The organism is Flavobacterium chungbukense (assembly GCF_020805785.1).
In the GTDB taxonomy this organism is placed as follows: Bacteria; Bacteroidota; Bacteroidia; order Flavobacteriales; family Flavobacteriaceae; genus Flavobacterium; species Flavobacterium chungbukense.
In genome coordinates, this window is sequence record NZ_JAJGZV010000013.1 from 1 (window position 1) to 57671 (window position 57671).

The window sequence follows — 57671 nt, forward strand, 5'->3', positions numbered from 1 at the left end:
GGTGACAATTCCAGAAAAGCCAAGCGCAGAATTATATATCGGACAGTTTACAGGTTTGAAAAGAGCCGATGCCGATTATATTCCGTTCTACATTGGAAATTACACTCTAGGCGCTGGATTTGCAGGTCGTCTGATGCAGACAGTTCGCGATAATGACGGACTTACGTATAACATTTCATCTGGTTTGGGAGGCAATATCGAAACTGGAGGCTACTGGTTTGTAAATGCTTCTTTTAATCCAAATTTATTTCAGAAAGGTCTTGACGCAACTATGGTTCAAGTTGATAAATGGGTAAAAGAAGGAATTACCGCTACAGAATTAGAAAATAAGAAAACCAATCTGATCGGAAGTTTTAAAGTCGGAATGTCAACAACAAACGGAATGGCAAGAACGATTCTGAATTTCATTGAAAGAGGATTGGAACCAAATTATATCGAACAATATCCTAATGATATCCAAAAAGCAACTTTACAGCAGGTAAATGATGCTATTAAAAAATACATTCAGTTGGATAAAATGATTATCATCAAATCGGGTTCTTTAGATAAAGACGGAAATCCTTTGAAATAATTTGCTTACTGCATAGTATCAAGTAAAGAAAACAACCTTCGGGTTGTTTTTTTATATATCTTAAATTGAAAAAACAACTTTGTTGGTGAGATGAAAAACATCATAAAAAGAAGTTAAATATGAAATCTACAGAAACAAGAAGTCCAAAAATTATCTTTAAATGTATTAACTTTAATATCAACTAAAATAAAAAAAAAATTAAAGCAGTCTTTTTAATTTGATTGAAACATTCTTAAAATCTGTTCTTTAAATTGTAATTTTTTATGATTAGCAGCTGGTAGAATCAATTTTATCTATCAGTAAAGAATTATTAATGATATTAACGAGTAACATCCTCTTTATATACTTTGTAAATTAGTAAAAAAACTTTTGAACTATGGAGAACCAATCAAACGACATCAGCAAATGCCCTTTTCATAATGGTGGCATTGATAATCAAGCGGCATCAGGTACTAAAAATAACGACTGGTGGCCGAAACAGCTAAAAGTGAATATCTTGAGACAAAATTCACCATTATCTAATCCTTTGAACAAAGATTTTGATTATGCAGAAGCTTTTAAAAGCCTTGATCTTGAGGCTGTAAAAAAAGATCTTCATGAACTTATGACTGATTCACAAGACTGGTGGCCAGCCGATTTTGGTCACTATGGAGGTTTATTTATTAGAATGGCATGGCACAGTGCTGGTACTTATCGTGTACATGATGGCCGTGGTGGAGCGGGAGCAGGACAGCAAAGATTTGCACCTTTAAACAGCTGGCCCGATAATGTTAGTCTTGATAAAGCCAGAAGACTTCTCTGGCCCATAAAACAAAAATATGGACAAAAAATTTCGTGGGCAGACTTAATGATTCTAACCGGAAATATTGCGCTAGAATCTATGGGATTTAAAACATTTGGATTTGCAGGAGGGAGAGCTGATGTCTGGGAACCTGATGAATCAGTTTATTGGGGATCTGAAACGACATGGTTAGGTGGAGATGAACGCTATAATAATGGTTCTGATGGTGTTCCAAAAGATCATGGAGTTGTTTCGTCTGATGATGATCCCGATGGAAAAGTACATAGTAGAAATCTTGAAAAACCACTCGCGGCAGTTCAAATGGGATTAATTTATGTAAATCCTGAAGGTCCTGACGGAAATCCTGATCCTATTCTAGCAGCAAAAGATATTAGAGATACATTTGGCCGTATGGCAATGAATGATGAAGAAACTGTAGCATTAATTGCAGGAGGACATACTTTTGGTAAAACTCACGGTGCAGCTTCTTCAGATCATGTTGATAAAGAACCCGAAGCAGCTGATTTAGAATTACAGGGATTTGGATGGAAAAATAGTTTCGGTTCAGGAAAAGGAGCCGATGCTATAACTAGTGGACTTGAGGTTACTTGGACTAAAACGCCAACTCAGTGGAGTAATAATTTCTTTGAAAACTTATTTGAATTTGAATGGGAACTTTCTAAAAGTCCTGCAGGTGCGCATCAGTGGGTTGCAAAGAATGCAGATGCCATTATTCCAGATGCTTTTGACAGTTCAAAAAAACATCTGCCAACTATGCTTACTACAGATTTATCTTTGAGATTAGATCCTGAGTATGAAAAAATATCACGTCGTTTTTTAGAAAATCCAGACCAGTTTGCCGATGCTTTTGCCCGTGCATGGTTTAAGTTAACACATCGTGACATGGGACCACGTGCACGCTATCTTGGACCAGATGTGCCTCAAGAAGTATTGTTATGGCAAGATCCTATTCCGGCAGTAAACCACAAATTGATAGAGGAGAATGATATAATTTTATTGAAAGAAAAAATATTAAATAGCGGACTAAGCATATCTGAGCTTGTTTCGGTTGCTTGGGCTTCGGCCTCTACTTTTAGAGGATCGGATAAGCGCGGTGGAGCAAATGGTGGGCGTATAAGACTGGCACCTCAAAAAGACTGGGAGGTAAATAATCCTTCAAATCTGACTAAAATTTTAGGTCAATTAGAAAGTATTCAGAGAGATTTTAATGCTGCACAAAGCGATGGAAATAAGGTTTCATTGGCAGATTTAATTGTTCTTGGAGGCTGTGCAGGAGTAGAAAAAGCAGCCAATACTACGGTTCCTTTTACTCCAGGTCGTATGGATGCGTCTGCTGAAGATACAGATGTGGAATCATTTGGATACTTAGAGCCTAAAGCAGATGGTTTTAGAAATTATAGAAAAACAAAATCGGCTATTTCGACAGAAGAACTTCTTATCGACAAAGCTAATTTATTGACACTTACAGCTCCTGAAATGACTGTGCTTTTAGGTGGTCTTCGAGTTTTGGATATTAATGCGGATGGTTCAAAAAATGGCGTTTTTACAGAGCGTCCTGGACAATTGACCAACGACTTTTTTATAAACTTGTTGGACATGAATACACAATGGAAAGCTGTTTCAAGCGATAAAGAGTTATATTCTGGAAACAATAGAAGTACTGGACAGCTTAAATGGATTGCAACTCGTGCAGATCTTGTTTTTGGATCTAATTCAGAATTAAGAGCTGTCGCAGAAGTATACGCAAGTACTGATGCAAATGAAAAATTTGTAAATGATTTTATTAAGGTATGGAATAAAGTTATGAATCTAGATAGATTTGATTTAGCTTAATCTCAGTTTAAAATTATAATTTATTAAGACGTCTTTTAAAGGCGTCTTTTTTATTATAGTTTGGATTAATCAGCACTATTTAAGCATCAAATTGATAGTGCAATTATCATTTTGATAGGTTTATAAAGTTTTACTTTTTGTTAAGTTGTTTAAAAGTAGTTAGTTATCAGTTTTGGTCTTTAAGTTGTGTATTTGTAATTATAATATAGACTTCACAAAATTGATAACAGATTTATGGCTAATATGACAACTCAACAAAAAAATATAAAACACGGAACAAACGTATTGTTTAATGATATAGAAGAAGATTTTTATATCGAAATAACAAACAGCAGTCATATTTCTTGGATTAGAGAAATAGCTGAAGTAACACATTCATCTGCATTAGCAAGAGGTACTGGAATTTCTGGGCGGTCTGCTGAAATATTGGAGAAAAAAATGCAGTGCGGAGAAGCAGTTATCGCTTTTGCATTGGACGGCAGATGGGCAGGTTTTGCTTTTATTTCTTCTTGGAATAACGATCTTTTTGTTTCGAATTCGGGATTAATTGTCGCGCCAGAATTTAGGCATACTGGTTTAGCAAAAAGAATTAAAAGAAAAATTTTCGATTTGAGCCGTCAAAAATATCCTGAAGCAAGTATATTTAGCCTTACTACTGGTTTGGCTGTGATGAAAATGAATCATGAACTCGGATTTGAACCTGTTACTTATTCAGAACTTCCAAATGATGATGCTTTTTGGGAAGGTTGTAAAACTTGCATTAATTGTCCTATTTTGGTGAGTAAAGAACGAAAAAACTGTTTATGTACCGCAATGCTATTCAATCCAAAAAACAAAAAAAGTTCTATTTGATAAGTGTCATTAATCTTATTGCGGATTTTTTCTTCTTATTAAAAAAAGAGCTTCAAAATATTGAAGCTCTTTAATCATTAATTTTAAAAAGATTACTTTTCAAGTGATACAGTCTTACCAGTAAAGTTTATTCTTCCCGTTTTGATATCGCTTGAACCGTCAGGCTGTTTTCCTCCAACGGAAATAGTAAACCATCCTGGTTCTATTACACGCTGTTTTTTCTTGTTGATAAGCGACAATTGCCTTGGTGTGATGTTAAAAGTAACCGTTTTCGTTTCTCCTTTTTTAAGATAAATTCGTTCAAAACCTTCTAATTGCCAAATCGGACGGGGAGTTGAGGCTTTTTCGTCTTTCAAATATAATTCAGCAACCTCATCTCCGTCATGTTCTCCTGTGTTGGTTACATCAACAGAAACTTTAAAATCTGTTTCGGTAGTTAAATTGGTTGGAAGCTGTAAATTAGAATATTGAAATTGGGTGTAACTTAACCCAAATCCGAATGGATATAAAGGGGTTTTATGGAAATATCGGTAAGTTCTGCCTTCCATATCGTAATTTTCAAACTTAGGAAGCTGATCTACCGATTTATAATACGTAACAGGAAGTCTTCCCGCTGGATTATAATCGCCAAAAAGTACATCGGCAATGGCATTACCGCCTTGCTGTCCTGGATATCCTGCCGTTAAAATTGCTGGCAAGTTATCATTTGCCCAATTTATTGAAAGCGCGCTACCGTTAATTAAAACCAATATAACTGGTTTTCCAGTTGCTTTAACCGCTTTCATAAGTTCTTCCTGATTGGATGGAAGATCAAGACTTGTGCGATCACCGCCATTAAAACCATCTGCCTCAACTTTCATTTCTTCGCCTTCTAAGCGCTCATTTAAGCCTAAAACAAGAATTACGGCATCTGCTTGATTTGCAGTGTTAACAGCTTCAGTAATTAGATTTTCTTCTGGTTCTGCCCATAATAATTGAGCAATGGCATCTCCGTAGAAATTCTGATATTTTACTTCGATTTTGTATTTTTTTCCTGCTTCTAAATCTATTTTTTGAGGACGGAAACGCGGATGATGATTATTTTTTCCACCAGTACTTTTTCCGCCTTCAATCTCAACAGTCATAAAGGGTTTTGACCATTCTGAGATGTTGTAAGTTCCTGTTTTCGGAACACTAAGATAGCCAGTCCATTTCACGCTGTATTTTCCCATTTTCAAACGAGGATCAGGAGTGTCAATGTCCCAATGAAAATCTATTTTATCATCTGTTCTGGTAAATAAAGGCGATCCGCTCCAATCTGAATTATTGTAATATTCGCCAATTAAACCTTGTGTCCCATTTTCATTTTGAAAATAAATAGACGGAATAATTTTCATCGCAGGAACCCCTTTTGCTAAATCTGTTCCTTTGGCATATAAAACTTTTGCGTTGGGTTCTAATTTGTTTTGAATTCCTTTAAGAACTGTCACAGGATTGCTCGGAACACCACTATAATTGCCCCATAAAGACTGAATATCATTTGCATTTGGCCCAATTACCGCAACAGTTTTAATATCTTTAGAAAGAGGAAGCGTATGATTTTGATTTTTTAAAAGAACAATACTCTTTTGAGAAGCCACTCTGGCAAGATAGTCATGTGCCGCATTATTATTGTCACAATACGGAATTTGAGCGTAAGGAACAATTTCATCTGGATCAAACATTCCTAGCTTAAATCTTGCTGTAAATAAGCGTTTCACGGCAATATCAATGTCTGATTCATTAATCAATTTGCGATCAACTGCTTCTTTTAGAGATTTAAAACTGCTTCCGCATTCTAAATCTAAACCATCTTTTACCGCTAAAGCTGAAGCACTTGCAGCGTCATTGGTAATTTTATGATATTTCCAAATATCCGTCACGGCACCACAGTCAGAAACAATGTAACCATTAAATCCCCAAACATTTCTAAGTATATTAAAAAGAAACGGACTAGCACTGCAAGATTCTCCTCTAAAACGATTGTAAGCTCCCATTACAGAATAAACATGTCCTTCTTTTACCAAAGTTCGAAAGGCTGGAAGATAAGTTTCATAAAGATCTATATCGCTTGTATTGGCATCAAAAAAATGGCGAGATGGTTCTGGTCCGGAATGTACTGCGTAATGTTTGGCTGTAGCGACTACTTTCAAATATTTTTCATTATTTCCTTGGAGCCCATTCACATAATTCAAACCTAATTGACTGGTAAGGAAAGGATCTTCTCCATAAGTTTCGTGGCCGCGTCCCCAGCGAGGATCACGGAAAATATTGACATTGGGCGACCAAAATGTTAATCCCTGATACATGCCGTGCTGTCCTCTTCTTAAATATTCGTGATGTTTCGCACGAGCTTCATCAGAAATGGCGGTGGCAACGTCCAATACCAATTGACGATCCCAAGAAGAGGCAATTGAAATAGATTGCGGAAAAACTGTTGCAAACCCTGCTCGTGCAACGCCATGAAGCGATTCGTTCCACCAATTGTATTCAGGTACACCCAAACGATCAATAGCTGGAGAAGAGTCCATCAATTGATTGATTTTTTCGTCTAGAGTCATTTTAGAAACCAAGTCATTAACACGCTGTTCTGTTGGTAGATTGGGATTTTTATAAAGATAATTTTCTTGCGCAAAAGTGGTTAAAGCAAAAAAATGCAACGCAATAATTATGGAGGATTTTTTTTTCATAGGTTTTTTGGTATTGCTAAATTTAATAATTTTTGATGCATTGTCATGAAAAAACAACAATACAAATTGGTTTTAATTTTTCAGAAGAGAATTGTGAGATAGTTCTAGATGGTTGATGATGATAAAAATAAGCTTCAGCTAATCCTTTTCGTTTTTCGTCTCTTTCCTAATTCACAAAACTAAATTCTTTCTAATTTTCAAGTTGGTATAAATTGCTATTTGAAGTATGTTATAAAGCTTTGGCCCGCAGTTAGTATTTGTATTCAATTCGTTTAAGGGAGACAAATCGCTATTTTTGAGGTGGTATTTTGCTCAAAAAGAAGGTAGTTTTAGGTTGGCATTGGAATTTTGATATTTTTGTAATCTGCTTAATTTTATAAAGTCTTACATGAAGAGAAATCTACTTATCATTTTTTTTTACTGCTTCAGCAGTTTGTGTGTTTCTCAATCTTCAGGAACTCTTACTCATTTTGCAAATGATTTAAAGTTGAGACAGTCACGTATTCTCGACATTCAGCAAGACCAAAAAGGATTTATCTGGCTTTCAACTTTCAATGGTCTGATTCGATATGATGGAAGTACTTTTCAAAAATTTAGAGTAAAACAAAATAGCGCATTAAATCTTATTTCGAATCGCGTTTTTAAATTTAAGTTTGATAAAAGCGGAAGAATTTGGATTCAGTCTGAAAAGAATGATATTTATTACTTCGATACGCGTCAGCTTAGTTTTCATTATCCTATTGAAAACGGAGCCTTAAAATCATCCAATATTGCATTTGTCGATTTCAAAGTAATGCCTTCAGGAAGAGTATGGCTCTTTCCAGAAGATAAAAACTATTTAATTGCTTTTGAAGCCAATAAAAAAGTTAGAAAAATAGCATTTGATCCGACAAAAAAATGCGGAAAAATTCATAATGTTTTTGAAGATGCATTGGGAACAACTTGGTTTTTTACAGATGGAGGAATTTGCAGATTAAATAAAGGAAGTTCAGAACCTCAACATTTCTTTTTTAATGGAAAATCTTATTTGTTTGAATCTTATATGGAAACAAAAGAAGATTTATGGTTTGGAGGAAATGAAGGGAAATTTACACGTTACAATAAAAAATCAAGTACTTTCTTTGATTTTGAACTTGGAATAAAAGAAAATATCATTCAGACAGAACTTGTTGGACACAATAAAGTGCTGATCATCACCAGCGGACAAAATTTCTATTTTTATGATATAAAAACAGGCAAACTTACGGTTTATAATAGCGGAAATTTGGCTGGTTTTCCCAACAAAAAATTCAATTATTTAGGCTCTACGCGTGCTCGACAGTTTTGGTTTGAGATTTTAGGATCAGGAGTATATCAGTTTGATCTTTTTACAGGAAAAATAAAATTGATGAAGATTGATTACAGTGATTCTGCAACTGGCGGAGGAGAAAGAAAAAGTTTCTTGCTCACTTCTCCAAATGGAACAGTTTGGATTCAATCTAATAATGCGCCATTTTCTTATTGGGATGAGAAGCAGGATAAATTATGTTCTATAATTCGCTGTATAAACGAATCTAAAGAATCGGTTTCAGATTTGATGCACACTGCTATGTTTGACAGATTAGGAAATCTTTGGTTTTGTTCTTTCAAGCAAGGTTTAGATTTAGTCAATTTTAGTAATAGTAACTTTTCGGCCTTAAATCTAGATTCTTCAGGCGATCATCATAAACACAATGTAAGAAGTCTGATGAAGGACAACAAAGGTAATCTTTGGGTAGGCAGTCGTAAAGAAAAAATCGCTTTGTTTGATTCTCAAAAAAGAAAAATCGGCTTTTTAGGTGCTGATGGTACATTGTCTCAAACAGGTCCAGCCTGGGGAGCAGATATCTACAGTATGCTCCAAGATACCAAAGGCAGAGTATGGATTGGCACAAGAGGAAATGGATTGTTTTGTCTTTTGCCAACCGATCAGCCGTTTCGATATAAGGTCACGAACTATAAATATGATGAAAAGGATAATTACAGTTTAAATTCTAATGATATTTTTAAAATTTTTCAAGCTTCAAATGGGCAAATTTACATTGCAACATGGGGCGGCGGAGTCAATATTATTCGTGAGTCTCATAACGGACTTCGTTTTATTAATTTCAAAAATGAATTAAAAAACTATCCTATAAAAACAGCAGATAAAGTCCGTTCGATAGTTGAAAATAAAGACCACAAAATATTTTTTATTTCCTCTTATAAATTATTCTCCTTTGCGGAAGGAAATAAGACTACAAGTAAAATAAAGTTTAATGAATATTCTCAGGTTTCGGGTAATGATATTTTAGATATCCTGATTACACATGATAATCAAATGGCGTTGGCAACCAATGGAATGGGCTTAATATTGGCAGATTTAGATCAAAAAGGAAAGCTGAATGTGAAGTCCATTTGGAATGAAATGGTTTCTTTCCCAGTTGAAGGAGTGGTGGCGATACAGGAAGATAAAAAAGGAAAAATCTGGTTGATGAGCGATAATCAGATGGTACGTTTTGATCCTAAAAATAATAGCGCAGAAACTTTTCCAGAACTAAAATCAATTATTGGAACCGAAATATTTTCGGAAGCAACCAAATGCGAACTTGCCAATGGAGAAATTGCTGTAGGATATTCAAACGGAGTTATTTGTTTTAAACCAGAAGCAATAAAGCCATTTAATTTTAAACCTTATTTGGCGATTTCTGGGTTTTTAGTAAATAATAAAGAACTGCATGAACTAAACCCCGAAACTCCAAAAAATCCTGATCTGTTGGAAGAAGTTACATTAGAACACCATCAGAATTTTTTCAGGGTTCAAATTTCAGCGTTAGATTATCTTAAAAGTGAAAATATTGTATATCGCTACAAACTGGAAGGAATTGATAAACAATGGAATTTTATAAAAGGAGGACAATCAATTAATTATACCAATTTAGGAAGAGGAAATTACACACTTTTGGCGTCTTCTACGAATGGTCATAATTTATGGATGGATAATGAAAGGCAGATTAAAATTACGATTCGCCCTTCTGTGTGGGGAACTAATTTAGCCTATTTCTGCTATCTTTTACTAGCAGCTGGTTTGTTTTTACTAATTAAAAGAGCCATTATTACTATTGTAAAACTGCGAAATGATGTTCGATTAGAGAAACAAATGGGAGAATTAAAATTGAAATTTTTCACAGACATTTCACATGAGATTCGAACCCCGCTTACTATGATTGCGGCTCCTTTAGAAGTAATGCTTTCAGATGATGAAATAAAAGATTCGGTAAAAAGCCAGCTTCGTGTTATTGAAAAAAGCAGTAATAAATTACTGAATTTAGTTAATCAGATTTTAGATCTGAGAAGAATTCAAGATAAGAAACTCGCTGTTCGTGAAATAAATTTGAGTGATTTTACGACGAAGATTTGCCAGGATTTTCAGGAGATGAGCATACAAAATCACATTAAACTCAAAGTAAATACCAGTTCTCCAAACCTAAATATTTGGGCAGATCCCGATAGTTTGGATAAAATTTTAATTAATCTTCTTTCAAATGCTTTCAAATATTGCCATAAAGGCGATGTAATTGAAGTTTCTGTTGAAGAATCAGAAAAACACGTATTATTGAAAGTAAGTGATAATGGACCAGGAATTAGCCCAGCTATTCAAAAACGCTTATTTGTTCGTTTTTCAAATTACAATGAAAATCCATCCAATCCAAGTACAGGTTTAGGCCTTTCTATTGTAAAAGATCTGGCGGAGAAACTTGGTGCAGAAGTTTTGGTTGACAGTACAGATGGAAAAGGAAGTAGTTTTCAAGTTGCGTTTCTAAAAGGATATCAGCATTTTAAAGGTGATGTGGATGTTTTATTGGAAGAAAATGAAGCACATTTTTTTGATGAAATTACGGTAGAAAACGAAGAAGAAATTCTACCACATGAAGAAGCCAAAAGAGAAAATCTTGTTGGATTAATTGTAGAAGACGACCCAGAATTACAGCGTTTTATTGTTTCCATTTTAGAAAATGATTATACGATTTATACCGCTGAAAACGGTGATGAAGGTTATTCTAAAGCAGAAGAATTATTGCCAGATTTCATTATCAGCGATATTATGATGCCAGAAAAAGACGGAATCGAAATGCTAAAACTAATTAGAGATAATTTTTCTACCAGTCATATTCCAGTTATACTCTTAAGCGCAAAATCTTCCATTGAAAGTAAATTGGAAGGTTTAGAATATGGTGCCGATGATTATATGACAAAACCTTTTAATGTGAGTTTATTAAAAGCAAAGGTCAAAAATGTTTTAGAACAGCGTATTCGTCTTCAACAGTTGTTTTCAAGTGGAAATACGATTGATATTTCTAAAGAAGAACCGCTTAAGATTTCAAACAAAGACCAGAAATTCATGTTTCAGGTTATTGAATTTGTAAAAGAAAATATGTCCAATTCTGATTTTTCTGTTGATGAATTAGGGAAATTAATGTGCATGTCACGCGCTAGTTTTTTTAATAAACTTAAAAGCATTACGGGTGTTTCTCCTGTAGTTTTCATTCGTGATTTGCGTTTAAGCGAAGCTGCAGAACTTTTAAAAAATGATGATTTGTTAATTAAAGAAATTGGCTTTGAAGTTGGCTTTAATGACCTCAAATATTTTGGAAAGTGTTTTAGGGCAAAATACAATTATACACCAGCAGAATACCGAAGACAATTTCGTTAAAATATCTCTTTATTATTTTTCAAAAGCCTCATCAACACAATGAGGCTTTTTTCTTGAATTAATATTATAGTTGATATTGTAATTGATATTGAAATTGCTATTGAAATTGCAAAAAGCCTTGGTTGTATATTTTATTTTTATTTATGATATTTTTTTTGCATTTAATAAAAAAAGTAGGAAAAAGTTATGATATAGTTGATTTGACTACCTGAAATAGCGATTTACCCCTTTTTGAAAAGCAATATTTACCCCTTTTTAGAATACACTATATCTAGATTTGCTTCATAATCTTAATTGATTTTACTAACTAACTTAAAAACCAAAATTATGAACCAAACCAAATTTTTTACTCAATTCTCAAAATCAAAATCTACAGTATGTAGCTGTAGAAAGTTTCAAAAGCAAAATAATTTTCATTCTTAAATTTAGCTGTTATGAAAATCATTAAACACCTAATATTTGGAGCAGGCTTATTGCTTTCTATATTAAGTTCCTGCTCAAGTGACGATTCTAAATACGAAAGCTCTACAGTAAAATTGCTAGATTTTCAATTAAATGATGTGCCGTGGAACTTGAATGTAGGTATTTCTACCAGACCACTATTCGTCTACAAAGAAAATGGAGAATATTTTGCCAACTACAGTTCGCTTTATCCTTTTTCTTTAGATAATGGGAAATACAAATTTGTAGCCTCAGATTATCCAGAGCAGATGATTCCTTCTCCAACAAATCTGAATGATCTTATTGTTCCTCAGCCGGCATTGGCCAACCAGCATGTAAATCTTTCAGACGCCGTGCCGTATGCTTCGCCTTTTGACCAGCCACTTACTTTGAACATTCTGACTAGAACGGGAATACTTCGTTTGAAATCTTTAGATGTAAATGCTGATAGAAGTTACACTACAATTAAAACTACCATTTCTGTAAAAAGAAGTGGCTATAAAGTTGTGGATGGGACATTTATAAAAGAAGACATGTTTGTAACAAGAAGTAAAGCAACAACTAGCGGCGGAATTAATTATGCTGAAGATTTTATTTTATTTCAAACTGGTGATGTCGCTAACAATGTCCGCATTAAAATCGAATGTTTAGATCAAAACATGCAGGTTGTCAAGACGAAAGAAGTGGAAGGAACTTTTGCAATTGAAGCCAACAAAGTAACCAACGCCGATTTTTATTTGAATGCCCTTTAATAATGCTGCTGTTTAAAATACAACAGACACTTATCAACTACAATTAGCAGCCTGGACTGAATTTACAAAGGCGGGAACAAAAAAATATGATGAAATAAGATCATAATAGCTCTTGTTCCTTGGAGAAAACCTATGTCCTGGTTTTTAAAATAATTAAAGAAATATTCTAGTTATGAAAATAAAAAAATATATCTGGAGCATTCTAGCTGTCTTATTTTTGACAGTTGGCACTTATGCTCAGAAGCGTGTTACTGTAAGCGGTACAGTAAGGGATAATCTTGGAGGTATCCCGGGCGCAACAATTTTAGTAAAAAATGAAAATACCAATACAGTAACCGATTTTGACGGTAAATTCAGTATTGCTGTAGCTGATCCTGAAACGGCAGTTTTAATTGTCAAATTTATTGGTTTGAATGATGAGACTATAGCCGTAAAAGGTCGCACATCTGGAATTACAGTTCAGATGAAAGAATCTAATAGCGAATTGAATGAAGTGGTAGTTATTGGTTACGGTACTCAAAAACGTAAAAACTTAACGGGAGCTATTGCCAGTATTAAAGGAACGGAATTGGCAAAAGTACCAACGGCTAACGTTGCTGAAGCTTTGACAGGAAGGCTTCCTGGAGTTCAAGTTACAACTGTAGATGGTTCGCCAGGAGCAGATGTAAAAATTAGAATTCGTGGAGGAGGATCTATTACAGAAGATAATTCGCCATTAATCTTGGTGGATGGTTTTGAGGTAGCCAATCTAAATGATATTCCGCCAACAGATATTGAGTCTGTAGAAGTTTTGAAAGACGCAGCATCAACGGCTGTCTATGGTGCGCGAGGTGCAAACGGAGTAATTATAGTAACTACAAAGGTTCCAAAGGCTGGAAAAGTTTCGGTAAATATTCACAATTATACTCAAATTAAAACGCTTGCCAATCATTTGGATGTAATGGATCCGTATGAGTTTGTGATGTTGCAATACGAAAATGCACGTAAGGGAAGTTCTAATCCAACAGCATTTTATAATATGTATGGAAAAGCTAGCGAATTATACATTTATAAAGGAAACAAAGGAATCGATTGGCAGGATGAAATTTTTGGAAGCAATCCAATTGCGAGATATACAGACATCAATGTAAATGGAGGAAGCGAGAAAACGAAATTCAAATTCACTTTTGTAAATCAAGATCAGCCTGGAGCTTTGGTAGGAACAGGAATGCGTCAGAATTACATTTATTTGATTATGAATTCAAAGTTAACAGATAATCTAACGTTTGAATACCAAACCCGTTTGACGAATCAGACCATTGATGGATCAGGAACAGATGGTGTGAGTTTACTTAGAGCTTTACGTGAAGCACCAACGGGAGGTTTAGAAGATTATATGACTTTACCAGATGATAATACGTATTTCGACCCTGAAGATTATCAAATAAAACCTCGTTTTAATCCGCTAGAAGAAGCAGAAAAAAATTACCGCAAGCGTACTACAAGAATTTTTAATACCACCGGAGCATTGACATGGACAATCAAAAAAGGATTAACATTGCGTTCTTCATTTGGTTACGAATATAAATATCAGGAAGATGGACGCTTCTATGGAACAGATACTCGTACAGCTACTGATAATAACAACTTGCCTGTAGTATATTGGTCAATGACACAGTCACCTCGTTGGCAGTTGAATAACGTATTAAATTACGGGTTCAAATTAAATGAACGTCACGATTTTCAGTTAATGGCCGGACAGGAGATAAAAGATCAAGAATCTACAGCTAAATTTTACCGTTCTCGTTATTTCCCTGATGATATATCAGGAGCAAAAGCTCTTGATAATCTAGCTTTAGGAACTCCTTTTGATAATGGTTCATTAGCTGAATCTCCAAATAGAATTTCTTCATTCTTTGGAAGAGCTAATTATGGTTATGATGATCGTTACCTGTTCACGTTTACTGTTCGTACCGACGGTTCTACAAAATTTGGTCCAGACAACAGATGGGGTGTTTTCCCTGCGGGAGCTTTTGCTTGGAGAATTTCAAACGAAAGTTTCCTAAAAGAAAGCGAAACAGTTTCAAACCTTAAACTTCGTTTGAGTTATGGAGCTTCTGGAAATGATAGAATAAAAGCCGATTTATACGCGAAATATTATGGTGTTTCCAGAGATCGTTCTGTTGGTTGGGGCGAAGAAAATCAATATTACTATAATTTTTATAACAGCCAGTATTTGAACAATCCTAACGTAAAATGGGAAACAACTTATACAGCAAACGTTGGTCTTGATTTTGGTTTTTTCAAAGAAAGATTAACAGGAACGCTTGATTTCTATTACAACAAAGTAAAAGATTTACTAGTGCCGTCTGATATTGCATCGGTTTCTGGATTTACCAAAATGATGACCAACGTTGGACAGACTTCTAATAAAGGTGTCGAATTTGCCCTTAACGGAAGTGTGATTAAGAAAAAAGATTTCCAACTTGATTTGACTTTTAACATTGGTTACAACAAAAATAAAATTGACAAACTGTCGAGCGGAGAACAAGAATGGATTTTAAGTTCTGGCTGGGCGGGAACACAGTTATTGAATGATGATGACTATCGTGCTTATGTAGGAGGAACAAAAGGTTTAATCTACGGTTTTGTAAACGACGGTTTTTATACGATGGATGATTTCGAATCTTTTGATGCTGTAACTCGAACTTGGAAATTAAAAGACGGAATTGCCAATTCTAAAAACCTTTCTGGAGAACCAGTTCCAGGAAATGCGAAGTTTAAAAAGTTGACTCCTGTTGATCCTTCAGATCCAAATAGTTATGTAATTGGTGATAAAGACAGAAAAGTGATCGGAGATACAAATCCTGATTTCTCAGGTGGTTTTGGTGTAAATGCCGTTTGGAAAAACTTTGATTTAACAGCATTTTTCAATTTCATGTATGGTTTTGATGTATATAATGCTAACAAAATTATGATGACTTCTTTTTACCAAAACAATCAAAACAATTTTGGGATGGAAGTAGGATTGGATAAGCGTTGGAGAAATTATGATGATATGGGAAATGACCTTCGTTATTCTCCTGAATTGCTGGCAAAACAAAACGAAAATGCCACCATGTGGAATCCAGTAAGTATTGGTCGTCCTATTGCGATGTCTTATGCGGTTGAAGACGGTTCTTTTTTACGATTAAATACGCTGAGTATTGGTTATACGATTCCGAAACAGCAAAGTAAAGCTATAGGATTAAGCAGAGTGAGATTGTATGCAACAGGAAGCAATTTATTTGTTTGGACAAACTATTCAGGATATGATCCGGATATCAATTTAGAAACTGGTCTTACACCAAATATAGATTACAACGCTTATCCAAGAACGCGTAATTACGCTTTTGGAGTACAGCTGTCATTTTAATTAAACGAATTAAATCACAAAATGATGAAAAATATAGTATTAAGTTTTCTGTTCCTTTTCGCGTTGTCTTTTACAGCCTGCGAAGAATATTTAGATGTACAGCCTGGATCCGGTTTTACACAAGCAGAAGTTTTTAAATCAGAAAAAGACATGCAATCTGCCGTTGCAGGTGTATATACGCTTATGTTGGCTGAAGATGCTTATTCTAACCGTGTTGCATTTGTTTTTAATACGAATACCGATGTAGAAATGTCTGGTGTTTCAACCAATACAGTAAACGGAAATGGTTCTGATATTGCTTGTTACGATCCAAAACCATATTGGACAACTCTAAATTCCACTTGGAGCGCCATGTACAAAATTATTAATATGGCTAATGATGTTCTTGAAGGAATTGAAAGCTCAGATTTGTATAAAGCAGATCCTAAAACACAGCCTTCTAATGTAACGCAAATGTATGGAGAGGTGAAAACAATCCGTGCGATGGTTTATTTAGACATGATTCGTATTTGGGGAGATGTTGTATTTCGCACAAAATCTTCTACTGGAGATGAAAATTTTGCGGTTGGAGTTACAGACAGAAATACAATTTTAGAATTCCTAATTGATGATTTGAAGTCAGTGGAACCATTAATGAAAAATGCTAGCGAATTAGACTACGGCGTAGAACGTGCTTCCAAAAGTTTTAATCAGGGTATGATTGGTTTATTGGCTCTAACTCGAGGTGGATGGACTCTTCGTCCAGATGAAAATAATCCTGCGAGTATTGGACATATGGAAAGAGGAAAAAACTACGAAGCGTATTATGATATCGCTATTCAGTATTTAGACAAAGTAATTCAAGGCAGACAGCACGATTTAAAGTTAGGCTTCAGAGAGTTTTGGATTAAACAGAATAATTGGGAAACACCGGTTAATGATGATGTGATTTTTTCTATTCCGATGTTAAAAAACTCTTCTGGCGAGTACGGATTTTTAGCAGGAATTCCTATTGCTCAAGGAAATCATCCTTATGGATCTGCTTCGGGAAATTTAAGTTTATGCGGTGAGTATCTTTTTTCATTCGATAATAAAGATTTAAGAAGAGATGTTACTTGTGCACCTTATGGTTACGATCTTAATTTAAATCAAGAAATGCGTCTGGATTTGGCTCGTTTAGCGGTTGGAAAATGGTCTAAACTATATATGACAAGTCCGCTGGGAGGTACGAGTGAAAAAGGAACTGGAGTTAATTATTCTTGGATGCGTTTTGCTGATGTTTTATTAATGTATGCTGAAGCTGTAAACGAACGTTTTGGTCCTCGTGAAGATGCAAAAGAATGTTTAAGACGTGTTAGAAGAAGAGCTTTTGCGCAAGCAGATTGGGGAACTAAAGTGGATGGTTATGTAACTTCTAAATCATCACCAGAATTATTCTTTAAAGCCATTATGGACGAACGTAAATGGGAATTTGGAGGAGAAAGCAAACGTAAATTTGATTTGGCACGCTGGAATAAATTTAGTGAAGTGGTTTACAATCAGTATTTTAAATTATATAACTGGGGACGAGTAGCTAACGGTGCTTACGTTCCAGGAATTGATCAAGTTCCAGGGAATGTTTATTATAAACTGATAACAGATCCTGCTAATTCAAGTAGAAAAATTTTAGATATACAAGGAATTAATCAAATTCTAACTGCAAATCCAGCAGGTTATACCGTACATCCATTCGCGATCGCTTGGTATTCATTAAACAATGATACAGCTAGTTACGAGCCTAGAAACGATATTAAATGGAGTTTTAGAGGATTTATAAATTACAACAATGCTTCATCGGTTTCGCCAAACGATCCATTACGTTATTTATGTCCTTATCCTTCAAAAGTGATTACAGATCATCGTGGAGCCATTCAAAATTATTATGGTTTTAATTTTTAAATCGGATAAAGCATGAAAAATTTCAAAAAAATACTTTATATATTCTCTTTCATTGGCTTAATAGTCGGTGGAACAATATTACAATCTTGTGAAAATGACGAATTTAAATATCCAAATGAGCAAGATTTATTTCAGCCAAAATTTGTACTTACTGCTCCTTTAGTAAAAAGCAATTCGATTGCCGTAGTTTGGTACAAAGTAAATGATGCGGCATCTTATACCGTAGAACTGCATTTGGATAACTATTACAAAAGTTTGTATAAATCATACACTACGAGCGAAACACAGATTTTAATGGATGATATTCCATATAAAACACAATTTTATATCAGAGTAAGATCAAACCACGTTGACGGAGCACATAATTCTCAATGGTCTTACACTAATGCATTGACAGAAGAACGTCCACCTTTTGATGCTATTTTAAATCCAGTAGAAAGGGTAAATATTACCGAAACAGATGTTACGGTAACATGGGCCGTTTCTTCAAAAAATCCTGTTGACAGTATTTCTGTTACACCTGCACAATCTGCTGAACTTCCTGCTATTGGTCGTAAGTTAACTGCTGATGAAATTAGCAAAGGAGAAGCAAAAGTTGCTGGTTTAGAAAAGAATACGTTATACAATCTAAACATCTTTGATAATAATAAACCAAGACGTTATGATAAGCCTTACAATCAGGTTTCTTTCCGTTCTGCCGGACCGTCTGCATCTACTATTATCATAACCAAAGGAATGGATTTAGATGCCATCTTGAGAACTAACAATGATGATCCAACTATTCCTGAAGGAACAGAGTATTTCTTAGAAGCAGGTTCATTGTTTAAAATTACTCCATTTACAATCTCAAAAGGATTTAAGCTGACTGGAGGAACACAAGGAGAGCGTCCGCAAATTGAAATGAACGGAAACTGGAATATCGCTGAAGGATCCTATTTGTCTTCTCTATCTTTTGAAAATATTCGTTTCTATCAGACTATCGATGCAAGTTATTTCTTTAATAGTGGAACAGCTTGGAAAATTGATCAGATTACATTCTACAACTGTGTTTTCAATTATTTCAAACGTGGTTTCTGGAGACATCAAGGAAATGGTAAATACAAAGAAATCGGAAATTTTGATATGAGTTACTGTACGTTTGACCAAGTTGGAGGACACACAGGACCTTACGGAACATTTGCTTTTGGTTCTGCCGGAGCCGATAATGTGAAGAAAGCTGTTTTTTCTAACTGTACTTTCATGAGAGATTATTATCAGACAACAGATCAAAATCGAAACTTTAAAAATCTTTGGGATTATGGTACATCGGCGTACCCAATTCATTTAGAGTATCAAAATATTACAATTTACGATTATGCTTATAACAGAGCGTTAATTAATATTCCGTCTGCGGTAGGATCTACTTTGATCTTTAAAAATGTATTGTTGGCATCTGCCTGCGGTAAAGTGATTCAGGCAATTGGAGCCAATACAACAACTACATACGGTAATAATTATACAACAACAAACTATTTATTAGGAGCTTCTGCTATACAAGGAACAGAATTAGGGGTTAGTGCACAGAATTTATTTGTAGATCCTGCAAATGGAAATCTGATGATTAAAGATCCAAATTCTCCAATTGTAACCAATAAAGTAGGAGATACAAGATGGTTGCCTTAAGTTTTCTTAAGTTTTGTTAATTAAGTGGTTTCAGTACTTTCATGAAGTATCCTTGTGGTTGAGGATACTTCTATGTACTGAGTTTTGCTTGATCGGAAGGAAACTAAACTTTAAAAGAATAGAGGTTATGCTTTGATCTTTTAACGAAGTGAATTATATAATAAAAATCAATACAATGAAATTCAAACAATTACTGCTGACTTTAGGATTATTTTGGTATTTAGGAGCAGCTGGACAAGGCTGGAATGCCGATCTGGGAAATGGAAAGTACAAAAACCCAATTTTACATGTAGATTATTCTGATCCAGATGTTTGTGTTGGAGCAGATGGCTATTACATGACGGCTTCTAGTTTTACTAGTGTGCCAGGACTTCCTATTCTTCATTCTAAAGATCTTGTAAACTGGGAATTGGTTGGATATGCATTACGAAATTTATTTCCTATAGAACATTATCGAACTGTTCGACATGGCGATGCCGTTTGGGCGCCATCAATTCGTTATCACAATGGTGAATATTTTATTTATTGGGGAGATCCGGATTTTGGAATTTTTATGGTAAAAACCAAAAATCCTGCGGGTGTTTGGGAAGAACCAGTTTTAGTAAAAGAAGCAAAAGGAATTATCGATACTTGTCCGTTTTGGGATGAAGACGGTAAAGCCTATCTATCTTATGCTTTTGCTGGAAGCCGCGCTAATGTAAAAACGGTTTTAATGCTATCAGAACTTACTCCCGACGGTACTAAACTACTTGGTGATCCAGCTTTAGTTTTTGATGGTCATAATGGTCACACTACTGTAGAAGGTTCAAAAATGTATAAAAAAGAAGGCTATTATTGGATTATGGCTCCTGCGGGAGGTGTAAAACCAGGATGGCAATTGGCTATGCGTTCTAAAAATGTTTGGGGGCCATACGAATCTAAAATTGTTTTAAATCAAGGAAATTCTCCTGTGAATGGACCGCATCAAGGAGGTTATGTTGAAACTCCAAATGGAGAAGGCTGGTTCTTGCATTTTCAAGATCGCTGGGCTTATGGACGAGTTGTGCATTTGCAGCCTGTAACTTGGAAAGACGGCTGGCCAATTATGGGAAAAGATACAAATAAAGACGGCATTGGAGAACCTGTTATGGAATACACAAAACCAAATGTTGGAAAAAGCTATCCAGTAACGCCACTTATTTCTTCTGATGAATTTAACAGCCATCAACTTGGATTGCAATGGCAATGGCAGGCCAATCAAAATCCTGCGGAACATTGGGGCTGGTCTTCTGCAAATCTTGGGTTCATGCGTCTGAATTGCATTCCTAGAAAAGAAGGAATAAAATCAATGTGGATGATGCCCAATCTTTTATTGCAAAAATTTCCTGGAGCCAATTTTACAGCAACAGCAAAACTGACTTTCGAAAATAACCCAGAAGCTGGAGTTAGCGGTTCTGGATTGATTGTCTTTGGAGAAGATTACGCTTATATCGCAATTGAACAGGATAAAATGGGCAATCTAAATTTAGTGCAACGTGTTTTGAAAAGTGCAAGAACTTCTAAAGAACTAGAGAAAGAAGTTGCATCAATTCCTGTAAATAAAAAAGAAGTGAGTTTACGTGCTAAAGTAGAAATGGTTCAAAACAAAGAACCTTTTGATGCTAAAGTCACGTTCTATTATAGTATTGATGGAAAGAATTTCAAAAAACTAGGAGAATCTTTTAAACCAAGTGCCGGAAGATGGGTTGGAGCAAAAATCGGACTTTTTGCAACGGGATCAAAAGCTATTAATGACAGCAGTTATGCCGATTATGATTGGTTTAGAGTAGAAGAAAATTAAAAAAATATGGTACACAAAATTAAATATGGCTTTCTCGCTCTGTTTGTTGGTTCAATTTCTTTTGGACAATTAAAATCAGATAAAATACAATTAGCACCAATTGAATGGGCGAAGAAAATGGCAGATTCAGATCAGAAACGTGTTCCAAATCCTGTGTTTTTAGATGGGGTGAAATTCCCAAAATGGAACTATACAAATGGCTTGGTAACATTGGCAAATCAGAAATTGTATGATTATACCAAAGAGCAAAAATATTGGGATTACGGAGTTTCTTACGCTGAACAGCTTATTGACAAGGAAGGAAATATACAAGGAGGTTACGAATTGGAAAAATACAGCCTAGACTTAATTAATTCTGGAAAGATTCTTTTTAAAATTTATAAAAAAACAAATGACCAGCGTTACAAAACCGCAATGGATGTATTGCATAAACAATTAGAAAATCACCCAAGAAATTCGGACGGAGGTTATTGGCATAAAAAAAGTTATCCGTGGCAAATGTGGCTCGACGGCGTTTATATGGCAGATCCTTTTTCAGCAGAATATGGATTAGTTTTTAATGTTCCAAAAGCGATTGATGATGCTATTTTACAAGCAGAATTAATACAAAAACACACTTTTGATGAAGAAACTGGATTGAATTTTCATGGTTATGATGAAAAACGAGCTCAATTTTGGGCAAATAAAAATACCGGAACATCTGCGCATGTATGGGGGCGTGCGCAAGGCTGGTATTGTATGGCTTTGGTTGATATTTTAGATTTCGTTCCAGAAAATCATCCGAAACGAAAAGACTTAATTAAGATTGTTCAGAAAGTTTTTAAAGCGGTTCTCAAAGCTCAAGATTCTAATTCAGGAGTTTGGTGGCAAGTAATGGATCAGCCGGCAAGAAAAGGAAATTATTTAGAATCGACCTGTTCGACTATGTTCGTTTATTCTTTTGCAAAAGCCTACAATAATGGATATGTAGATAAAAAGTTTTTGAAGTCGGCACAAAAAGGATTTAAAGGAATTCAGAAAGAGTTCATTAAAGAGAATCCAGACGGAACAATTTCTATAACCAAATGTTGTGCTGTTGCGGGATTAGGAGGAAAAAATCCAGAAGATAGAAACGGTTCGTTTGAATATTATATTTCAGAACCGATTAGAGATAACGATGCAAAAGCAGTCGGTCCTTATATAATGGCTGGTATCGAATTGCAAAAACATTTAGACAAAAAATAAGGCTTCAAATTACAATTGGTTATGATAAAAATTAAAAGAACAATTCTTTCTACAGCAATTCTCTTTGCTCTTTTTTCTTGTGCAAACAAAAAAGACGGCGTGATCAATGTTACTGAGAAAAAGATTAAACAAGAAATCACACTTCCGTTTAAAATGCCAGAAGTTCAGATTCCGAAATTTAAAACGGATACTTTAAATATTGTTGATTTCGGAGCAGTTCCTAATACCGAACATCTTTGCACGAATGCGATTAATTCGGCTATAGAAAAATGCTCTCAATCAGGCGGAGGTGTTGTAGTGATTCCTCAAGGACTTTGGACAACGGGACCAATAAAACTTAAAAGTAATGTAAATCTTCATACCGAAAATGGTGCTTTTATCTCTTTTACAAGCGATTTAAAACAATATAAATTAATCGAATCTTATTTTGAAGGAAGTAAAGTCATTCGCTGCGAATCGCCAATTATGGGAATTGATTTAGAAAATATTGCGATTACTGGACAAGGTATTTTTGATGGAAATGGAGCTGTATGGAGACCCGTCAAAATCGGAAAAATGACCGCGGGACAATGGGATGAATTGGTAAAATCTGGAGGTGTTTTGTCTAAAGACGGTAAAATCTGGTATCCTTCAAAAGGAGCTTATATTGGTAATGAAGAGAAAGAGAAACTTCCTAAAAAGGAAACTATAGATAATATGGAGCCATACAAGGAAGCACTTCGTCCAGTAATGGTAAGTCTTGTGAATTGTAAAAAACTGCTTTTAGATGGAGTGACTTTTCAAAATTCTCCAGCTTGGAACGTAAATCCGTTAATGTGCGAACATCTTACTTTACGCAATCTTACTATTCGTAACCCTTGGTATTCTCAAAATGGTGACGGTTTGGATTTGGAATCTTGCAGAATTGGAACTGTAACCAATTGTCGTTTTGATGTTGGCGACGATGCGATTTGCATTAAATCTGGAAAAGATAAAGAAGGAAGAGATCGCGGAAAACCAACAGAATTTTTTGTAATTACAGATTGCGTGGTTTATCATGCACACGGCGGTTTTACTATTGGAAGCGAAATGTCTGGAGGCGTTCGAAACATATTTGCTAAAAATCTGACTTTTAATGGAACCGATTGCGGACTTCGTTTTAAATCGGTTCGAGGACGCGGCGGAGTGGTAGAAAATATCTGGATGGAAGACATTCGTATGAATAACATTCCGACAGATGCAATCAATTTTAACTTGTATTATTTTGGAAAATCTTTGTCAGAAGATAAAACTACTGGCGAAGTCACAGTGGCAAAAGAAGCGGTTTCTGAACAAACACCAGTTTTTAAAAACATGTATTTCAAAAATATCTATGTAAACGGTGCGGCACAGGCTTTAAAAATTATGGGAATTCCCGAAATGCCAGTATCAAATATTGTATTTCAAAATATGATTATCCGATCAGATGTTGGGGTGCAGCTAAACTACGCCAGCAAAATTGAGTTCAAAAATCTTGATTTGAGATTGGATAAACCTGGAATTGCAGTGAGTTTTTCAAATAGTCAGAATGTGAGTTTAGACGGACTTAAATCTTCAGGAGAAAATCAGATGTTTTGGGTTGGAGGTTTAGAAACAAAAGATATTTCATTAAAAACAAATGGAAAGAAAATGGTTCTCAATAAAGATGTAAAAGTCTTAGAATCTATAAAAGATGAGGTAAAGGTTTTTGATTAATAAATAAAGACAAAATGGTAGTATTCAATTTTTTAATGGCTTCTGTTTTCTTTATGAATTATTCTTTTAGAAATGATTCTGTAAAAACGCAGTTAAAGCCATTACCAGAGAAAATCAAATCGTATGATATTTTGGTAGATGCCAGTGGAAATGGCGATTTCAAAACGGTTCAAGAAGCATTTAATGCAGTGTCTTTATTTAAAACATCGCAAACTAAAATTTTTGTAAAGAATGGAATTTATAAAGAAAAAATAGAACTGCCTTTAAACAAAAATAATGTCACGTTAATCGGAGAAAGTAAAGAAAACGTAATCCTTACATATGATGATTATGCTTCGAAATCGAATGGAACAGGCGGCACAATTGGAACTTCAAATTCGGCAAGTTTTATAGTGACCGGAAATGGTTTTAAGGCGCAAAATATCACATTTGAAAATTCATCAGGTCCCGTAGGACAAGCTGTTGCGGTTAGAATTGACGGCGATCTTGTTATCTTCGAAAATTGTAAGTTTTTAGGATTTCAAGATACTTTGTATCCAAGAGAGAGCACAAGCAGACAATATTATAAAAACTGTTATATCGAAGGAACAACAGATTTTATTTTTGGAGGTTCGACCGTAGTTTTTGATCAATGTGAAATTTTCGCAAAGAAAGGTGGGTCTTATATTACCGCTGCCAATACACCAGAATCTAACCCATATGGTTTTGTATTTCTGAATTGTAAACTTACAACCAATTCAGGAAACAACACTTATTTCTTAGGAAGACCTTGGAGAAATTATGCTCGAACTGTATTTGTAAAATGCGAAATGGATTCACACATAAAACCGCTAGGCTGGCATAATTGGGGAAAACCTGAAGCCGAAAAGACCACTTTTTATGCCGAATATCAATCTTCTGGAATTGGAGGAAATACAGAATCAAGAGCAAATTGGTCGCATCAACTTTCAGCAGAACAATTTAAGAAAGAATATTCTATAAAAGCCATTTTTAAAGATTGGAAACCTAATTGAGATTTTTAGAAATAATGTTTTTTTAGAAGTTCAAACAAATTAAATAAATAGAGAAATGAAGTTTCAGAATAGAAAATTAGAAGTATTATTTATTTGGGTTTGCATTTTGCTGATTCAAAAGACAAATGCGCAGTATTTAGATGGACTTACACAAGTCAGGGATACTTCTTTTAATAACAAAAGCGCCTTCAAAAAAACATTAAAATATTTTCCAAATACCGCTTTAGTTCCCGAAATGCATTTTGATTTTGTGGAGCAGAAAAATAATATCGTTTACCAAAGTTATGGCAAGCGAAAAATGAAATTGGATGTTTTCTTCGATAAAAATAAAAAAGAAAAGCAAACAGCCATTATCATTATACATGGAGGCGGATGGCGTTCTGGCAGTAAAGAACAGCATCATCAAATGGCACAAAAACTGGCAAGTTTGGGTTATGTCTGTTTTACGCCCGAATATAGACTTTCTACAGAAGCACTTTTTCCTGCGGCAATTTACGACATCAAAGCATCCATTCGCTGGGTAAGAGACAATGCCACGAAATATAATATTGACCCTAATAAAATTGTAACTCTAGGATTTTCAGCTGGTGGAGAATTGGCTGTTTTTATGGGCGTAACAGGAAATATGCCTTTGTTTGAAGGAACAGTAACCAATTCAAATTCCAGATCGCAAGTCAATGCTATAGTTGATATTGATGGAACGTTGTCGTTTGTGCACCCGGAAAGCAGTGAAGGTAACGATGAAAAAAGTATTTCGGCTGGAACATATTGGTTTGGTTATTCTAAAAAAGACAATCCTAAACTTTGGGAAACAGCATCTCCATTATCATATGCAAATGCTGCAACACCTCCAACATTATTCATTAATAGTTCGATTCCTCGAATGCATGCAGGAAGAGACGATTTTAGAAAGATTTTGACCGAAAACGGGATATACTCTGAAGTCCACGAATTTGAAAATTCACCACATACCTTTTGTCTTTTCAATCCTTGGTTCGAACCGACAATTCAATACATCGATGCATTTTTAACTAAAGTTTTTAAAAAATGAATATGAAATCAAAATTTATTATTTCTCTCCTCTGCATGGTTTTGGCATTTCTAATAATGTCTTTTATAAAACCAAAATCTAAAACAACAGTGTATTTAATAGGAGATTCGACTGTTGCAGATTACGCCAATAATTACGAAGAAGGAAAAGATTACATGAAAACCCGATATCCTGTGACAGGCTGGGGACAAGTTTTTCAGCAGTTTTTGGTCGCAGACAGTCTCAAGAAAATTAATAAACTAATTAAAACTGATAGCGCTTTTGTTGACGATAGAGCTAGAGGTGGCAGAAGTACTAGAAATTTTTTTCAGGAAGGAAGATGGCGTTTGGTTTATGAAAATCTAAAAAAAGGAGATTTAGTTCTCATCCAATTTGGTCATAACGATGCTGCCGAAGATCGACCAGAAAGATATGTAAATCTTGAAGGTTATAAAGAATTTTTAAGATTGTTTATTGAACAAACTAGAGCAAAAGGAGCAAAGCCAATTCTTATTACGCCCGTAGCTAGAAATTTTCCTTGGAAAGACGGAAAACTGCAAAATATTCATGGTTTGTATCCGCAAGCTGTAAAAGATGTTGCGAAAGAATTAAATGTTATGTGCATTGATTTAACCCAAAAATCAATGGATTTTTTTACGAAGAAAGGACAGTCTTATGTAAGCGAAAACTACTTTATGAACTTTCCAGCTGGTTTGTATGAAGCGTATCCAGATGGGCAAAAAGACAATACACATTTTCAAACTAAGGGCGCTGTAGAAGTAGCAAGATTAGTATTTGAAGGAATGAAAGAATTAAACTAAAAATTTATATAACCTATCAAAAGGGATTGAAAAACAGGAAAAACTCTTTTGAAAACTATTACTAACTAAAACCAATATTAAACCAAATGAAAAAACATTTTTTTATTCATCTATTCCTCATACTGTTTACAGTAATGGGGTTTTCTCAGACCATAGAGAAAATTGAAGCTGAAACTTTTAATCAGTCTTCGGGAGCAAGAGCAGAAACCAATGCTTCTCTTTCGGGAGGAGGAAATGTAGGGTACATTAAGAACAATACCTGGATTAAGTTTAATGCAATCAATTTTACTGAATTTGTTACCCGCTTTGATATTGTTGCGGCTGGTGCGACAGGCGGAACGATAGAAATTAGACTAGGTTCAGAAACAGGAACGCTAATTGGAACTGCAACAGTTTCTGGAAGCACAAGCTTTACTGATTATAAGAAATTTTCTGCGGCAATTCAATCCACAACTGGAACTTATGATTTAGTATTAGTTTTTAAACATCCATCAAACACAGGATATTTGTTTAATCTTGATTATTTAGAAAAAGTTACTGATAATCCGAATGCAGTTACACAAAAACTAGCCGTAAGTGTTAATCCAGCTTCGTCTGGAGCGGTTACACTTAATCCGGCAGGAACTACTTTTGTTAAAGGGACAGAAGTAAAATTGACTGCCAATAAGAATTTTGGATACAATTTCAAACAATGGGTAGATGATAAAGGCGTTGTGGTTTCAACTGCCAATCCATATACGCATATTGCTAATGCAGATGCTGTTTTGATTGCTCAATTTGATGCAGTTCCGACTTATACATTAAATGTAAATGTAAACGGAGCATTTGGTTTAGGAGATTATACCATTTCGCCAGCAGGAAAAGATGGTGCATTTTCGGTTTACGAAAGCGGAACAAACGTAATGGTGACGGCTGTTGAAAACGATATTATAAAATTTAGTAATTGGTCAGATGGTTCTACTTCATTGAGCACTTCTGTTGTGATGAATGAAAATAAAACAGTTACAGGTACGTATGCAAATCAGAATTTTATTGCTGGCTGGACATTCAAAACGGATCAATATGCCAATCCTAGAGTTGCTGAGTTGTATTCTAAAATAGAAAACAAACCGCAATTGTTTGCTTATAATGTTGCCGACAATGTTTTTGCTCCTAACGTAAGACTTCAAAACAGAGGCGGAAAAAATGGTTTCTGTGTCTGGAATACCGAAAGAGGAAACTTCTATTATTTTATGACGACACTTTCAACGGTTGGTTATAAAAATATTAATGTGGCTTCTGGTTTAATGGGATATTACTATGGAGCTGATGAATGGACTTTTCAATATTCTTTAGATGGTATAAATTTTATAAATGTATCGGCATTAACTACCATAAATACAAACACGATCACGAATATTGGAGGAATTCTTCCAGCTGAAGCAGAAGGAAAAGAAAAAATATACCTGAGATGGTTTCCTAACGTAAACGGTCCTAAACACGGATCCGCAGTTGATGTAACGGCAACAATCCTATCTAATTTAATGATTAAAGCCGATGAGGTTTTGGTTACCGATACGGTTGCTCCAGTTCTTGAATCTTCATTTCCGACAGCAGCTGCAAATTCGGTTGGAGCTAATGGAAATATTATTTTGAATTATAATGAACAAGTTCAATTTGGAATTGGAAACGCAGTTTTAAATGGTAAAAACCTAACTGCCGAATTTGTAAATAGAACCGTAAAATTCAGTTATTTCGGATTAGAATATAATAAACAATACACTTTTACTTTACCAGCAGGATTTGTTAAAGATCTTTCTGGCAATGATGGACCAGCTCTTAGTCTGTCATTTAAAACAATGGAAAAACCAATTCCGACAAAGCATAAGTTTGATTTAATTGTAGATGCCGATGCTACAGATGAACAAATTGCTTCAAAAAAATATGTCAAAACTATAGCGGAAGCTTTTACTGCAGCGCCAAACAATTCGGCTTCTAGATTTTTGGTTTTAATTACAAATGGAACTTATAATTTAGGAGGAGATGGTACAAATCCGCAAGATATCGTATTGAAACTTCCATCTGGAAAAAACAATGTTTCGCTGATTGCACAATCTAAAGACAAAGTAATTCTGCAAGGAAATCCAGGTTGGGGAATCAAAAATGCAGTTCTTTCTATAGAAGCAAACGATTTGTATATGGAAAATGTTACCATAGAACACAAAGATGGAATTACAACTTCTGGACAAAGACCTGCATTGAATCCTGCTGGAGATCGAAATGTTTATAATGGAGTTCGATTACGAAGCAAACAGGACACGCAAGTTACAGGAGGAAACAGAAGTTTTTATTACAAATCTACCATAGAAGGAGATGTCGATTTTATCTGTGGAGGAGGAACGCATTGGTTTGAAGAATGTAAACTGGTTTCTGTTGCATCAGGATATATTGTAGCTCCAAACCATGATACGGCTACTAAATATGGTTATATTTTCAATAACAATACCATTACTGCATCAACAAGTTATTATTTAGGTCGCCCTTGGCAGAACTCGCCTAGAGCAGTTTATTTGAATACCAAAATGATCAACGAACCTAATACATTGGGTTGGGCAAGTATGGGAACATTACCAGCACTTTTTTCAGAATATAATAGTGTAAACGCAAACGGAATAGCCGTTAATACCGATAACAGAACGAATACATTTACAGTAAACGGCGTTGCGCAGAAAGGAAATTACAATCCAGTATTAACTAAAGCGCAAGCTGACGAATTTACTATAGAAAATGTGTTAAGCGGTACTGATAAGTGGGATCCGCGAAGAATAGTCGAGCAGGTTACAAAACCATCAAACCTTGCTGTTTCTGCAAGCAATACATTAAAATGGGATGAAAATCTATATGCAATGTGTTATGTAATTAGCAAAGATGGAAAAGTTTTAGCCATTACCACAGAAGCGACATATGTAGATACCGCTACAACTGCGGGTACATTTACTTATACCATACAAGCAGCAAATGAATATGGAGGATTGAGCGATGTAAGCACTATTAATATGACTATTAATGGAGGAAATGTTAAATCGTCTATTTCTTATTTTAATTCAATTGATAATAGCACTTTGTCAACATTGACTCCAATAGAGTATACGGAAGGTACAGTTTTAACATTGCCTGTGCCAACATTAGCAGGTTACACTTTTTTCGGATGGTCTACTTCTGCAACTGTTGCAAATTCGTTAAAAGAGCTACCAGTTACAACTAAGGGAAATCAGACCTTATATGCTTTTTGGGGTTCAGCAGGAAATAATAAACCTGATGAAATAGCACCACCAGCAGATTACGATTATGAGTTTACGGCGGCTGTAAATAAAAACTGGGACAATGCAGCGAATTTTAACCCTGCAGTATTACCAGTTGCAGGAAAATTGGTTTCTACTACAAAAGAAATTGAAACAACTGCAACGGTTTTTCCTGCCGATATTATTTTTTCTGGCGCAGGAACACTTCGATTAAGAGGTTCTCATAAAGCCACAGGAAATTTAATTTTTAAGGATGGAACGCGAGTGTATTATAACACAAGTGGAGCAGGAATGACTCTAGAAGCGCCTGTAGTTATTTCTGGAAATGTAAAATTCGAAATGATTTCAGGGATTGCCAATCAAACGATAATGACTTTAAGCGGTCCTATTTCAGGAAATGGTACAGTTTCTCCATTGAATACCGGTCAAGGGGTAAATGCGAATACCGGAACTTTATTATTAAAAGGAGATAACAGCGAATTTATCGGAACTTGGGATTTAACACAAAAAAGCACCAAATTTCCAACGCTTAATTATCCAACTGTAATTGAAGGTGCTTCAGCTAATGCATTTGGTTCAGGAACAATTAAAATTGGTCAGGATAATTATATTGTTGTCAGTCATGAACGCGCTGCTGGTTCAACTTTAAATTTAACTATTACAGAAAATGGTAAAGCCTCTTTAAACACAGTTTTAAATGTTCAAAAGCTTACCATCAACGGAGTGGATTTTAAAGAAGGAGTTTATGATAAATCAACCCATCCAGAGTTTTTTAATGGAGAAGGGAAAATTGAAGTGAAGAAAGAAGCCGCAGGAGGAGGAAATGATGCCGTTCCTGCATTTCCAGGCGCTGAAGGTTACGGTAAATATGTTACAGGTGGTCGCGGCGGAAAAGTTATTTATGTAACTAATTTAAATGACTCTGGAACAGGGTCACTTCGTGAAGCTATCGCTCAGGCTGGTCCAAGGATTGTTGTTTTTAAAGTGTCAGGAAACATTCAGCTGAAAAGCGAATTAAATATTACTGATAATATTACTATTGCGGGTCAGACTGCACCAGGAGGTGGAATTACTTTAAGAGATTACAATGTAAAGGTAAGAGGTAACAACATCATTTTACGTTATTTACGCTTTAGAATGGGAGATACTTATGATGTGGAAAATGATGCTTTGGGTGGACGTTTTCAAAAGAATATCATCGTAGATCACTGTTCTATGAGCTGGTCAACGGATGAATGTGTTTCTTTCTATCAAAATGAAAATTTCACTATGCAATGGTGTATTATTTCTGAAAGTCTTAGAAATTCGGTTCACGCAAAAGGCGCACACGGATATGGTGGTGTATGGGGAGGTAAAAATGCATCCTTTCATCACAATTTATTAGCGCATCATGATAGCCGTAACCCTAGATTGGGAGAATATGCAAATGATATTTTTGCCAAAACAGATTTAGTTGATATTCGTAACAACGTAATTTACAATTGGGGTGGAAACAGCTGTTATGGGGGAGATGCAATGAATGTGAATCTGGTAAACAATTATTGGAAACCAGGACCAGGAACATCTAATTCGACCAAAGAACGTATTTTATCAACAGGAAGAAGTTTAGATACGACTTCACCTCTTTATGGTATTTGGGGAAAATATTTCGTTGATGGAAATTATGTTGTGGGATCAGAAAGAGCGACTCAAGATAACTGGACATATGGAGTTTACAGTCAGTTTCATGGTTCCCAGCTACCTGTGAGTGATGCTGATAAAGCGGCATTAAAAATTAGTGCGCCACATGCTCCAGGCGAAATTACAACGCACAGCGCTACAAAAGCCTACGAATTGGTTTTAGAAAATGCAGGTTCAAATTTATACAGAGATACTGTAGATAAAAGAGCCGTAGACGATACTCGTTCTGGTAAAGCTAGCATTATGAATGGCGGTAATGGAAGTACAAACGGTTATATTGACACGCCTTCAGCAACAGGCGGATGGCCAGTATTACCTTCTGGAGAAGCGCCTTTAGATACAGATGGTGATGGTATGCCTGATAAATGGGAGACAGAAAAAGGATTAAATCCTGCGAGTTCTGCCGACGGTAATTTGAAAACTATTGATGGAAAGTACACAAATGTTGAAGTATATATCAATAGTATTGTAGACAATCTTGTTTCAAACCAAAATGGCAGTTTAGATGTATATGTAAATCCGCAGAATTTTGTAGAAAAATATAATGTTGCCGAAAATGGCTCAAAGTTTATTATGGCTAGCGGTACTTATACCACAACTGCTGATTTAGCGGTTAAAAACCATAAATATACATTTGTTCCTGATGCTGGAGCTAAGCCTATTTTTGCTGGAACTTTTTATTCAGAGAATCCAGAAATCTTCTCAGGAAGTTTCAGTTTTGACGGTGTTGATTTTGATTTGACAAATGCTGGAGCAAATGTATTGCAATTGAAAAAAGGTGCTTCAGTAGCTAGTTTCGAAATCAAAAATGCTTCTATCAAAGGAATCAAGCAAAGTTTATTGCTGACAGAAGGAGTTAGTGAAAAACCTATTTCAAAAATTGTTTTAGATAATTGTATTATTGATGGAAGTGCGGCTACAGGCAGCAGTTTTATTTTAGCCGATTCCCGTATTGTAAATTCGGTTTCGGTAAAGAAATCAACAATATTTAATTATGAAAAGGGAAATAATTTTGTAACGCTGCAAAATAAAAATACGGCAAACGAAACTATAAATATAACTTTTGAAAGCAATACGATTTACAATTCAGGCAATCAGGCTGGAAATGGTTTTGTATTTGTAGATAATCAATACAATAGCGCTTCGACTTATTCTTTCAAAAATAATATTGTGCAAGATGAACGTGATAATCCGAAACCGATTTATCTGTTCAATTCTAATAATGCTAATGGCGTTGGGAAAGTAGTTTTAGAGAATAATCTTTTGGTTGGTATTTCTTCTCCAATAGTTAAAGGAACGGTTACGGTGAGCGAAACAAACACAAAGACCTTAACAGGTTTAGGAATGACAGCACTAGTGTTTCCAAATCCAACTCAAGGAAATTTCAGTTTTTCTAAAGATTCTCCATTAGCCAAAGCTTCTTCAGACGGAAATGCTTTGGGAGATCCAAGATGGTTAAAAGCAGACGCGAAGTTTTCTAAAATAAGTTATATAAATGCTATTGACGGAAAAGCTATAACACTTTCTCCGACAGAATATATGGAGGGAGCCATTACAAACTTGAAAACGCCAAAATTAGAAGGATATACTTTCTTTGGCTGGTCTGCTTCTGCAACTACTCCTGGATTGATTAAAACAATTGCAGCAACAATAACGGGAGATCAAGTCTTTTATGCTTTTTGGGGAGAAGGCGGAAACAATAAACCTGATCCAAAACCAATTGTAAAATCGGGTGTTTCGTATTTAAATTCTATTGATGGAAAAGCGATATCGGGTTTAAATCCTGTAGAATATACAGAAGGAACAGCATTAACATTGCCAATTCCAACCTTAAAGGATTATACTTTCTATGGTTGGTCGGCTTCTGCAACAGCACCGAATACAATTAAAGAAATCGGAATAACGGCGACAGGAAATCAGAAGTTTTATGCGTTTTGGGGTGTAGCTGGCAATAACAAACCAGATGAGGTTGTTCAACCGACTTTTTATTCTATTTCGTATTTGAATCTGCCTCCTGGAGCAAGTAATCCAAATAAAACAAGTGTACAGACGGGAACTGCATTTACATTAGAAGCTGCGCAATGTACAGGTTATCGTTTTCTAGGATGGTACGCTGATGCATTATATGGAAAGGAAATAACAGGTTTTACAAATAAACAGACGGATAATTTTACACTTTACGGACGTTGGAAAAAACTGGGAGAATTCTTTGTGTTTCCAACCATTACAACAGGAAAACTGACACTGCAATCGAGTACAGAATTCGATCGTCTGGCAATTTTCAGTATGAGCGGACTTCTGGTAAAACAGGTTGATCTTATTGGGACTGAAATGGAAATTTCTGTTTCTGATCTGGCTTCGGGGAGTTATTTCATTAAGAGTTTAAAAACAGGAAACACTACAAGAATAATTGTAAAATAAAGTCAAACTTCGGAGTGAAGTTCTATTCATTCCGAAGTTCTAAAAATGAATCAGTTTAAAAATTAAATCATCATAGATATGAATAATAGTATAAAATTATTAGTACTGGTTTTCATTACATTATTGTCATCTTGTTCAAGTGATGATGAAGGTAATCAAGATACTAATTCAAATAAAGGATTTTTAAAAATTGGCAATCAGACGGTAGAATTATCGCAAGGATATCTTGAAAATTATGGTATTCGAGGAAATGCTTACAATATTGATTTTTCGTTACGATCTAAATCACTTTCGGAATCAGAAGATGGAGCAGTTGTGTACTTTGAATTGTTTTCTTCTCTTCAGGATAATTTAGCAAAAGGAGAGTATAGTTTTGGAGGTTACTCGGAAGCGACGGCGTATACTTTTACAAAATGGGCGCAATCCATTTTGGGTAAAAATATTAATCCAGGAAAAGGAGATTTGTCTGTCGCAAATGGAGTAAGCATCAAACCTTTGAGCGGCACTTTTAAAGTTAGTGAAAATGGTCAGAAATATAAAGTTAGTTTTACAGGAAAAGGTACTGCTAGTATTTATAAAGACGGAGTTCTTGCTTCAACTCAAAATGATGTTGCTTTTAGTATGCAATATTATGGCGATGTAAAAAAATCAGAAGGAAAAACATTTACAGCCAAAAAAAGTAATTCAACTTCATTATTGCAAAAAGATCATTCTGTTATTTTTAATTAATGTTATACAGAATAGAATTTAAAACTAAAGAGCCTGTTTTTAGCAGGCTCTTTTTTTATGCTTTGCTTTAAACAAACAAACTATAACTGCACAATAAGGGCAAAAACAGTTTATATCGCTCTCAAGGCTAGAAATCATGTATAATATGTCTATTTTTTTGATTAATCTGTCCATCTATAGAACAAATAATGGCAGTAATTTTATATTCAATTCAAACCCATTTACTTTTATTAAGCTATATTTTAATTAATAGGAGAGGTATTTTTTAAAAGTAGGTAATAAAAACAAAAAAGTAGAAGGTTGTTGATTAGTAAATATTTTGTTAGTTTTTATTAGTTAGGGAGATTAATTCATCATTTAATCTCCCTTATTTTTTTAGATGCAGTAGGTTATAATTTATTAAATATATGAATATGAATAGAATGAATTTTAAAGTCAAAAAATGCAATTTCCTAAAAACGATAGCGTTCATTTTTGCGCTGTTTATTTTGGGTTCCTTAAAAGGATATTGTAAAAGCGATGACAAAACTAGAACGGCTTCTGCTGTCATAGAAAGACTTATTGGAAGTCGCGTTAATGAATTTGAATTAACCATTATTGAAAGTAAAACGGAACATAAAGATTGGTTTGAAATCGAAACAACAAACAATCTTGTAAAAATTAAAGGTTCAAATAACACGGCAATTTGTTACGCGGCGTATAATTTTCTAAGAGATATTGGAGCTGCTTTAGTAAGCTGGGAAGGGAATAAAGTAAATTTACCAAAAGCTTGGCCAAAGTATTCGAAAAAAGGAAATACTCCATTTGAATACAGAGAATATTTAAACGCTTGTACTTTTGGTTATACTACTCCTTGGTGGGACTGGAAACGTTGGGAACAAGAAATTGATTGGATGGCCATGCACGGAATCAATCTTCCAACGGCAATGGAAGGTCAGGAAGCGGCGTGGCAGGAATTATGGAAAGAATATGGTTTAACAGACAGTCAATTAGAAGCACATTTTGCTGGACCAGCTTATTTGCCTTGGCAGCGTATGGGAAACATTAATAGTTTAGAAGGACCTTTGCCTAAAGAGTGGTTTACCAAAAAACAAGAACTTCAAAAGAAAATTTTAGAGAGAATGCGAGCTTTAGATATGCATCCTGTAGTTCCTGCATTTAGTGGCTATGTTCCTAAGGCTTTCGCCGAAAAACATCCTGAAGCTAAAATTACCGAATTAAAATCTTGGTCAGGCGGAGGTTTTGCAAGTACTTTTCTAGTAGATTCAAAAGATCCTTTATTTAAAAAAATCGGAAAACGTTTTATTGAAATTTACACTAAAATGTATGGAAAATCTAATTTCTACTTGGCAGATTCTTTTAATGAAATTGAACCTCCAGTTTCTGAACATAATAAATATGAAGAACTGGCAAATTACGGAAGCGCCATTTATGAAACCATTAATGAAGCAGCTCCAGGTGCAGTTTGGGTAATGCAAGGTTGGCTTTTTGGCGATAATAAAGAATTTTGGACTAAAGAAGCGACAAGCGCATTTTTAAGCAAAGTGCCAAATGACAGATTGATGGTTCAGGATTATGCGAATGACCGCTATAAAGTATGGGAAAATCAGGAAGCTTTTTACGGAAAGCAATGGACTTACGGGTATGTACATAATTATGGAGGATCTAATCCAGTATATGGAGACTTGAATTTCTATAAAAACGAATTAACGAGTTTGTTAAAAAATCCAAACAAAGGAAATGTAGTAGGTTATGGCGCAATGCCAGAAGGATTGAATAATAATTCAATTGTATATGAATATATTTATGATCTTCCATGGAACAAAGGGGAAGAACCTGTAAAAGATTGGTTAACCAAATATTTGAATGCAAGATACGAGCAGACTATTTCTAAAACGACTTTCAAAGCTTGGGAGTTATTGCTAGAATCAGTTTATAATGTTAAATACTGGGAAACGCGTTGGTGGAATGATAGGGCTGGAGCGTATTTGTTGTTTAAACGACCTACAGCAACTATTACAACATTTAAAGGAAATCCTGGAGACAAGAAAAAACTTAAAGAAGCTTTGGATATTTTAGCGAAAGAAGCGAAGAAATATGATAAGAACAATTTTATTCAGTATGATTTAATAGATGTTTCAAGACATTACTATTCTTTAAGCATAGATGAAGACTTAATGGAATGTGTAAAAGCATACGAGAAAAAAGATATTTCTAAAGGAGATCAATTATTTAAAAAAATAGAAAAACAAGTTTTAGATATTGATAATATCATGTCGACACAGCCACTAAATAGTGTAGATCAATGGGTGAAATCGGCTTCAGATTATGGAAGTTCACCAGCAGTTTCAAAATTGTACGCAAAAAATGCCAAAACACTAATTACACTTTGGGGCGGAGAAGGACATTTGAATGATTATGCGTCTAGATCTTGGCACGGAATGTATAAAGGTTTTTATTGGCCAAGATGGAAAATGTTTTTAGAGGCTTTTAAAAAATCAGCAGTCAATAATACTCCATTTGATGAAACTAAAGAAAGAGAATTAATTAAAAATTGGGAAATTAATTGGACAGAAAACAATTAAAAAAAGACCTCCTTGATAATTAATCCGTATATAAATAAAATTTAACTTAATACTTAAACTCTAACCTTAAACTACACCAAAAATATGAAATGAAAAAACTACGAAATCGATTAATTAATAAGTATTTAATTATAGAAAACTATAAAAATAACTTTGAAAACCCTTACTGTCATTGACTTTATTGAAATTATCCATGTTTATGAATAACTTGTCCATTTGCTAACATTTCTTTAACAGTAATTTCGTCAATACTATTTAACCAATTAACCAATATCAAAATGGAAAAACTTAAGCTTTTATTATTAGCCTTCTTCTTTGGCTTCTCAATTAATACCTGGGCACAAAAAACAGAAGTGTCTGGTGTAGTTTTAGATGACAAAGGCATTCCTCTGCCAGCCGCGAACATACTCGAAAAGGGTACAACGAATACTGTAACAACAGATTTTGATGGAAAATTTAAATTTTCAGTTTCAAACAAAAATGCAGTATTAGTCATTTCTTTTATTGGATTTGATGATCAAACTTTAAAATTAGATGGAACAAAATCTAATTATTCGATTAAATTACAATCCACTACAAATAATCTTGAACAAGTTGTAGTAGTAGGATACGGTAAAGGATCCCGAAAAAACCTTACCACTTCTGTAACGTCCATTAAAGCAGAAGAATTAAACAAGGGAGCAATTAGTGATGTTGGACAGCTTTTACAAGGTAAAGTTTCCGGTTTGAATATTTCATCAAGCGGTGACCCAACAAAAACAGCTTCTGTAGTGATGCGTGGAGTTTCGACATTAAATAGTTCTCAAGGGCCATTTTATGTAATTGACGGTATTCCTGGAGTAGATATCTCTGTGATTTCACCAGATGATATTGCTACTATCGACGTTTTAAAAGATGCTGCCGCAACGGCAATCTATGGTAACCGTGCTGCAAATGGGGTTATTATGGTAACAACTAAAAAAGGTAGTAAAGGAAGAACGCAAGTTGCTTACAATGGATATGTTGGTTTTGAAGAAGTTTCAAATAATCTGGACATGATGAATGCAGATCAGTTGAGAGCTTTTACAACTAAAAACAATTTGAACTTTACTCCAGAAAATGATAAAGGTGCTAACACAAACTGGTTAAAAGAAATTATGAGACCAAATCGTGCAGTATCTACAAGTCATAATTTATCTATGAGCGGAGGTGGAGATCACGGAAGTTATACTGCAAGTATTACATCTCTTAACAGAGAAGGGGTAATGCAAAAAAGTGATTTTTCTCGTATCATCGCACGTCTGTCTGTAGAACAATTTGCTTTTGATGATAAAGTGAAATTCGGCTTAAATGTTACCAATTCAAAAACAGATTACCAAAATGTACCACAACGTAATACGGTACTTTTACAAGCTGCTAGTTACCTTCCGGTTTCTCCAGTAAGAAATGCCGATGGATCTTTCTATGAAAATTTTATTAGCCCAGGATATTTTAATCCAGTTGCTTTGATTGAACATGGAACAGATGAAACAACAACAAATAACCTTGTTGGTAATCTTACTGCTGAAGTTAAACTTCCATTTGGAATTACTTACAATTTAAATTTAGCACACCAAAGATTAACGTCTTCTCACGGAGAATTTTATGACAGCTATTATTCACAATATAATAGTGCGAACTTTTACAACAACCCAGATCCACCTTTGACAAAATCTTTGGTTAACTTTGGAGTAAATGGTTCTGCTTTGAGAAATTCTTATGAAACTAGAAATAATATTATCGAGAGTTTCTTTACTTGGGATAGAACTTTTGGTTCTCATAAAGTAAAAGCTGTTGTAGGTTATTCTTGGCAGGAAAATACATTAGGAGACGGGTTTCAAGCAACTACAACAAATTTCCCAGTTGATAATGTAGGTTACAATAACCTTGCTTTAAGTAACTACACTTCTGTTAATGGTTATGTAGTAAATTTTGGAGATAGTAAAGCGTATCAAAAAACACGTTTAATTGCTTATTTCGCTCGTTTAAACTATAATTATAAAGATAAATATCTTTTGCAAGGATCGATCAGAAGAGATGGTGGATCAATGTTTGGAGCTAACAACCAATGGGGATATTTCCCTTCTGTGGGTGGTGCTTGGAGAATTGACAAAGAAAGCTTCATGCAGAATCAAGAATTTTTTAGTGACTTGAAATTGAGAGGAAGCTGGGGAGTTACAGGAAACTCTTCTGGGTTTAATGCTTACACAGCGCAATTTATTTCTGGTAGTTTAGGAACTTTCTATTACAACGGACAGCAGATTGGTGCTTACGGACCAAATCAAGCAGCTAATCCAGATTTGAAATGGGAAAAAACGGCTACTGCAAACATTGGACTTGATTTCTCTCTATTAAAAGGAAAAGTAACGGGATCTATCGATGTTTACGACAAAAAAACAACAGATATGATCTTCAACTACAATGTTAATCCGGTGCTTGTGCCAGTAGGTTCTATTGTAGCAAACGGAGGAACAATGTCTAACAAAGGTATCGAACTTAGTTTAAGCACAACTCCTGTTAAAACAGCAGATTTCAGCTGGACGACTAATTTGAACTTAGCACATAATAAAAACGAAATCGTAAAATTAACTAGCCCATTCTTCGTTGGTGGAGATTCTATTCGTAGAGTACAACCAGACGGAGGCGGACAAACAGGAAGTACATTACAAATTTTCAAAGAAGGAAAACCTTTAGGGCAATTCTTTACATTGAAATATGCAGGAAAAAATGCTGACGGAGTTTCTCAATATTATGATAAAAACGGTGCTTTGACAACTACACCTTTAAACGGAGTTGATTATCATTATGCAGGAAGCGCACAGCCTAAATTATTACTAGGATGGGGAAATAACTTTCAATACAAAAAATTTGATTTAAGTATTTTCTTCAGAGGAGTATTTGGTAATAAGATTTTTAATGCTACTCGCGCCGATTTATTCAGGCCAAGTACAGCAATGACCAATAATATTTTAGTTGACGCAGGAAACGAGTCACCAAACGACCTTAACTCTTATAAATATTCAGATCGTTTTATTGAAGACGGTAGTTATTTAAGATTAGATAACATGACCTTAGGATACAATTTTGGAAAAGTAGGAAGGTACATCAGTAGTGTACGTATTTACCAAACGATAAACAATGTGTTTGTTATTACTAAATACACAGGAATTGACCCAGAGGTTGAACAAGGAGGAACAGCTCCAGGTGTAGATTCTAATAACTTCTATCCAAAAACTAGAACGTATATGTTCGGTTTAAATGTGAGCTTCTAAAAATTAAATGAAAAAATTATGAAAAAGATATTAAAATATTTAGGTCTTCCAGTGCTTTTGGCTGGTTTAGTATGGTCTTGCGACGATCTTGAAGTGCCTATTACAACTCAATTGACACCAGAAGTATTCCCTCAAAATTCAACACAATATATTCAGACAACGGGTCCTGTATACGCGGCGTTTCGTGGTGAGTTCTCATTTGCCTGGTGGTGGTCACAATCTTTGTCTACAGACGAAGCTATTCTACCTGCAAGAGGAGGTAACTGGTTTGATAACAGAAACTATATCGCAATGCACTACCATGACTGGAATGCAGATAACGGAATCATCGGAAGTCTTTGGGATTGGTCATCTAAAGTGATTGGAACTAGTAATCAGGCAATTTCTATCTTAAGACAAACAATGCCAGAAGGTGCAGAGAAAAAAACATTGATTTCAGAATTGAAAACAATGCGTGCTATTTCTTATTTCATGTTAATGGATAGTTACGGAGATGTGCCGTTAGATACTTTGTACGGAGATTTTACTTCTCATGCTAAAACACCAAGAGCAGAAGTTTTCAATTTTATTGAAAAAGAATTAAAAAGCGCGGTTCCTAACTTAAATCCTGCAGCAGGTGTTACCACTTACGGAAGACCAAACAAACAAACAGCTAATGCAATGTTGGCTAAATTGTATTTGAATGCAAACATATATACAGGAACTGCACGTTACAACGAATGTATTGCAGCTTGTGATGAGGTAATCAATTCTGGTTTATATGCTGTTGAACCAAGAGCGACTTATCTTCAGATGTTTTATCCAACAAACGGACCAGCAATGAAAGAATTCATCTTTGCAGTTCCTTACGATCCAGCGGCAGTAACAGTTGGTTTCAATGGTCAGATGTATCATGCACGTTATGATGTTCCTCGTTCTGAAAGAGCTAAGTTTGGACTTCCTTATACGCCAAGTGCGCCTAGAAGCACGTTGAAAGAGTTTTACGCTTATTTCAACGATGCAAATGACATTCGTAACAGACAATGGCTTACAGGTCTTCAGTTTATGAATGATGGTGTAACGCCAGTAACGGTAACAACAACTAAAAAAGGATACGATCAATTTTATACAGGATCTGATGGAGGTGCTAGTTATACTTATCAAGTAAATTTAACACCAGATATTATCCTTCGTCAAAGCGTTGCTTTAATGGATCTTGGAAATGATGAAATTGCATGGAATATGGGATATAGAAACATAAAATTCTACCCAGATGCAACTTCTACAAACCGTAACCAAAAGAACGACGTTCCTTTCTTGCGTTATTCAGATATTCTTTTAATGAAAGCAGAATCAATCCTTCGTGGTGGAGCTGTAACTTTAGGACAAAGTTCAGATGTATTAGTAAATATGGTTCGTTCTAATCGTACTACTTCTGCAGCTTTGAGCGGTGTAACTTTAGAAGATCTTTACAGAGAAAGAAGCCGTGAGTTTTCTTGGGAAGCTTGGCATAGAAATGATATGATCCGTTTTGGAAAATATGAAGGACAATGGGGTTATAAAACAAATACAGATGTTTACCGTCGTGTTTTCCCAATTCCAACAAACGCTATGGTATTAAATCCAGCTCTTACTCAGAATACTGGATATTAAAAATAAGAATTTAGTTAAGTACGCATTTGTAATTTAATTTTAAAAAGGAGAAGAGCGTCAAAATTCTTCTCCTTTTTTCAAAAAAAACTGGTTTTATCAGTTGCTCGTGAGAATCAGTTCAGTTTTATTTTTTGAATGAAACAAAGCTTAATTGAATGTCGTTTCTATAATTGAATGAAAAATTAAGCTTTGTAACATTCTGTTAAATTATTTAGAGAATACGTTAAAGTCGGTTATTCTCGGCAATTCTTGTGCCTTGTGCTTTCGATTTAATGATAAGAAAACACACAAAAAAACTTTTTAAACTAATATTGCCTCATTATACATGGAACTAAACAAAATCTTTAAAATAGGAAGTATCGTAATAAGTTTAACTCTTATTTTTTTAGTGTCATGCAACGCTCAAAAATCAGTTTCTCTCCAAAAGAAACAAATCTCAGATATGGTTTACCCGTTGTTGGACACTGAAAACTCAAGATGGTTTTACTTTTCATCTGCGAGCCGTCCTTTTGGTATGGTAAATCTAAGTCCAGATACCGAAATTAAAGGTGATTGGGGAGGTGGTTATAAATATACAACAGATACAGTTAAGGGTTTTAGCCATGTTCATGAATGGCAAATGTCTGGTGTGTCGGTAATGCCTGTAACCGTTTCAAAAGAAAATAAAGCAAATATTTTTAAAGATTTTTATTCTAAATTCAGCCATCAGACAGAGATTATAACGCCTGGTTACCATTCGCTAAAATTAGACAGATATAAAATAACAGCCGAAATAACGAGTACAGCAAGAGTAGGGTTTCATAAATATACTTTTCCGGCAAATACTCAAAAAGCGGTACTTTTTAATTTGAATACTATTTTAGGTCCTTGTGATAATACCAACGGGAAATTAGAAAAAAATACGGACTTTGAACTTTCAGGATCTTTAGTGCTAAGTACAAACTTTAGACGCCCAAAACCATTAACCGTATTTTTTAAGGTTAAAACCAATCAGCCGATTACTTCTCTCGAAAGAGATAATGTTACAGGAAATTATTTGATTCATTTTGCTAAAACAAAAGATAAGGTATTGATGAAAGTGGGTATTTCTTATACTTCAATTGAAAACGCCAACAATAATATTGAAACCGAATTATCGCATTGGAATTTTAATCAAACGGTTACTGATTCTAAAAATGAATGGAGTAACTTATTAGGAAGAATAAAAGTTGAAGGCGGAACAGAAACCGATCAAAGAAGGTTTTACACTGATTTATGGCATGCTTTGCAAGGAAGAAAAAAGATCAGTGATGCAAATGGATCCTATCCTGATAATACGGGGGACACGTTCAGGATAGGGCATTTACCTTTAAACGCCGACGGAAAACCGAAATTTAATCATTATAATTCTGATGCCTTTTGGGGTGCACAATGGACTATCAATAATCTGTGGGGACTTGTATATCCTGAGATTATGGAAGAATTTGTGTATTCTTTAATGCAATATTATAAAGATGGCGGTTCAATTCCGCGTGGCCCTTCGGGAGGAAATGATACTTACGTAATGACGGGAGCTTCTGCAACGCCATTCATTGTGAGCGCGATTCAAAAAGGAATTGTAAAAGAAGATTTAGAAGCTATTTATGTGGCACTCAAAAAAGGTCATATGGAAGGCGGAATTATGGCAAAAGCGGGTTATGAGCACAACACAAGTATTGGTGGTGGACTAAAATATTATCTAGAAAAAGGTTATGTGCCGTATCCGCTTCCTGATGGTAATTTCGGAAGTCATGAAGATGGTGCAAGTCAGACCTTAGAGTATGCTTATCAAGATTGGACTTTGGCGCAGCTAGCTAAAAAACTAAATCATGAAGAAGATTATAATTATTTTATAAAAAGATCAAAAAACTATCAGAATGTTTTTGATCAAACGATTGGCTGGATGCGTCCGAAAAATGTTGATGGAAAATGGAGAGAAAATTATGATCCCTACCAATATGAAAATGGTTTTATAGAATCAAATGGAGCACAGTCAACTTGGTTTGTGCCGCATGATATTGCTGGTTTAGCAGATTTAATGGGAGGAAAAGAAAAAGCGGTTGAAAAATTAAATGCACAATTTGAAACGGCTAAAAATCAGAAATATACCTCGGGCACATCTCATGATGCAGAATTACATCCAGAATTTAGCAGAATTCCGATCAATTTTGGAAATCAGCCTTCGATGCAAACTTCTAATATTTTTACCGTTTTAGGAAGACCAGATTTAACACAATATTGGACAAGAAATGTAGTCAAAGAAACTTTCAGCGGATTATCGCCTGCAACTGGATACAACGGGGATGAAGATCAGGGATTAATGGGAAGTTTGAACGTTCTGCTAAAATTAGGCTTATTTCAATTGAATGGAGGAACAGATAAAGAGGCGGTTTACCAGATTGGAAGTCCAATATTTAATAAAATTTCGATTGATTTAAATCCGAAATATTATTCAGGAAAATCATTTGTAATTAAAGCACAGCATAATAGCGCTGAAAATGTTTACATTAAAGATATAAAGTTCAATAATAAAGCACTAAAAGATTGTAGTCTTTCACATCAAGAGATTACTAATGGCGGAGAATTAGTTTTAGAAATGTCAAATACAGTAAACCCCTAATATTAAAGAAAACAACACTAAATGAAAAATCCAAAGTCTATCATTTTCTTAGCGATAAGCTTTCTTTTTACAATTGAAAACTATGCACAGTCAAAGGTTCATCAATATGTTGATCCGATGATTGGCTCAGAAGGAGTTGGAAGAGTTTTTATTGGTCCGTCTTGTCCATACGGAATGGTAAAACCAAGTCCAGATTGTACATCGAGTCCTAACAGTGGCTGGTTGCCAATTCCTAAAGAAGTTACAGGTTTTAGCCAAGTGCATGTAAGTGGAACAGGAGGAGGCCCAAAATACGGAAATATTCAAATTATGCCCTTTTCTGGAGGTTTGGATAAAATGGATCAGACTTCGTTTAGAGCAGAAGAAAATGTTAAACTAGGTTATTATGAAACTGTTTTTAAAGAAAATAAAATTAAAACAGAAATAACCACTGGAGAAAAAGTGTCTTATTATCGTTTTACTTATCCAAAAAACACTTCAAAAGAATTAAAAATAGATCCAGGTTTTTTTCTAGGTGAAGAAAAAATTCCTGATGCAAGAGAAGCGCAACAATTTGTAGGCTCGCAAATCGAAATTGTTTCGGATACAGAAGTAAGAGGTTACAGCAGAATCAGAGGCGGATGGAATAACGGACGCGCTTATACTGTTTATTTCTGGGCAAGTTTCGATCAGCCAATTGCAAAATATGTAACGTTTAAAGACGGAAAATTCTATAACAATCAAAAAGCACAGTTTGATTCTGGAAAGAAAACAGCAGCATTACTCTCTTTTGGAAGTGGAAAAGAAGAATTAAATGTCAAAATCGGAATTTCTTTTTTAAGCGAATTGAAAGCGAAAAACAATATTGAGGTAGAAATTCCACACTGGAATTTTGATAATGTTTTGGCGGAATTAGAAAATAAATGGGAAAATTTATTAAACCGAATTCAGCTTTCTGCAGATACTTCAGAAGAATATAAAAAAATGTTCTACACAGGTTTGTATCACACCATGATTATGCCTGTTGACCGTACTGGAGAAAATCCGTTATGGACAAATGATGAGCCTTATTATGATGATTTTTATACGATTTGGGATACTTTTCGAACTTCGAGTCCATTAATTACTCTAATAGATTCTAAACGAAAAGTAGATATTATCAATGCGATGTTAAACATTTACAAACGCGAAGGCTACTTGCCAGAAGGAAGAAGCGGAAATGATAATGGAAGAACACAAGGCGGTTCAAATGCTGAAGTGGTTTTAGCTGATGCTTTTGTAAAAAACTTAAAAGGAATAGATTATGAATTAGCACTTCAAGCAATGCTTAAAGATGCTACAGTTCCTCCTGGAGGCAATGAAGAGAAAGAAGGAAGAGGCGGACTTTTAGATTATCTGAAATTAGGTTACGTTCCGTACGGTACAGATCGCGCTGGAAACCGAACTATCGATTATTCATACAATGATTATAATATTGCTGTTGTTGCCAAAGGATTGGGAAAAACAGATTTGTACAATCAATATATGAAACAAGCCGAAAACTGGCAGAATTTATGGCGTGCAGATTATGAGAATAATGGAGCAAAAGGTTTTATTATGCCAAAAGACGCCGCTGGAAATTGGTTGGATGATGTTGTTTTTGGAGAATCTAAAATACAGAAACCAACTTTTAAATATACGCCAGTAATTATCGAATCGCCTTGGTATGTTTGCCATTGGTGCGTTTTCTTTTATGAAGGAACGTCTTGGGAATATTCATTCAGCCTTCCGCATGATATTCCAGAATTGGTAAAAAAATCAGGTGGAGAAAAAGCTTTTGAAAACCGATTGAACACTTTCTTCGACAATGATTTATTTAATGTTGCGAATGAACCTTCATTTCTTACACCTTGTCTGTATCACTGGATTGGAAAACCATACTTAAGCAGCGACAGAATCAGAACCATTATAAAAAACAGTTTCAATACTTCTCGTGAAGGTTTGCCAGGAAATGATGATTCTGGTGCAATGTCTTCTTGGTTGGCTTTCCACATGATGGGATTATATCCAAATGCTGGACAACCTTATTACTTGATTAATACACCGCTTATTAAAGAAACAGTTATGAAATTAGAAAACGGCAAAAGTTTTAAAATTGTAACTAAAAAAATGAGTGATAAAAACAGATACATAAAAGCTGCTTTTTTAAATGGAAAACCATACAATCAAGCGTGGATTTTGCATGAAGATATTAACAATGGAGGAGAACTTGTTCTTGAGATGGATTCAAAACCTTCAAAATGGGGAACAACAATTTTACCGCCAGCGAAATAAAAAGATAAACAAGATGAAAAATATATTTTTAATGATTCTTTTCTGTATTGTTTGTCAGAAAGGAATAGCACAGAATTACATTCCAACAATAAAAAATAATACAGAACTAAATTACGTCTGCAAACTTCATGGTCAAACCAGAACTCTTTCGCTTAAAGCAGAAACAGCAGGCGACGGCTTAACTTTTAAACTAGAAACAAGAGGTGTAAAAAGTAGTATTGTAATGCTTCCTGAAGCTGTAAAAAACGGAACAGAATTAAGTTTTAATCAAGGAGAATATGCGCCAGTTTTGAATTTGAAACCAACAGAAACTTTTTTTATGATTTCCAGATCAGCGTATCAAGCTTTAGTAAAAAACAATTCATTTGTTTATAACAATACAACATACGTTTTAGATAAAAACAATGACAAAAACAGCATTTCAATTGACGGAAAAACTGTTGAGACTTTGCACGTTATTGCGCAAATCGATGAAACCGAAATGTGGATTGTAAAAAATCCTGAATTTCCTTTAATCTGTAAAGTAATTAAGAATCCGTTAGGCATTAATCCAACATTAGTGAAAGTAGTGGATTAAAAAGCAGATTTTATTTTAAACACATAGAAACATAGTTTTTGATTACGCATAAAGAAGACAAAAAGAAACTAGTTTCTCACACATAGTCCCGAAGCTTCGGGATTTGTTCATGCAAGTGAAACGCCTTTTAACAAGCATTAAGATCTATGTTTCTATGTGTTTAAAAAATTATGGGCAAGGAATTTATAATAAGGAAAAGAAAGAATATTGATTAAAGAATTTTCACATTTTAAGTATAAATTGATAATTTCTGAACATTAGGCAGAATTCTTGGTAAATTGTTGAAAGTTGTTTTTTAAATTTACAGGAATTACACTTAAACTATAATATTTAAATTATGAAATTATCTATCGTAACCTCTTTACTTTTTAGCTGCATTTGTTTTGGACAGAATAATACAGACACCAGTTTGTATATGAAGTCTGATAAAATTACGTATTTAACAGATATCGGTTCAGAATCAGGAGATTTATACAAAACAATCGGACATCACGGTCCAGCGATTGAGAATGAATGGATGGCTTTGAGAATTTATTTCAGCGATAAAGTAGCGATTGATGTTTATTCTAAGGCAAAGCCAGGTTTAGAATTAAGAAAAGCAAATTGGTATCCGACGCCGCAACAGCAAAAAGAAGGATGGGGAGCAGATTACTATAAAGTGGCATCAACTGTTGGTTTAGGAGGTGTGAAACTTTGGGACGGAGAAAAAGTTGTGCCTTTAAATCCAGTTACGAACCGTTTAGCAAGAGTTGGAAAAACAGATACTACTTCTTGGATGGAAATGATTTCGAGAGGAGTGCCTTACAAAGGAAAAAAAGTAGATATTTTAGTTCGCGTTACAGTATTCTCAGGTAAACGAGAAGCTAAAGTAGAAGCCGTTTCTCTAAGTGGAGAGAAAGTGCAATTTGCAACAGGAATCAATTATTTCAAAGATTTCGGAACTAAAAAAGGAACAAATTATATCGCAGTTTGGGGAAAACATCCAGAAGACGTAGCAGCAGAAATTGTAGAAATTGGTGCAGCAATTATGTATAATCCAAAAGATTACGAGAAAACTACAGACGACGGAACACAATATTTGTTGATCTCAAAACCAGCAAAAAACTTAGAAACTTCGATTATATCTTCAAGTGCAAGAGAAACAGAACTAAATACTCTAGATAAGTTGGAAGCTTACATTAAAAAATAATACGCATTTAAAAAACTTACATGTTTAGAATATCGGCTATATTAGTATTATTACTTTCTTTAAATTCTTGTAAATCACAGCAGATTCACAAAAAAGAAATTCAGATTGCTTTTATAGCCGATGTTCATTTACAGGATATTTTTGCCAAGTTTGAAGATAACGATTATAAAGGAATCGAAAATCCAAGAACGGGCGAATATGCGAATATCAGAACGATGAATGCGCAATTGCATTCTACGAGAATCTTCAATGAAAATTACTTTGCTTTTTTAGAAGCCTTAAACGATATTGTCAAAAGAGGTATAAAACAAGTTGTACTTCCAGGTGATTTTAGCGATGATGGACAACCTGTTCATGTTCGTGGATTGAGAAAAATACTCAACGAATATTCAAAAAAATACGGAATCTCCTTCTTCGTTACGACAGGAAATCATGATGTAGTAAGGCCATTTTCTCAAGATGCCGCTAAAACTGATTTTTTAGGAAAAGGTGGAAAAGAGCAAATTATCAGTAGTTCTAAAAATAATCTGAACAAAGGTGAACTCGAACCTATTATTACTTCTGACATAAAAAACTGGGGTTACAAAGAAACCATTAACGAAATGCGCGATTTTGGTTTTTTTCCAAAAAAGAGCGATTTGTATTGGGAAACACCATTTTCAAACTACACTTATGAACAATATAATTTTGAAAAAGCGCAAAAAGAATCTGCTTTAGAAAAAAGAACGTATCTAATTAAAAACACTAATTTGTATCTTCCAGATGCCAGTTATCTAGTTGAACCGATTAAAGGTGTCTGGCTTTTGGCAATAGATGCTAATGCTTATGTTCCGAACGAAAAATTATCAGGCGAAGCTAATAATCCGCATGATTTTTCGGGGGCGAATACAGGTTACAATAACGTTCTGATTTATAAAAGTCATCTCATAAACTGGGTCAAAAAAGTTTCAGCAGAAGCGAAACAAAAAGGTAAAATACTAATCGCTTTCAGTCATTACCCAATGGTTGAATTTAATGATGATGCTTCGCCCGAATTAAAACAGCTTTTTGGCGCAAACAAAATGCAATTGCAGCGAGTTCCTGATGAAGAAGTAGCACAACAATTTGCAGATGCTGGAATTCAGATTCACTTTGGCGGACATATGCATATTAACGATACAGGCGTGAGAAAAACGACAAGCGGAAATACGCTCTTTAATATGCAGACACCGTCGCTTGCCGCGTATATGCCAGCTTATAAAATATTGACGATTCATTCTAAAACAGATTTTGAAGTAGAAACAATTGTAATTCGAAAAGTGCCAAAATTCAATAGTTTATTTCCTTTTTATGAGGAAGAATATGCTCATTTAAAAGAAACTAAAAGCGCGACTATTTGGAATGTTGATATTCTAAAAGCTCAAGATTATGCATCATTTACTAGCTGGCACTTAAAAGAATTGGTTCGTTTACGATTCTTGCCTGAAGATTTTCCTGCAGATTTTTTAAAATCAATTGAAAAACTTTCTGGTAAAGATTTATTAGAATTGAATAAAAACACAACAGAGATTAATAAAGATTTAACGGCAAATTCTTTGGCAATTTCTGATTTTGAATCGTGGACTGGTTTTGATATTATTTTAGATTTTTATCGCCTAAAAAGTGCGGACGAACTTGCTTTTGATGAAATAGGAAAAGAGCGATTAAGGCAATATGATTTGATCTGCAAATACTTAAAAAAGACAAATAATCCAAAAATGGTTTTGTGGGCAGAAATATTTTGGAAAACCATGAATGGCGAGCCTTCTAGTCATTTTAGAATTGACCTTAAAAATAACAAAATTGATAATTTATCTGTTAAATAATTTCGGTATTTATTAAATCAAAAAGTTTAAATTGCATTATAAATTATCTTTCATGAAACCAAAATTCCTTTTATTCTTCCTATTGTTTGCTTTTTCTTATCATTCTTACTCACAGAATATAAAATTTGCGCATTACAATGACAATAACGGTCTGTCGCATAATTCGGTGCGACATATTGTGCAGGATAAAAAGGGTTTTATGTGGTTTGGAACCTTCTCTGGACTAAATCGTTTTGACGGTTATCAGTTCAAAAACTACATGAGTTCTACGCCAGGAAAAAATAAATTATACAATGATGATATTACGGCTTTAGAATTGGATGAAGAATCGAATCATTTGTGGATTGGTACTCGAAAAGGACTAACGCTTTTTAAAATGGATACGCATGTTTTTACTACTTTTTTTCATAAAAAAGAAGACCCAAACAGTTTGCCAGATGACGAAGTTCGAGCTGTTTATGTAGATAAATTTAAAAGAGTTTGGGTTGGTACGAAAACAAAAGGAGTGTATTTATTCTTCTTGAAAGAAAATCGATTCGAGAAAATTCAGCTTAAAGGTTTTGAATATGTAAAAGAAATTTTTGAAGATAAAAAAGGGAATGTTTGGGTTGGAAGTTATGAAAAATCGGGTGTTGCAAAAATTACGATGGATGCAAAAGGTGCGATTGTCAGAATTAACAATTACACGCTTTCTGTTCCGTATTCAAACATAAAAAATCCGTATATCAATTTTATCTATGAAGATGCAAAACAGGATATTTTTGTCGGAACTCGTGAGGGTTTGTATAAACTAGATAAAGCTAGCAATCAGTTTGTTAATCTGTATATTGAAAACAAGCAAGTAAGAGGTGCTTTAGGCCCGTATTTTTTATCTGTTGCACGCGCTCCAGATGGCAAATATTGGGTTGGAACTCTAGGCGGATTATTGGTTTGCGATCAGTTAGAAGACATTCAAAAAGGAAATTACAAATGGTATTATTCTATTTTATCTGATGATACGTCGCTTGTCGATAATTTAATTTCGGCACTTTATTTTGATAAATCTGGGGTTCTATGGATTGGAACTGAAGATGGGTTGGATAAATATGATCCGTACGAAAATCAGTTTACTTTAAATAAAGATATTTCACGTTCCATTGGCAATCAAGCGCCACGAATTAGAGGATTTGCTAAGACGTACGATGAGAAAATAATTGTTGCTACGTATCACAACGGCCTTTTTATTTCTAACACAAAAGGTTCAACTCCTTTGCATAACACAGGAAAAGATATTGCCAGCATTTATACGGATGATGGTAGAATTTTTTATTGCGGTCTTTGGGATGGAAATGTGCTGGTTTATAATTACAGCACAAATTCATCAAGAGAAATAAAAGTTGGATTTGAAAAATCGCCAGTTTTTGCCTTTAGCAAGATTGGAAATGATTTGATGGTTGTGGGGTCATTTGGAGAAGGTGCAGTTATTTTAAATACTCAAACGCTGCAAGTACAAACTTCGAGCGAACTTCTGCCTGGCTTTCAGATTAATGCAATCGAAAGAGATGCAAAAAACAATGTTTGGTTTGCTACAGAAACTGGAGTTGTAAAATACAATATTACTTCAGGAAAAATAGAGACTTATTCGTCACTTTTTATTAAAGAAAAAGGAGTTCCTCATGACGAAAATGTAAGTGATGTATTAGTAGATGTTAAGGGGAAAATATGGGCTTCAACCCGTTTTGGATTGTGTTTGTACAATCCGAAGAAGAATGAATTTGAACCCGTTAAAAATCTAAAAGAACTTTCAGGAAAATGGATTACGGATATTTTATCAGATGCAAACGGAAATCTTTGGCTGAACATTAATAACAACAATATTGCATTTGTTAAATCCAATTTAAAAGACATTAGTATTTATCATGTAAACAGTGGAAACAGATTAGACGTTTTTAGTTCTAGCGGTTTCTTTTATTTTAATAATTCTAATATTTTTCTTGGAGGAAAGAACGGAATTATTTCTTTTTCGCCACCCGCAATGAAAAGAAATAATTGGTCGCCATTGCCTGTTATTTCAGAATTTAAAATTCAGAACGAAGAAGTTTTTCCAGAAATGGAAATTAATGGGGAAATTCCGCTTTCCAGAGATTTGAACTACGGAAAAGAAATAGAGTTGAGTCATAAAAACCGTAATTTCTCCATTCAGTTTTCGGCTCCATCCTTCGCCAATGAAAAGCTGAATAAGTTTCAGTATATGTTGGAAGGTTTTGATAAACATTGGATTACTGCAAATAGTACTTCAAGAATTGTGCAGTATACCAACCTTTATCCAGGAAATTATGTGTTTAAAATCAGATCAAGCAATAGTGATGGATATTGGAGTAAAACGGTTTCTTATAAAATAAAAATTCTGCCTCCGTTTTGGTTAACGCCGACTTCGTTCTTGCTCTTTCTAGCGCTTCTGTTTGGTATCTTTTATTTCATAAGAAAAGAGATTAAAAACCGTATTCGTCTTAAACAAGAGCTTCTTACGGAAAAGGTAAATAGAGAACATGATGTTAAATTGAACAATGAAAAATTACGTTTTTTCACTAACATTTCACACGAATTAAGAACACCCTTAACGTTAATTTTAGGTCCAGCAAAACAGCTGCTTGATGAACATAGTAACGCAACAGATTACGAAAAAAGCAGGTATAACTTAATTTATCAAAATGCAAGCAGATTACTGAATCTAGTAAATCAAGTTTTGGATTTTAGAAAAGCACAATCGGGTGAATTGAAACTGAAAGTGACTAAAACGGATATTTTATCGTACTCGAAAAATATCTTTGACTCGTTTAAAGAAATGGCTTACAACAAAAAGATTAAGCTCAATTTTATAGTTGAAGATGAGGAAATAGTCGGCTGGATTGATAATGATAAATACGATAAAATTCTATACAATCTTTTATCGAATGCTTTAAAATTTACCAATAAAAATGGAAATGTTGACTTGTATATCAGGCTGAAAGATACGGTTGAAGATGTTTTAGTCATTGAAGTTGCTGATGATGGAATTGGTATTCCGCTAAAAAGTATAGATAAAATCTTTAAGCGTTTTTATCAGGCTTCAAACAGTAAAGACAATAATACAGGATCTGGAATTGGTTTGTCTTTAGTAAAATCTTTAGTCGCCATTCATAAAGGAACTATTTCGGTAGAAAGTACAGCTGGAAAAGGAAGTACATTTAGAGTTGAAATGCCAATTGACCGTTCTTCTTACGAACATAAAGAAGTGTTTGAATATGCCTTAAAAAATGATAATCTGAGTATGCTTATTCCAGAAAAAGTGGCCAAGAAAATAATTCAAAATACCGATATTAAAGAGAAGATTTTGGTTATTGAAGATAATAGTGAACTTAAAAAATATTTGGTAGATTATCTCTCTGATTATTATAAAGTTTATGATGCTGAAAATGGTGAAGAAGGTTTGAGAATCTGCAGACAAATTAAGCCTATTTTATGTGTTACAGATGTTATGATGCCGGTTATGGACGGTTTAGAATTTGTGCGTGAACTTAAAAATGATGAATTTATAAGTCATATTCCTGTAGTTATGCTGACTGCACTTGGCGAAAACACGGACAAAGTAAAAGGCTACGAAATGGGTGCTGATGGCTATCTGGCGAAACCTTTTGAACCTTTATTGCTTAAAACGGTTATTGAAAATATTATCAAATCAAGAATAGAACTCAAACAAAAATTCTCTGGAGAAGTTGAAGGGAAAATCAGTATGCTTACACATTCTCCAATTGATGAAGAATTTATGGAGAAAATCACCAATTTGATTAATGATAATTTGAGTGAAGTAGATCTTTCGACAGACTTTTTATGCGATAAATTGGGCGTGAGTTCTTCTAAATTATATAGAAAAATAAAAGAATTGACGGATTTAGCGCCAAACGAATTTATCAGAACAATTCGTTTGAAAAAATCAGCAGAACTGCTTAAAACTAAAAAATATAATGTTTCTGAAGTAACAAATCTGGTTGGTTTTAATGACCCGTTGTATTTTAGCCGTTGCTTCAAAAAACAATTTGGGTTCCCGCCAAGTAAGCTTATTTAATTAGTATTTCTTTTGCCACGAATTGCACTAATTTTCACGAATTTACATGAGATTAATCTTTGTCAAAGTTTAAAACTTTGACAAAGATTTTTTGCATTTTTTCAAACATAACCTGTGGTTTCAACCACGGGGACGCAATACAAATCGGCAATCTAATTTCTCTTCGCTATGTTCCCGTGGTTGAAACCACGGGCTATGTTTAAAATTCCAATTTCCAATTTTGTCATTTCGACGCGAGGAGGAATCGCACTAGAATTTCTAAAATATCAATTACGAATCTTTGTTGATTTCCAAGTGCGATTTCTCCTCGTGTCAAAATGACAAATATGCGAGGAAATGTATGTTTATAGCAAAATATAATGTAAAAATCTTACATGAATAAGATTTATCCATGTTTTTGATGTATTAATCCATTTTGAACAGTATATGTAATTCTATTTTTGTCTTAATAACTTTAACTATTTAGAATTATGAAAAAGCATATAGACACAGACAATCCGTTGAATAATTTAGATGAGTGGGAAGATGATTTGTTAATGCGATATCCTGATCCTTCTGAAGAAAATGAAGATGCAAAAGAAAAGCAGAAAGAAGAGTTCAGAAATTATGTCGATTCGGAAAGAGTAGAAACAGTTAAGGAGTTTTACAGAATAAACCACACGTATCAAACTTATGACTTTGTATGCAGTAAAGAACAAGATTTTCTGCAATTCAATAGAAAAGAAATGTCAATCTGGGAAGCTGTTGAGTTTTTGAACACACTTGTAGACGATAGCGACCCAGATATTGACTTAGATCAAACACAACACCTTTTGCAGACTTCAGAAGCCATTCGTGCAGACGGTCATCCGGATTGGTTTGTGCTGACAGGTTTTATTCACGATTTAGGTAAAGTTTTATGTTTATTCGGAGAACCGCAATGGGCAGTTGTTGGTGATACATTTCCAGTTGGTTGTGCGTATTCGGATAAAATTGTTTATCCAGATTTTTTTAAAGAAAATCCAGATTATACAGACGAAAGATTCAATACTAAATTAGGAATCTACACCCAAAACTGCGGATTAGAAAATGTAAAAATGAGCTGGGGACATGATGAATATTTGTACCAGATTATGAAAGATTATCTTCCAGATCCTGCTTTGTATATGATTCGTTACCATTCTTTTTATTCTCAGCATAAAGAAAATGCTTATGCTCATTTAATGAATGAAAAAGATATTGAAATGTTTGACTGGGTAAGAAAGTTCAATCCGTATGATTTATATACTAAAGCTCCAGTAAAACCAGACGTAAAAGCTTTACTGCCTTACTATAAAGAATTAGTTGCTAAATATTTGCCAGAAAAATTGAATTTTTAAAAGTTTAATTAAACACATAGAAACATAGATTTTTTTGAGTGTAAGAGTATTGTTTAAAAGAAACTAGTTTCCCACACATAGCTATGTTTTTTGTAATAAATGAAATGCCTTTTTATGCAAAGAAAAACTATGTTCCTATGTGTTAAAAAAAATAACTGCCAGCTATCTAAAACCAAAATAATGCATAAAATCAAAACCAAAATACTTTTATTAAGCTTTCTTCTCCTTTGCGGAAATGCTATTCTGGCTCAAGAAAAAGAACGTAATGATTGGGAAAATCCAGAAGTGTTTCAAATTAATAGAGAACCAGCACGAGCTGCTTTTCTTCCTTATGCAGATGAAAATTCAGCTGTAATTGATAAATATGAAAACTCACCTTGGTATTTTTCTTTAAACGGTAAATGGAAGTTTTCTTGGTCGCCAACGCCAGATGAGCGCCCAAAGGATTTTTATAAAACAGATTTCAGTACACTGCATTGGAAAGAGCTTCAAGTGCCATCGAATTGGGAACTGAATGGTTACGGAGTGCCGATTTACACCAATATTACCTATCCTTTCGAAAAAAATCCACCTTTTATCAATCATTGGGATAATCCCGTGGGCTCTTATAAAAGAAATTTTGTACTGCCTGAAAACTGGAAAGGGCGACATGTTTTTCTTCATTTCGAAGCAGGAACGGCAGCTATGTATATTTGGGTGAATGGTGAAAAAGTTGGTTATACAGAAAATACTAAAAGTCCAGCTGAATTTGATATTTCTAAATATTTAAAACCTGGAAATAATGATTTGGCAATTGAAGTTTACAGAT

At 34.5% G+C, this 57671-nt stretch carries 28 protein-coding genes (1 of these 28 running past the window's edge); 27 read left to right on the forward strand and 1 reads right to left on the reverse strand.

Annotation, left to right across the window (positions count from 1 at the left end; all coding sequences use genetic code 11):
- The 3 genes from LL966_RS22245 to LL966_RS22255 all read left to right on the forward strand — a co-directional run.
- Window positions 1-571: M16 family metallopeptidase (locus tag LL966_RS22245; RefSeq protein ID WP_229356363.1), on the forward strand; the 571-nt coding region annotated here is incomplete at its 5' end.
- A gap of 376 nt (window positions 572-947) precedes the next feature.
- The gene (gene katG, locus LL966_RS22250) at window positions 948-3206 is read left to right on the forward strand and encodes a catalase/peroxidase HPI (protein WP_229356364.1); all 2259 of its coding nucleotides are present in this window, start codon (window positions 948-950) and stop codon (window positions 3204-3206) included.
- Window positions 3207-3440: 234 nt separating this feature from the next.
- Window positions 3441-4058, forward strand: coding sequence for a GNAT family N-acetyltransferase (locus tag LL966_RS22255; protein WP_229356365.1), 618 nt, complete (start codon window positions 3441-3443; stop codon window positions 4056-4058).
- Between the two features lie 92 nt (window positions 4059-4150).
- Here LL966_RS22255 and LL966_RS22260 read toward each other — a convergent pair whose 3' ends face one another.
- Window positions 4151-6766: a beta-glucosidase gene (locus tag LL966_RS22260; RefSeq protein ID WP_229356366.1), complete on the reverse strand. Its 2616-nt coding sequence runs from the start codon at window positions 6764-6766 to the stop codon at window positions 4151-4153.
- 388 nt (window positions 6767-7154) lie between these two features.
- Here LL966_RS22260 and LL966_RS22265 point away from each other — a divergent pair, with 388 nt between their 5' ends.
- From LL966_RS22265 to LL966_RS22380, 24 genes are all read left to right on the forward strand, one after another.
- Entirely contained in the window at window positions 7155-11477 is a 4323-nt protein-coding gene (locus LL966_RS22265; RefSeq protein ID WP_229356368.1) for a hybrid sensor histidine kinase/response regulator transcription factor, read from the forward strand.
- 434 nt (window positions 11478-11911) lie between these two features.
- Complete coding sequence (locus LL966_RS22270) at window positions 11912-12670, forward strand: hypothetical protein (protein ID WP_229356370.1); 759 nt, start codon at window positions 11912-11914, stop codon at window positions 12668-12670.
- A gap of 172 nt (window positions 12671-12842) precedes the next feature.
- The gene (locus LL966_RS22275) at window positions 12843-16064 is read left to right on the forward strand and encodes a SusC/RagA family TonB-linked outer membrane protein (RefSeq protein WP_229356372.1); all 3222 of its coding nucleotides are present in this window, start codon (window positions 12843-12845) and stop codon (window positions 16062-16064) included.
- 24 nt (window positions 16065-16088) lie between these two features.
- On the forward strand, window positions 16089-17981 hold the full coding sequence (locus LL966_RS22280; protein WP_229356374.1) for a RagB/SusD family nutrient uptake outer membrane protein: 1893 nt from the start codon (window positions 16089-16091) through the stop codon (window positions 17979-17981).
- Between the two features lie 12 nt (window positions 17982-17993).
- On the forward strand, window positions 17994-19643 hold the full coding sequence (locus LL966_RS22285; protein WP_229356376.1) for a DUF5123 domain-containing protein: 1650 nt from the start codon (window positions 17994-17996) through the stop codon (window positions 19641-19643).
- A gap of 175 nt (window positions 19644-19818) precedes the next feature.
- Complete coding sequence (locus LL966_RS22290) at window positions 19819-21462, forward strand: glycoside hydrolase family 43 protein (RefSeq protein WP_229356378.1); 1644 nt, start codon at window positions 19819-19821, stop codon at window positions 21460-21462.
- Between the two features lie 6 nt (window positions 21463-21468).
- Entirely contained in the window at window positions 21469-22686 is a 1218-nt protein-coding gene (locus tag LL966_RS22295) for a glycoside hydrolase family 88/105 protein (RefSeq protein WP_229356379.1), read from the forward strand.
- 21 nt (window positions 22687-22707) lie between these two features.
- Window positions 22708-24399 carry a glycoside hydrolase family 28 protein gene (locus LL966_RS22300; protein ID WP_229356381.1) on the forward strand — a complete coding sequence of 564 codons (1692 nt, stop codon included), beginning with the start codon at window positions 22708-22710 and terminating at the stop codon, window positions 24397-24399.
- A gap of 14 nt (window positions 24400-24413) precedes the next feature.
- Complete coding sequence (locus LL966_RS22305; RefSeq protein ID WP_229356383.1) at window positions 24414-25412, forward strand: pectinesterase family protein; 999 nt, start codon at window positions 24414-24416, stop codon at window positions 25410-25412.
- 55 nt (window positions 25413-25467) lie between these two features.
- Window positions 25468-26463, forward strand: coding sequence for an alpha/beta hydrolase (locus LL966_RS22310; RefSeq protein ID WP_229356384.1), 996 nt, complete (start codon window positions 25468-25470; stop codon window positions 26461-26463).
- Between the two features lie 2 nt (window positions 26464-26465).
- Window positions 26466-27263 carry a rhamnogalacturonan acetylesterase gene (locus LL966_RS22315; protein WP_229356385.1) on the forward strand — a complete coding sequence of 266 codons (798 nt, stop codon included), beginning with the start codon at window positions 26466-26468 and terminating at the stop codon, window positions 27261-27263.
- A gap of 86 nt (window positions 27264-27349) precedes the next feature.
- On the forward strand, window positions 27350-34645 hold the full coding sequence (locus LL966_RS22320) for a pectinesterase family protein (RefSeq protein WP_229356386.1): 7296 nt from the start codon (window positions 27350-27352) through the stop codon (window positions 34643-34645).
- Window positions 34646-34723: 78 nt separating this feature from the next.
- Window positions 34724-35374 carry a hypothetical protein gene (locus LL966_RS22325; RefSeq protein ID WP_229356387.1) on the forward strand — a complete coding sequence of 217 codons (651 nt, stop codon included), beginning with the start codon at window positions 34724-34726 and terminating at the stop codon, window positions 35372-35374.
- A gap of 413 nt (window positions 35375-35787) precedes the next feature.
- Window positions 35788-37959, forward strand: coding sequence for an alpha-N-acetylglucosaminidase (locus LL966_RS22330; protein ID WP_229356388.1), 2172 nt, complete (start codon window positions 35788-35790; stop codon window positions 37957-37959).
- A gap of 278 nt (window positions 37960-38237) precedes the next feature.
- Window positions 38238-41249: a SusC/RagA family TonB-linked outer membrane protein gene (locus tag LL966_RS22335; protein WP_229356389.1), complete on the forward strand. Its 3012-nt coding sequence runs from the start codon at window positions 38238-38240 to the stop codon at window positions 41247-41249.
- Between the two features lie 18 nt (window positions 41250-41267).
- The gene (locus LL966_RS22340) at window positions 41268-42881 is read left to right on the forward strand and encodes a RagB/SusD family nutrient uptake outer membrane protein (RefSeq protein WP_229356390.1); all 1614 of its coding nucleotides are present in this window, start codon (window positions 41268-41270) and stop codon (window positions 42879-42881) included.
- 325 nt (window positions 42882-43206) lie between these two features.
- Window positions 43207-45519, forward strand: coding sequence for a GH92 family glycosyl hydrolase (locus LL966_RS22345; RefSeq protein ID WP_229356391.1), 2313 nt, complete (start codon window positions 43207-43209; stop codon window positions 45517-45519).
- 21 nt (window positions 45520-45540) lie between these two features.
- Complete coding sequence (locus tag LL966_RS22350; protein ID WP_229356392.1) at window positions 45541-47811, forward strand: GH92 family glycosyl hydrolase; 2271 nt, start codon at window positions 45541-45543, stop codon at window positions 47809-47811.
- Window positions 47812-47824: 13 nt separating this feature from the next.
- On the forward strand, window positions 47825-48388 hold the full coding sequence (locus LL966_RS22355) for a hypothetical protein (RefSeq protein WP_229356393.1): 564 nt from the start codon (window positions 47825-47827) through the stop codon (window positions 48386-48388).
- A gap of 337 nt (window positions 48389-48725) precedes the next feature.
- A complete protein-coding gene (locus LL966_RS22360) occupies window positions 48726-49577 on the forward strand; it encodes a DUF4861 family protein (protein ID WP_229356395.1) in 852 nt (283 codons plus the stop codon).
- Window positions 49578-49597: 20 nt separating this feature from the next.
- Complete coding sequence (locus LL966_RS22365; RefSeq protein WP_229356397.1) at window positions 49598-51421, forward strand: metallophosphoesterase; 1824 nt, start codon at window positions 49598-49600, stop codon at window positions 51419-51421.
- Window positions 51422-51473: 52 nt separating this feature from the next.
- Window positions 51474-55505, forward strand: a complete 4032-nt coding sequence (locus LL966_RS22370; RefSeq protein ID WP_229356398.1) for a hybrid sensor histidine kinase/response regulator — start codon at window positions 51474-51476, stop codon at window positions 55503-55505.
- 470 nt (window positions 55506-55975) lie between these two features.
- Window positions 55976-56863 carry an inositol oxygenase gene (locus LL966_RS22375; RefSeq protein ID WP_229356399.1) on the forward strand — a complete coding sequence of 296 codons (888 nt, stop codon included), beginning with the start codon at window positions 55976-55978 and terminating at the stop codon, window positions 56861-56863.
- Window positions 56864-57043: 180 nt separating this feature from the next.
- Window positions 57044-57671: the start of a glycoside hydrolase family 2 TIM barrel-domain containing protein gene (locus tag LL966_RS22380; protein WP_229356400.1), read on the forward strand. It continues 2510 nt past the right edge of the window; the window shows 628 of its 3138 coding nt (coding positions 1-628); the start codon lies at window positions 57044-57046; its stop codon lies beyond the right edge, outside the window.

Excerpts from the sequence above, each read along its gene's own strand:
- katG (WP_229356364.1), top strand. The coding sequence starts at position 948 with ATGGAGAACCAATCAAACGACATCAGCAAATGCCCTTTTCATAATGGT.
- LL966_RS22255 (WP_229356365.1), top strand. The coding sequence starts at position 3,441 with ATGGCTAATATGACAACTCAACAAAAAAATATAAAACACGGAACAAAC.
- LL966_RS22260 (WP_229356366.1), bottom strand. The coding sequence starts at position 6,766 with ATGAAAAAAAAATCCTCCATAATTATTGCGTTGCATTTTTTTGCTTTA.
- LL966_RS22265 (WP_229356368.1), top strand. The coding sequence starts at position 7,155 with ATGAAGAGAAATCTACTTATCATTTTTTTTTACTGCTTCAGCAGTTTG.
- LL966_RS22270 (WP_229356370.1), top strand. The coding sequence starts at position 11,912 with ATGAAAATCATTAAACACCTAATATTTGGAGCAGGCTTATTGCTTTCT.
- LL966_RS22275 (WP_229356372.1), top strand. The coding sequence starts at position 12,843 with ATGAAAATAAAAAAATATATCTGGAGCATTCTAGCTGTCTTATTTTTG.
- LL966_RS22280 (WP_229356374.1), top strand. The coding sequence starts at position 16,089 with ATGAAAAATATAGTATTAAGTTTTCTGTTCCTTTTCGCGTTGTCTTTT.
- LL966_RS22285 (WP_229356376.1), top strand. The coding sequence starts at position 17,994 with ATGAAAAATTTCAAAAAAATACTTTATATATTCTCTTTCATTGGCTTA.
- LL966_RS22290 (WP_229356378.1), top strand. The coding sequence starts at position 19,819 with ATGAAATTCAAACAATTACTGCTGACTTTAGGATTATTTTGGTATTTA.
- LL966_RS22295 (WP_229356379.1), top strand. The coding sequence starts at position 21,469 with ATGGTACACAAAATTAAATATGGCTTTCTCGCTCTGTTTGTTGGTTCA.
- LL966_RS22300 (WP_229356381.1), top strand. The coding sequence starts at position 22,708 with ATGATAAAAATTAAAAGAACAATTCTTTCTACAGCAATTCTCTTTGCT.
- LL966_RS22305 (WP_229356383.1), top strand. The coding sequence starts at position 24,414 with ATGGTAGTATTCAATTTTTTAATGGCTTCTGTTTTCTTTATGAATTAT.
- LL966_RS22310 (WP_229356384.1), top strand. The coding sequence starts at position 25,468 with ATGAAGTTTCAGAATAGAAAATTAGAAGTATTATTTATTTGGGTTTGC.
- LL966_RS22315 (WP_229356385.1), top strand. The coding sequence starts at position 26,466 with ATGAAATCAAAATTTATTATTTCTCTCCTCTGCATGGTTTTGGCATTT.
- LL966_RS22320 (WP_229356386.1), top strand. The coding sequence starts at position 27,350 with ATGAAAAAACATTTTTTTATTCATCTATTCCTCATACTGTTTACAGTA.
- LL966_RS22325 (WP_229356387.1), top strand. The coding sequence starts at position 34,724 with ATGAATAATAGTATAAAATTATTAGTACTGGTTTTCATTACATTATTG.
- LL966_RS22330 (WP_229356388.1), top strand. The coding sequence starts at position 35,788 with ATGAATAGAATGAATTTTAAAGTCAAAAAATGCAATTTCCTAAAAACG.
- LL966_RS22335 (WP_229356389.1), top strand. The coding sequence starts at position 38,238 with ATGGAAAAACTTAAGCTTTTATTATTAGCCTTCTTCTTTGGCTTCTCA.
- LL966_RS22340 (WP_229356390.1), top strand. The coding sequence starts at position 41,268 with ATGAAAAAGATATTAAAATATTTAGGTCTTCCAGTGCTTTTGGCTGGT.
- LL966_RS22345 (WP_229356391.1), top strand. The coding sequence starts at position 43,207 with ATGGAACTAAACAAAATCTTTAAAATAGGAAGTATCGTAATAAGTTTA.
- LL966_RS22350 (WP_229356392.1), top strand. The coding sequence starts at position 45,541 with ATGAAAAATCCAAAGTCTATCATTTTCTTAGCGATAAGCTTTCTTTTT.
- LL966_RS22355 (WP_229356393.1), top strand. The coding sequence starts at position 47,825 with ATGAAAAATATATTTTTAATGATTCTTTTCTGTATTGTTTGTCAGAAA.
- LL966_RS22360 (WP_229356395.1), top strand. The coding sequence starts at position 48,726 with ATGAAATTATCTATCGTAACCTCTTTACTTTTTAGCTGCATTTGTTTT.
- LL966_RS22365 (WP_229356397.1), top strand. The coding sequence starts at position 49,598 with ATGTTTAGAATATCGGCTATATTAGTATTATTACTTTCTTTAAATTCT.
- LL966_RS22370 (WP_229356398.1), top strand. The coding sequence starts at position 51,474 with ATGAAACCAAAATTCCTTTTATTCTTCCTATTGTTTGCTTTTTCTTAT.
- LL966_RS22375 (WP_229356399.1), top strand. The coding sequence starts at position 55,976 with ATGAAAAAGCATATAGACACAGACAATCCGTTGAATAATTTAGATGAG.